The organism is Streptomyces sp. NPDC001709, assembly GCF_053596375.1.
Map to the genome: position 1 here is coordinate 56082 of NZ_JBSFGB010000022.1, position 56276 is coordinate 112357.

Genomic DNA, 56276 nt, shown 5'->3' on the forward strand with positions numbered 1-56276 from the left:
ACGCCCCTGCGCGCACGCCGTGGCGGAACGCGACGTCCGCGCGGCCTGAGCGTCGTAGCGCGCCGAGCGCCGCGGGAGCGAGCAGCGCGACCGAAGAACGGGCCCGGGCGGGCGCCCCACCCCCTCCAGCACGGGGCGCCGGTCCGGGCCGCCGCGCGTTCCGGGCCCCTTCCTGGGCCTACGCTGAACGTATGAACAACCTCAGCGGGCGCGGCCAGGTCGCCGGCCTTCCGGTATGGGACCGGTGTGCGGTCATGGGTGTCGTCAACGTGACACCCGACTCCTTCTCCGACGGCGGCCGCTGGTTCGACACGACCGCCGCCGTCAAACACGGCCTGGACCTCGTCGCCGAGGGCGCCGACCTCGTCGACGTCGGCGGCGAGTCCACCCGCCCCGGCGCCACCCGGGTGGACGAGGCGGAGGAACTCCGGCGCGTCATCCCGGTCGTCCGCGGTCTCGCCTCCGAAGGCGTCGTCGTCTCCGTCGACACCATGCGCGCCTCCGTCGCCGAACAGTCCCTCGCGGCGGGCGCCGCCCTCGTCAACGACGTCAGCGGCGGGCTCGCCGACCCCTCGATGATCCCCGTGGTCGCCGACGCGGGCGCCCCGTTCGTCGTCATGCACTGGCGCGGCTTCCTCCAGGGCGGCAACGTCAAGGGCGACTACGAGGACGTCGTCACCGAAGTCGTGGACGAACTCCACGCACGCGTGGAGGCCGTACTGGCGGGCGGCATCGCCCCCGAGCGCATCGTCGTCGACCCCGGCCTCGGCTTCTCCAAGGAGGCCGGGCACGACCTCACCCTGCTCGCCCACCTCGACCGCCTGCGCACCCTCGGTCACCCCCTGCTCGTGGCCGCCTCCCGCAAGCGGTTCCTCGGCCGCGTCCTGGCCGGCCCCGAGGGCGCACCCCCGCCGGCCCGGGAGCGTGACGCCGCCACGGCCGCCGTCTCCGCGCTCGCGGCGCACTCCGGCGCATGGGCGGTGCGCGTGCACGAGGTGCGCGCCACGGCGGATGCCGTACGGGTCGCGCGGGCCGTGGCGGAGGCGCGTATGGCGGGCTCAGCACCCGGCGCGCGCAGCGAACACGGGGCGGAAGGAACCCGGTGAGCGCCCCGCATACCGACGTCGAGCAGGTGGAGGCCGCCAACACCGCCTTCTACGAGGCGATGGAACGCGGCGACTTCGAGGAACTGTCCGCGCTCTGGCTCACCCCCGCCGACCTGGGCGTCGACGAGGAGTACCACGACCCCGCGGACACCGGCGTGATCTCCTGCGTACACCCCGGCTGGCCCGTGCTCACCGGCCGCGGCGAGGTCCTCAGGTCGTACGCCCTGATCATGGCCAACACCGACTACATCCAGTTCTTCCTCACCGACGTGCATGTCTCCGTCACCGGTGACACCGCGCTCGTGACCTGCACGGAGAACATCCTCAGCGGTGGCCCCGCCCCCCAGGAGGGCGCGGAACTGGGACCGCTGGTCGGCCAGCTCGTCGTCGCCACGAACGTGTTCCGGCGCACGCCCTCGGGCTGGAAGCTCTGGTCGCACCATGCCTCCCCGGTGCTGGCGGAGAGCGAGGACGACGAGGGCGATGCCGGGGACACCGGCGTCAACGGCGTGAATCCGGACGCCGGCCCCCTCGCCTGAGCGGGTGGACGCTCCGCGGGGAGCAAGAAGTGGTTCGAATCACCTACCCCGGGGTAGGAGCCGCTACCAACCCATGACACGGCCGTGTTTCCCCGGGGAAACACGAGATGAACCCTCGTGATCCCGGCCCGGGCCCGCGTCCCGCAACCCGGCTTTGTCAGTGCCCGCAGGTAGATTCGTCTGAGGCCGGTGTGCCGCCCGCACGCGGCACGCACCGGTCCTTCCCGACGATTGCAGGAGTGATTCGCGTGGATCGTGTCGCGCTGCGCGGCCTCAAGGCCCGCGGGCACCACGGTGTGTTCCCCAAGGAGCGCGAGGAGGGCCAGACCTTCATCGTCGACCTCGTCCTGGGGCTGGACACCCGGCCGGCCGCGGCCGACGACGACCTGGCGAAGACCGTGCACTACGGCATCGTTGCCGAGGAGGTCGTGGCCGTCGTCGAAGGCGAGCCGGTGAACCTCATCGAGACCCTCGCCGAGCGGATCGCCCAGACCTGTCTGAAGCACGAAGGGGTACAGGAGGTCGAGGTCTGCCTCCACAAGCCGGACGCACCGATCACCGTCCCCTTCGACGACGTGACCGTCACCATCACCCGGAGCCGAGTATGACCCGACCTTTCCTCCAGGGTCACAGCGACCCGACCGTCCAGCCGGTGCCCGCCTCGGTCGTCGAGAAGGTCGACGCGGCCGACACGACCTTGCAGAACCCGAAGTGGGCCGTCATCTCCATCGGCTCCAACCTCGGCAACCGCCTGGAGACCCTCCAGGGCGCCGTCGACGCGCTCGAGGACACCCCCGGTGTCCGTGTGAAGGCCGTCTCCCCGGTATACGAGACCGAGCCCTGGGGCGTGGAGCCCGGCAGCCAGCCGTCGTACTTCAACGCGGTCGTGGTCCTCAAGACCACCCTGCCTCCGGACTCCCTGCTGGAGCGCGCGCACGCCATCGAGGAGGCGTTCAAACGCGTCCGCGACGAGCACTGGGGCCCGCGCACCCTGGACGTCGACATCGTCGCCTACGCCGACCTCACCTCCGACGACCCACGGCTCACCCTGCCCCACCCACGCGCCCACGAGCGCGCCTTCGTGCTCGCGCCCTGGCACGACGTCGACCCGCAGGCCCAGCTGCCCGGCCGCGGCCCGGTGGCCGAGCTGCTGTCGGCCGTCACCCGCACGGGCGTCGAGCCCCGCGCGGACCTGGAACTCCGACTGCCCGAGTAGTCGTTAAGGTCAAGACGACAAGGTCGACACGACCGCAGTCCGGACCGGTCCGGGGGAGCTGAAGGGACACCGTGAGAGAGCTGCGCATCAGGGTGCTGGCGGGCGTGTTCGTCGTGGCCGGCATCCTGTCCTGGGCGGGTGCCCGCCTCTGGAACTCGATCGGGACCCTTCCCAGCGTCCCCCTGGCCGCCCCCATCGTCCTCGCCCTGATCGCGGTGGTCCTGCTCTCGACGGCGCTCTCGCTGCGCGCCCGTCTCAAGGCCCAGCGCGAGCGCCGCCCAGGCGCGAAGGGCGTCGACCCCCTGATGGCCGCCCGCGCGGTCGTCTTCGGCCAGTCCAGCGCCCTGGTCGCCGCCCTCGTCGCCGGCATGTACGGCGGCACGGGCGTCTTCCTGCTGGAACTCCTCGACATCCCCACCCGCCGCGACCAGGCCCTCTACGCCGGCCTCTCGGTCCTGGCCGGCATCGCAGTGATAGCGGCGGCCCTGTTCCTGGAGCGCGTCTGCAAGCTCCCGGACGACGAGGACCAGAACCACCCGGGAGCGGAACCGGCGGCATGACCGCCGGTTTCCCGAGGCACCGGTTCAGTGCGCCATGATCAGGCTCATGGCCTCGTTGCGCGTCGCCGCGTCCCGCAGCTGACCACGCACGGCTGACGTTATGGTCTTCGCGCCCGGCTTGCGGATGCCACGCATGGACATGCACATGTGCTCGCACTCGATGACCACGATGACGCCCCGCGGCTCCAGGATCTCCATCAGGGAGTCCGCGATCTGCGTGGTGAGCCGTTCCTGGACCTGCGGCCGGCGGGCGTAGACGTCCACCAGCCGGGCCAGCTTGGACAGACCGGTGATCTTCCCGGACGTCGACGGGATGTATCCGACGTGCGCGACTCCCCGGAACGGCACCAGATGGTGCTCACAGGTGCTGTACACCTCGATGTCCTTCACCAGGACCATTTCGTCGTGTCCCAGGTCGAACGTCGTCGTCAGCACGTCCTCGGGCCGCTGCCAGAGCCCCGCGAAGATCTCCTTGTACGCCCGGGCCACCCGCGCCGGCGTCTCCCTCAGGCCCTCCCGGTCCGGGTCCTCGCCGACCGCGATCAGCAGTTCCCGTACGGCGTTCTCGGCGCGCTTCTCGTCGAACTCGCCGATGGTGCACTCACCGTCCAGCGTCACGGGGTCGGTCATTCTGGTTCCTCGCTCCTGTTTCACGCGTGGCGGCGGCCACACGTTCATCTTGCGGACATAAGAACGCCGCGCCCCCCAGGCTAAAACCTGGGGGGCGCGGCGTTCATTCCGGGCCGGTTTGGCCGAAAAGCGCTCAGCTCTCCGGGCGGTCCTCCGGGGTCTGGTCCGTCACCGGGGCCGACTCCGTGGCCGTGGACTTGACCGTGCTGATCGCGGCCGTCGCGCCGTTGGCACCGTTGGTCAGTGCCAGCTCCTTCGGGGAGAGCACCGGCGGGCGGGTGGAGGGCGTGCGGCGGGAGGAGCCGGTCCACGCGGGCCGCGGCGGGCGCTTGTGGATCGGGGCGAAGATCTCGGCGATCTCCTCCTTGCCCAGGGTCTCCTTCTCCAGCAGGTGGAGGACGAGCTGGTCGAGCACGTCGCGGTTCTCGACCAGGATCTCCCAGGCCTCGTTGTGCGCCGTCTCGATGAGCTTCTTGACCTCTTCGTCGACCAGCGCGGCGACCTCTTCCGAGTAGTCGCGCTGGTGAGCCATCTCACGGCCGAGGAAGGGCTCGCTGTTGTCGCCGCCGAACTTGATGGCGCCGAGCCGCTCGGTCATGCCGTACTGGGTGACCATCGCGCGGGCCAGGTTGGTGGCCTTCTCGATGTCGTTCGCGGCACCGGTGGTCGGGTCGTGGAAGACCAGTTCCTCCGCCGCGCGGCCGCCCAGCATGTAGGCCAGCTGGTCGAGCATCTCGTTGCGCGTGGTCGAGTACTTGTCCTCGTCGGGCAGCACCATCGTGTAGCCGAGGGCGCGGCCGCGGGACAGGATCGTGATCTTGTGGACCGGGTCGGAGTTCGGCGAGGCCGCCGCGACCAGGGCGTGACCGCCCTCGTGGTACGCGGTGATCTTCTTCTCCTTGTCCGACATGATCCGGGTCCGCTTCTGCGGGCCCGCGACCACGCGGTCGATCGCCTCGTCCAGCGCCTTGTTGTCGATCAGCTTCTGGTCGCCTCGAGCGGTGAGCAGCGCGGCCTCGTTCAGCACGTTGGCGAGGTCGGCGCCGGTCATGCCCGGGGTGCGGCGGGCGACGGCGGACAGGTCGACGTCCGGTGCGACCGGCTTGCCCTTCTGGTGGACCTTGAGGATCTCCAGGCGGCCCTGCAGGTCCGGCGGGTCGACCGCGATCTGACGGTCGAAGCGGCCGGGGCGGAGCAGCGCCGGGTCGAGGATGTCGGGGCGGTTCGTGGCGGCGATGAGGATCACGCCACCCTTGACGTCGAAGCCGTCCATCTCGACGAGCAGCTGGTTCAGGGTCTGCTCGCGCTCGTCGTGACCGCCGCCGAGGCCGGCGCCGCGGTGGCGGCCGACCGCGTCGATCTCGTCGACGAAGACGATCGCCGGGGCGTTCGCCTTGGCCTGCTCGAACAGGTCGCGGACGCGGGAGGCACCGACACCGACGAACATCTCGACGAAGTCGGAACCGGAGATCGAGTAGAAGGGGACGCCCGCCTCACCGGCGACGGCGCGCGCGAGCAGGGTCTTGCCGGTACCCGGGCGGCCGTAGAGCAGCACGCCCTTGGGGATCTTGGCGCCGACGGCCTGGAACTTGGCCGGCTCCTGCAGGAACTCCTTGATCTCGTGGAGCTCCTCGACGGCCTCGTCGCAGCCGGCGACGTCGGAGAAGGTCGTCTTCGGGGTGTCCTTGGTGATGAGCTTGGCCTTGGACTTCCCGAAGTTCATCACCCGGGAGCCGCCGCCCTGCATCTGGTTCATCAGGAACAGGAAGACGACCACGATCAGGACGAAGGGCAGCAGGGAGAGCAGGACGCCGACGAAGGGGTTCTGCTTGGACGGCGAGACCGTGTAGCCGTCCGGGATCTGCTTGTCCTGGTACTTGGTCTGAAGGTTGCCGGCGAGCTGGGAGCCCTGGTCACCGATGTAGCTCGCCTGGATCTTCGAGCTGCCCTCGACCTTGTAGCCGTCCTTGAGCGTGACCTTGATGCTCTGCTCGTCACCGGTGGTGAGCTTGGCCGACTCGACCTTGTTGGCGTTGATCGCCGCCACGACCTGGCCGGTGTCCACCGTCTTGTAGCCGCCGGACGAGCCGACGACCTGCATCAACACGACCACGGCAAGGACGGCCAGCACGATCCACATGACCGGCCCACGGAAGTATCGCTTCACGTCCATCCATACGGAGCGGTGCCGCCCCGTCCCTCCTGCCATAGTGAGTTTGATAAGACAGTTCTTCCGACGGTACCCCAGCGCGGTGGTCCGAAGCCGCACGAAGTTGCTTCGAGGGCTGGGAAACCCGTCTCTGCATGCTTCAACGGCGCGGAACCCGCCGGGGTTCCCGATCGTCCTACAAGCTTGAGCCGAGTGGCTCAGCCCACGTCCCGGACCGGCTCAGCCACCGTAGACGTGGGGCGCGAGCGTACCCACGAAAGGCAGGTTGCGGTACTTCTCGGCGTAGTCGAGGCCGTAGCCGACGACGAACTCGTTCGGGATGTCGAAGCCGACCCACTCGACGTCGATGGCGACCTTGGCGGCGTCCGGCTTGCGCAGCAGCGTGCACACCTTCAGGGAGGCGGGCTCGCGCGAGCCGAGGTTGTTGATCAGCCAGGACAGGGTCAGGCCGGAGTCGATGATGTCCTCGACGATCAGGACGTGCTTGCCCTTGATGTCGGTGTCGAGGTCCTTGAGGATGCGCACGACACCGGAGGACTGGGTGCCCGCGCCGTAGGAGGACACGGCCATCCAGTCCATGGTGAGAGGGGTGGACAGCGCCCGGGCGAGGTCCGCCATGACCATCACGGCGCCCTTGAGGACGCCGACGATGAGCAAGTCCTTGCCCGCGTACTCCGCGTCGATCTTCGCGGCCAGCTCGGCCAGCTTCGCGTCGATCTCTTCCTTGGTGATGAGTACCTGCTGGAGGTCGGCACCCATGTCTTTCGCGTCCACCCGCATCACTTTCGGTCGTCCCGCACTTACGGCCGTAGGTAACGGCCACCGGCTGCCCGGACCGGCCGCCGGAGGGTCGCTCCGCGGGGCCGGGATTCAGCCTTGCCGAATCACCAGTCTGCCACCCTGCCGCTGGGCGACGACTTTGCCGGGGAGATTGATGGCTCCCTGACCGCGCCAGCCGGTGATCAGGCGGTCGACTTCCTCGATGTGGCGGGCGAACAGCGAGCCGGCCGGGGCACCGGCCTCGATGGCGGCGCGGCGCAGGATGCGACGGCGTACGGCGGGCGGGAGGGCGTACAGCTTGGCGCACTCCAGCAGGCCCGTGGCGTCGCGTACGGAGGACTCGGCCTGGCTGGCCCAGGCGTCGAGGGCGTCGGCGTCGTCGCGGGAGAGCTGGGCGGTGCGGGCGAGTGCCTCCACGACCCCTTTGCCGAGGGCCTTCTCCAGGGCGGGCAGGCCTTCGTGGCGGAGCCGGGAGCGGGTGTAGGCGGGGTCGGCGTTGTGCGGATCGTCCCAGACGGGGAGGGACTGGGCCATGCAGGCCCTGCGGGCGGTCTGCCGGTCGAGCCCCAGGAAGGGGCGCCGGTAACGGCCGTCGGCCCCCGAGACCGCGGCCATGCCGGACAGGGAGCGGATGCCGGAGCCGCGGGCGAGGCCGAGCAGGACGGTTTCGGCCTGGTCGTCGCGGGTGTGGCCGAGGAGGACCGCGGTGGCGCCGTGGTGTTCGGCGAGGGCGTCGAGGGCGGCGTAGCGGGCGTCGCGGGCGGCGGCTTCGGGGCCGCCGTCGCGGCCGACGGTCACGGCGATGGACTCGACCGGGTCCAGGCCGAGTTCGCGTAGGCGCAGGACGACCTCGTCGGCCCGGAGGTCGGAGCCGGGCTGGAGGCCGTGGTCGACGGTGACGCCCCCGGCGCGGATGCCGAGCTTGGGCGCTTCGAAGGCGAGGGCGGAGGCGAGGGCCATGGAGTCGGCGCCGCCGGAGCACGCGACGAGCACGAGCGGGGAGGGGAGCCGCTCGGCTGTCCGGCCCCGGTATCCGCCGGAGGCCTGCCAGCCGCGGCCGACGGTGGTCTGTCCGCCGGGGCTGCCGGAGGTCTGCCTGCCGGGGCTGCCGGAGGTCTGGTGGTCGTTGAGGATGTCGTGGAGGACGCGGCGGACCGCCAGGCGTATCGCCGCGACCGCAGGATGGGGACCCATGTCCGGTTCCCTTCATGAAGTTTTTCGGGGGGTGGGCCCGAGTCGGTCACTCAGAGTGTGTAGATGGTGACAGAAGCGGGCGGTTCCCCGAGCATCGCACGCCTACGCATGGCTCACGGTCCCTCGGACGGGTGATTGGAGGGGCGTTCGCCTGCCGTCGGCCGGATCTGTTTCACGACGTGTCCATGCCGTTCACGACTCGGCCTTGCGGTGCACCCGCGCGACCCAGTCCGCCGGTTTGGCGATCTCCGCCTTGGTGGGGAGGGTGTTGGGCGAGGTCCACACGCGGTTGAAGCCGTCGATGCCGACCTGCTCGACGACGGCTCGTACGAACTTCTCGCCGTCCCGGTACTGCCTCAGTTTGGCATCCAGACCGAGCAGCTTGCGCAGGGCGAGGTCGAGGCGGGAGGCGCCCTTGGCGCGGCGCTGCTGGAACTTCTCCCGGATCTCCGCCACGGTCGGCACGACGCTGGGGCCGACGCCGTCCATGACGTAGTCGGCGTGGCCCTCCAGCAGGGACATCACGGCGGTGAGGCGGCCGAGGATCTCGCGCTGGGCGGGGGTCTGCACCAGCTCCACGAAGGAGCGGCCGCCGTCCTCCTCCTCGCCTTCGGGGCGGCCTCCGGCGAGGGACTGGGCGGCTTCCCTGATGCGCTCCAGGAACGTCATCGGGTCGACGTCGGTCTCCGCCAAGAACGACTGGATTTCGCCCTCCAGGTGGTCGCGCAGCCAGGGCACGGCCGTGAACTGGGTGCGGTGGGTCTCCTCGTGCAGGCACACCCACAGGCGGAAGTCGTGCGGTTCGACGTCGAGTTCGCGCTCGACGTGGACGATGTTGGGGGCGACGAGGAGGAGTCGGCCACCGCCGTTCTCCCCGGCGGGGAGGTCGCGGGTGGCGGGGGCGAAGGTCTCGTACTGGCCGAGGACGCGGGAGGACAGGAACGACAGCAGCATGCCGAGTTCGACGCCGGTGACCTTGCCGCCGACGGCGCCGAGGACGGCGCTGGTGGGGTTGCCCGCCCGGCGTTCCTGCATCTTCTCCAGGAGGGGCTTGAGGATCTCGCGGAAGCCGGCGACGTTGGCGCGGACCCAGCCGGGGCGGTCGACGACCAGGACGGGGGTGTCGTGGATCTCGTCGCTGCCCATACGAGTGAAGCCCCGGACGTGTCCCTCCGAGGCTTTCGCGTGCCGGCGCAGCTCCGCGACGACGGCGCGGGCCTCGTCGCGGCTGACGTCGGGGCCCGGTCGAACGAGCCGTGTCGCGGTTGCCACCGCGAGGTTCCAGTCGACCATCCCGGGAGATGTGGTGCCACCGAAGCCAGTCATGGTGTCAACCGTACGGGACCGTTCCCACTTGGGGCAGGCCGTGCGAGGTCGGCAGGGCTTGGGGGTGTTGCCATGGCGCCCGGTGCGGCGGTACGGACTAGTGACAGCCGCAGGCCGACAGTGCCGTGGCCGTTTTGTCCAGGGCCGCTTCGGCCTCCAGGGGGTCTGTCGTGTCGGAGGCCATGAAGGCGAAGGCCAGGAGGCGGCCGTCGGCGTCGACGACGGTGCCGGCGAGGGTGTTCACGCCGGTCAGGGTGCCGGTTTTGGCGCGTACGACGCCTGCCGCGGTGTCGGTGTAGCGGTCGGCCAGGGTGCCGGTGAAGCCGGCGACGGGCAGGCCGGTGAGGACGGGGCGCAGGCCGGGGCGGTCCGGGTCGCCGGCGGTGACCAGGAGGCCCGTGAGCAGGTCGGCGGTGAGCCGGTCGGCGCGGTCGAGGCCGCTGCCGTCGTGGAAGGAGGCGCCGGACATGGGCAGGCCGAGCTTGGTGAGCCGGGCGGAGATCGCCTTGGCGCCGCCGTCGAAGCTGCCGGGCTGGCCGCTGGTGAGGGCCGTCAGCCGGGCCAGGGCCTCGGCGATGTCGTTGTCGCTGTTGGTCAGCATGCGCTCGACCACGACGGACAGCGGGGGTGAGGAGACCGTGGCGAGGGTCTCCGCGCGCGTGGTGGCCTTGGAGGGGCCGGGGGGCGTGGTGGTGATGCCGGCGTCCTCCAGGAAGCCGGCGAACTTGCCCGCCGCGTCCTTCGCCGGATCGCTCACGCGGGGCGCCGGTCCGCTGGTGGAGCCGTCGGTGCGGCCCTCGTCGGCGGACAGGGCGCTGACGGGCGCGAGGTTGTCGTTGACGCCGATGGGGTGCAGGGCGGGGCCGGAATAGAGGGTCGTGTCGTAGGAGAGCGTGACCTCGTGGATGCCGCGCTTGCGGAGTGCCTTCGCGGTGCTCGCCGCCAGCGTCCGCAGGCTGGCCCAGCCGTCGGCCTTCTTCCGCGTGGTGAGGGTGGGGTCGCCGCCGCCGACCAGGACGAGTTCGCCGGTGTCGGGTTCGAGGGCGGCGCGGGTGGTGAGGCGGTGGTCGGGGCCCAGGGCGGACAGGGCGGCCAGGGCGGTGGCGATCTTGGTGGTGGAGGCGGGAGCGAGGGCCTTGTCGGCGCCGGCGGCGTACAGGCGTTCGCCGGTGGCCACGTCGACGACGGCAGCCGCGTGATCGCCGCCGAGCCCGGGGGCGTCCAGGAGGGGCCCCAGGACGTCCGAGAAGGCCTTTCCGCCCGGCGGAGCCTTCTTGGTACCCACGGCAACCGTCCGGCCGTCCAGACCCACCAGGACGGGTCCGGCGCTCGGCGCCGGCCGGGACTCCCCCGCCGTCGTACCGGAGCCGTGATCTGCGCCACCTGACCGCTCCAGGGCGGCGGCCCGGTCCCGCTCGGCCGTACGCTGACCGTTGGCGTCCCAGGGACCGGCCGCGGTCACCACACCGGCGGCGAGCGCCAGGCCGGCGGTGGCGGCGCCCGCGGTGTACTGCCAGTTCCTCACCGCCCGCGGACGCGGGAGGCCGAGGGGCCGGGGCCGCAGGGCCCGCGCCAACCGCGCGACCCGCGGTCCGGCGGCCGCACGCGCCCGCGCCAGGCGCGGTCGTACGGCGTTCGCGATCCGCTCCATCTGCGGTCTCGCGGCACGCCACGGCCTCAGCTCTGGCACGACCACCAGCCCCTTTCGCGATCACACACCTGCGTGAGGGACACTTAACCACCAGAACTATGTGCTGATCATGGAGGAGCCACCGGTGGAGTTCGACGTCACGATCGAGATCCCGAAGGGTTCGCGCAACAAGTACGAGGTGGACCACGAGACCGGTCGGATCCGCCTGGACCGTCGCCTCTTCACCTCGACCGCCTACCCGACCGACTACGGCTTCGTCGAGAACACCCTCGGCGAGGACGGCGACCCGCTGGACGCGCTGGTCATCCTGGACGAGCCGACCTTCCCGGGCTGCCTGATCAAGTGCCGCGCGATCGGCATGTTCCGCATGACGGACGAGGCGGGCGGCGACGACAAGCTGCTGTGTGTTCCGGCCACCGACCCGCGCGTGGAGCACCTGCGGGACATCCACCACGTGTCGGAGTTCGACCGCCTGGAGATCCAGCACTTCTTCGAGGTGTACAAGGACCTGGAGCCCGGCAAGTCGGTCGAGGGTGCCAACTGGGTGGGTCGCACGGACGCCGAGGCGGAGATCGAGCGGTCTTACAAGCGCTTCGAGGAGCAGGGCGGCCACTGAGCCCTGTCCCGCTGGAACGGGCCGCACGCGTGCGTGTGCGGCCCGTTTGTATGTCCGCCGCCCCTCCATGCGCATACTGAGCCGTACGGAAGGTGTCGTTCAGGGAGCGGTGCGAGGTGACGGAGGCGGAGGACCGCAAGCCCCGGTCGGACGAGGCGCGGTACGACCCGGAGGTCACGTCCGAGTTCGCCATCCCCGCGGGCATCGATGTCCCCGAGGTCGGCGGCGAGTCGGAGACCACGTCCGAGTTCGCCGTGCCGCAGGGCCTGGCGGTGTCGCAGCCGCCGAGTGCCGAGCCGGAGGGGTCGGCGTTCACCCGGCCGAGCGCCTACAGCGCCAAGGAGGCCCCGCAGGCGTTCACGCCGGCCACCGGGGTGCCACTGGTCACCCTGGTCAAGGACGCACCCTGGCAGGACCGGATGCGCACGATGCTGCGCATGCCGGTGACCGAGCGGCCCGCGCCGGAGCCGGTGCAGCGGGAGGAGGGGGACGGCGGTCCGGCCGTCCCGCGCGTGCTCGACCTGACGCTGCGTATCGGGGAGCTGCTGCTGGCCGGCGGTGAGGGCGCGGAGGACGTCGAGGCCGCGATGTTCGCGGTGTGCCGCTCCTACGGCCTGGACCGCTGCGAGCCGAACGTCACCTTCACCCTGCTGTCGATCTCACACCAGCCGTCGCTGGTGGAGGACCCCGTGACGGCGTCGCGGACGGTACGGCGGCGGGGCACCGACTACACGCGGCTCGCGGCCGTGTTCCGGCTGGTGGACGACCTGACCGACCCGGAGACCCACGTCTCCCTGGAGGAGGCCTACCGGCGGCTGGTGGAGATCCGCCGCAACCGGCACCCCTACCCCGGCTGGGCGCTGACCCTGGCCAGCGGTCTGCTGGCCGGTGCGGCCTCCATGCTGGTCGGCGGTGACCTGATCGTGTTCGTCGCGGCGGCCCTCGGCGCGATGCTCGGCGACCGGCTGGCCTGGCTGTGCGCGGGGCGCGGGCTGCCGGAGTTCTACCAGTTCACGGTCGCGGCGATGCCGCCCGCGGCGATCGGGGTGGCGTTCGCGCTGGCGCACGTGGACGTGAAGGCGTCCGCCGTCGTCACCGGTGGGCTGTTCGCACTGCTGCCCGGGCGGGCGCTGGTGGCGGGCGTGCAGGACGGTCTGACGGGCTTCTACATCACCGCGTCGGCCCGGCTGCTGGAGGTCCTGTACTTCTTCGTGGGCATCGTCGCCGGCGTACTGGTCGTCCTGTACTTCGGGGTGAAGATCGGCGGGAAGCTCAACCCGGACGCGGCGCTCATCATCAACGAACGGCCGCTGATCCAGATCGCGGCCTCCATGCTGCTGTCGCTGACCTTCGCGGTGCTGCTCCAGCAGGAGCGGTCGACCGTACTGTGGGTGACTCTCAACGGGGGCGTGGCGTGGTCGGTGTACGGCGCGATGCACTACGTCGCCGACATCTCGCCGGTGGCGTCCACGGCCGTGGCGGCGGGGCTGGTGGGGCTTTTCGGGCAGCTGCTGTCCCGTTACCGCTTCGCTTCCGCCCTGCCGTACACGACGGCGGCGATCGGGCCGCTGCTGCCCGGTTCGGCGACGTACTTCGGGCTGTTGAACATGGCGCAGAACGAGGTGGACAAGGGGCTGGTGTCGCTGGCCAACGCGGCGTCGTTGGCCATGGCCATCGCCATCGGGGTCAATCTGGGCTCGGAGGTCTTCCGGCTGTTCCTGAGAGTCGGCTCCGCCGGTAAGCGCCGGGCCGCCAAGCGGACTCGGGGTTTCTAGGCGCCCTCGGGTTTCACCCGCGCCCCTTGCCTACTGCTGGCGGTAGTCGTAGGGGGACTGGTTCTGGCTGTACTGGTCGTACTGGTTCTGGTCGTACTGCTGCTGCGGGTACTGGTGCTGCGGGTACTGCTGCTCGCCGTAGTGCTGGTGGCCGTACTGCTGCTGGTCGTAGTACTGCTGGTTCCAGTCCTGCTGCTGGGGCTGTTGCCGGGGCTGCTGGTACGGCTGCTCGTACTGCTGGCCGTACGGCTGCTCCGGCTCGATGCGGCGCAGCCGCGTCGTGGCGTCGTCCATGACCGGCGGGGCCGGGCGGGACGCCTGCGGTGTCGTCCGGGCGGCCTCCTTCTCCTTGCCCTTCTCCTTGCCGCGGGCCCGCAGGAACTCGATGGCGATCGGGACCACGGAGACGAGGACGATCAGGATCAGGATCGCCTCGATGTTGTTCTTGACGAAGCCGATGTTGCCGAGCCAGGAGCCGAGCAGGGTGACGCCCGCGCCCCAGAGGGTGCCGCCGATGACGTTGAAGATCAGGAACGAGCGGTACTTCATGCCGCTGACGCCGGCGATGATCGGCGTGAACGTGCGCACGATGGGCACGAAGCGGGCCAGGACCAGGGACTTCGGGCCGTACTTCTCGAAGAACTCGTGCGCCTTGGTGACGTTCTCCTGCTTGAACAGGCGGGAGTTCGGGCGGTTGAACAGCGAGGGTCCGACCTTCTTGCCGAACATGTAGCCCGCCTGGTCGCCGAGGATCGCGGCGAGGCAGATCAGGCCGATCGCGCCCCACAGGGGGAAGTCGAGCTGGTTCGAGGCGATCAGCAGGCCGCAGGTGAACAGCAGTGAGTCACCCGGCAGGAAGAAGCCGATGAGCAGGCCGGACTCGGCGAAGACGATGAGCAGCAGGCCCCAGATGCTGTAGGTGTCGAGCAGATAGTTGGGGTCGAGCCAGCTCGGGCCGAGGGCGAGTGTCATCACGGGTCCGGGCTCCTGAAGGGGTGAAGGCGGCTACGACGGCTGAACCTCGGTGGAAGGCCGCACAAAGCTATCAACGTGATGTGACGGCCCCAGGTTCCACGGGTGTCTCCAGGATGCGCTGTGGGATGACTGGGAGAAAGCTGTGACTCATGGGACTCGAAGACTACGGCGGCGGCATGGGTCCGCAGCCGGATGTGCTGGTTGTCACGACGAACGACGTGCCCGGTCACCGGGTGCATCAGGTGATCGGCGAGGTATTCGGACTCACCGTGCGGTCGCGGCACCTCGGCAGCCAGATCGGCGCCGGGCTGAAGTCGATGATCGGCGGCGAGCTGAAGGGTCTCACCAAGACCCTCGTGCAGACCCGCAACCAGGCCATGGAACGCCTGGTGGAGCAGGCACGCGCGCGTGGCGCCAACGGAGTGCTGGCGTTCCGGTTCGACGTGACCGAGGCCGCGGACGTGGGCACGGAGGTGTGTGCCTACGGCACGGCGGTGGTCCTGGCCCAGGAGTGACCCCCCGTACGCGCCCGGGCCAGGGCCGTCGTCAGGACGTGTGGCGGTCGGCGTTGGCGAGGATCGCCTCGCGCAGGTGTTCCGCGAGCCCGGGGCCCATGGAGTCGTAGAACGCCTTGAAGCGCTCGTCGGAGACGTACATCTCCGCGAAGCACCGGTGCATCTCGTAGCGGACGTCGAAGTAGTACCTGCTGATGTGCTGCCGGTGTTCCTCGGCCAGGTCCATGGCCGCCTCGCCGGCCGGCCGCTCGCCGGCGGCGACCAGGGCGGCGTACCGCTTACCCCAGTCGTCGACCTCGGCCTGGATGCGCTTCCAGTCCTCCTTGGTGTAGGTGGCGGCGCGGCGCTGGGACTCGGCCCACGCCTCCGTGTTCCCCCAGCGCTGCTCCGCCTCCTCGGCGTACTGCTCGGGGTCCTTGTCCCCGAAGACCTCGAACCGCTCCTGCGGGGTGAGGTTGATGCCCATCTTGCGTGCCTCCATGGCGTGCTCCACGGCCACGGCCATCTTCTGCAGCTTCTCGATCCGGGCGGTCAGCAGTTCGTGCTGGCGGCGCAGGTGTACGCGCGGGTCCACGTCCGGGTCGTCGAGCAGGACCGCGACCTCGTCGAGCGGGAAGCCGAGCTCCCGGTAGAACAGGATCTGCTGGAGCCGGTCGAGGTCGGCGTCGGTGTAGCGCCGGTGGCCGGCGTGGGTGCGCTCGCCGGGCACGAGCAGGCCAATCTCGTCGTAGTGGTGCAGGGTGCGCACCGTGATTCCGGCGAACCCCGCGACCTGTCCCACGGAGTAGCTCACTTTTCCGCTCCTTCGGTCGGTACGCCGTCCACGGTGCGGCCTCACGTCACGTGAGGTGCAAGTCCGGGCATCCCTGATCTCAAGTCCGGGTCATTCCGGATGTCCGGCCTGTGCCGTCTGCCTATGGTGGCCCAGAGGAGGCAGCCCATGGCCCTGCACAAAGGTCCCGAGGAGCACCAGCAGCGGGTGCTGTCGGTCAACCCGTTCTTCGGGGAGGCCAATCCGGTCGGCGGTATGACCGAGGCCCCGCCCACGCACCGGCTCCCGGACGCGCCGCTGGCCCCGTCCACGGCGTACCAGCTGGTGCACGACGAGCTGATGCTCGACGGCAACTCCCGGCTGAACCTGGCCACGTTCGTCACCACCTGGATGGAGCCGCAGGCCGGGGTCCTGATGGCGGAGTGCCGGGACAAGAACATGATCGACAAGGACGAGTACCCGCGCACGGCCGAACTGGAGCGGCGCTGTGTGGCGATGCTCGCCGACCTGTGGAACGCGCCGGACCCGTCGGCGGCCGTGGGCTGTTCGACGACCGGGTCGAGCGAGGCGTGCATGCTCGCCGGGATGGCGCTGAAGCGACGGTGGGCCAGACGCAACGCCGAGCGGTATCCGGGGGCGCGGCCCAATCTGGTCATGGGCATCAACGTCCAGGTGTGCTGGGAGAAGTTCTGCAACTTCTGGGAGGTGGAGGCCCGGCAGGTGCCCATGGAGGGCGACCGGTTCCATCTCGACCCGCAGGCCGCCGTCGAGCTGTGCGACGAGAACACCATCGGGGTCGTCGGCATCCTCGGCTCGACGTTCGACGGCTCCTACGAGCCGATCGCCGACCTGTGCGCGGCCCTGGACGCCCTCCAGGAGCGCACCGGGCTCGACATCCCGGTGCACGTGGACGGCGCGTCCGGCGGCATGGTGGCGCCCTTCCTGGACCCGGACCTGAGCTGGGACTTCCGGCTGCCGCGCGTGGCCTCGATCAACGCCTCGGGGCACAAGTACGGGCTGGTGTACCCGGGGGTCGGCTGGGCGCTGTGGCGGGACAGGGAGGCGCTGCCCGAGGAGCTGGTCTTCCGGGTCACCTACCTGGGCGGCGAGATGCCGACCTTCGCGCTCAACTTCTCCCGGCCCGGCGCCCAGGTGGTGGCGCAGTACTACACGTTCCTGCGGCTCGGCCGCGAGGGGTACCGCGCGGTGCAGCAGTCGACGCGGGACGTGGCGACCTCGCTCGCCGGGCGGATCGAGGCGCTCGGCGACTTCCGGCTGCTGACCCGGGGCGACGAGCTGCCGGTCTTCGCCTTCACCACCGGCCCGGACGTCACGTCGTACGACGTCTTCGACGTCTCCCGGCGGCTGCGCGAGAGCGGCTGGCTGGTGCCCGCCTACGCCTTCCCGGCGAACCGGCAGGACCTGTCCGTGCTGCGGGTCGTGTGCCGCAACGGCTTCTCCCACGACCTGGCCGACCTGTTCCTGGACGACCTGACCCGCCTGCTGCCCGAACTGCGCCGGCAGCCGCACCCCCTGACCCGGGACAAGGAGGCGGCCACCGGCTTCCATCACTGACCTAAGAGGCGTTTCAACGGGCCGACCGCGCGAACTTCCCTACCGCCAGCGGGAAGAACACCGCCAGCAGGGCGAGCGGCCACAGGACGGCCGGCCAGAGGTGGCCCGGTTCGCCGCCGGGGCTGCCCAGGAGGTCGCGTACGGCAGTCGCCGTCTGGGACAGGGGGTTCCACTGCACGGCCGTGCCCAGCCAGTCCGGCATGGAGTCGCGGGCGGCGATGGCGTTGGAGAGGAAGCCGACCGGCCAGACGAGGATCTGCACGGCCTGGACCATCTCGGGGCGGCCGGCGACCAGGGCGAGGTGGATGCCGATCCAGAGCATGGCGAAACGGAACAGCAGGAGCAGGCCCGCGGCGGCCAGGAGGGCCCCGGGGCCTCCGTGTGGCCGCCAGCCGAGCGCGTACGCCACACCGGCCGTCAGCGCCAGCGCGGCCGTCGACTGGAGCATGTCGGCGGCCGAACGGCCCACCAGGACCGCCCCGTCCGCCATGGGCAGGGAACGGAACCGGTCGATGACGCCCTTGGTGAGGTCCTGGGTGACCGCGAGCATGGTGCCCTCCAGGCCGAAGGCCATGGTGAGCGCGAGCATGCCGGGCACCAGGTAGTCCACGTAGTCGCCGGCCACGCCCCGGCCGCCGCCGATCAGGTAGCCGAACATCAGCAGGAGCATCACCGGGAAGACCAGCGCGACCAGCGCCTGACCGGGCTGCCGGGTCCAGTGGGCGAGTTCGCGCCGGGTCATCGTCCAGGAGTCGGTCAGGACGTGTGCCCCCGTACCGCTCGCCTCGAGCGCGCTCACGCGGCCTCCTTCACCGGGTCGGCGTCTCGTTCGGCGTCGCCTGTGAGGTGCAGGAAGACCTCGTCCAGGGTGGGGCGGCGCAGGGCGATGTCCGCGGCCTCGATCCCGGCCTGCTCCAGCCCTCGTACGACCTGCGAGAGCGCGGCCATGCGGTCGGTGACCGGGGCGCTGAGCAGCCGGCGGTCGGCGTCCACCGAGACCCCGGAGAGGGGCAGCAGGGCCACCGCGGCGCCGAGTTGTCCGGCGTCGCGCAGCACGATGTCGACGCGGTCGCCGCCGGTGAGGGTCTTCAGCTCGTCGGGGGTGCCGCCGGCGACGACCCGGCCGTGGTCCACGAAGGCGACGCGATCGGCGAGCTGGTCGGCCTCCTCCAGGTACTGGGTGGTGAGCAGGACCGTGGTACCGCCGCCGACCAGGGAGCGGACAGCGGCCCAGACCTCGGCGCGGCCGCGGGGGTCGAGGCCGGTGGTGGGCTCGTCGAGGAACAGCACCTCGGGTTCGGTGATCAGGGAGGCGGCGAGGTCGAGGCGGCGGCGCATCCCGCCGCTGTAGCGGGCGACCGGGGTGCGGCCGGTGCCGGTGAGGTCGAAGCGCTCCAGGAGTTCGGTGGCGCGCATGCGCGCGTAGCGGGCGCCGAGGTGGTGCAGCCGGGCGAACATCTCCAGGTTCTGCCGGCCGTCCAGCTGTTCGTCCAGCGCCGCGTACTGGCCCAGCAGACCGATGCGGCGGCGCACCGCGCGGGCCTCGGTCACGACGTCGTGGCCGGCGACCCGGATACGGCCGCCGTCCGGCCTGAGCAGGGTGGACAGGATCCGGACCAGGGTGGTCTTGCCCGCGCCGTTCGGGCCGAGTACGGCGTGCACGGTGCCCCGGGCGACGTGCAGGTCGAGCCCGTTCAGGGCGTGTTTGGTGCCGTAGGTCTTGTGTGCGTCCTCGACGGTGATCACCGTGTCGGCCATGCCACTCCTCCACTAGTCAAGTTTGACTACGCACCCAAAGGTAACGCCGCGATGCGCATTGGTCAAACTTGATTAGCGGTTGTCCTCCGGATGCCGCTCCCCCGTCGCGTACGGGTTCTCCTCACCCTCGGCGAGGACGCCGACGAACGGGTCGCCCTCGCCGGCGAAGGTGTAGGCGCCGCTTTCGATCCGCTCGACGAGACCGTGGGTCCACGCGGCCTCGGAGTCGGCCGTGTGGACCCACATGTTCATGATCTCGCCGATGTGGCCGAGCTGTCCGGGCCCCTCCTCGGGCACGTAGTGCTCGGTGACCGAGGAGCGCCACGCCTCGATCCGGCGCGTGCGCTCCTTCAGCAGCGCCACCGCCTCGGCCCTCGGCAGGTCGACCATGAAGCCGATGGCCGCCGTCTTGACGTCGCCGCGCTGGTCGTAGGTGACCAGCGCGTCGCGCAGCAGGGCGAAGTACTCCTCGGTGCCCTTCTCGGTCAGCTCGTACTCGGTGCGCGGCGGGCCGCCGGCCGTGGACGGGGCGACCTCGTGCGCGCGCAGCAGCCCTTGCCTGGCCATCTGTTTCAGGGCGTGGTAGATCGAGCCCGGCTTGGCGTTGGACCACTCGTGCGCGCCCCAGTACTCCAGGTCGCCCCGCACCTGGTAGCCGTGGGCCCGCCCGTGCTGGCGGACCGCGCCCAGCACGAGAAGACGGATCGCTGACATGCGGTCCAGGTTATTGCCGTACGACCGCCACCCCGCGGTCACCCCCAGGAGGCGCCCTGTTCCTGGGCCACCAGCTCGAAGGCCGTCCTGCCGTCCAGGGACTCCCGGATGATGTCGGCGTGGCCGGCGTGCCGGGCCGTCTCGCGGATCAGGTGCAGACACAGCCAGCGCAGGCTGACCCGGCCCTCCGGCGGAAACCAGGGGTCCGGCGGCAGCGGGAAGGTGTCGTCCAGGCTCGGCGCGGAGCGGATGAACTTCTCCGTCTCGGCGGCGACCTGCTCCCAGTACGCCAGCTGCGAGGCGACCGTCTCCTCGCCGACCAGCTGGAAGGTCTCGTGCCAGTTGGACTCGTCCCGCTTGATCGCCGGTGGTTCCTGCCGGGCACGGGCGATCCAGCTCTGCTCGACCTCGGCGACATGCTTGAGCAGGCCGCCGAGCGACAGTTCGCTGGCGCTGGGGCGGGAGCGGGCCTGCTCCTCGGTCAGTCCGAGCAGGGCCCGGCGGATGCCGCCGCGCTGCTCCTCGATGAACGCGAGCAGCGCCCCTCGCTCGTCGCCCTGCGTCTCCGCCGGTACGTGCTTGACCATGGCCGGCCGCCTTTCGTCCACCGGTTCCGGGGCCGTCCGCCCCCTGACACCGATCACGCTACGGGCCATTGCGGTCAGCTTCTGTCCGCAATGGCCCGCCACTTTCCAGGAGGCCCGCAGGAGGTCAGAACGGGAAGCCGCTGCGGCCGTGCTGGACCGAGATCCACTTGATGGTCGTGAAGGCCTCCAGCGTGGTCTCGCCGTTCAGGCGGCCGAGGCCGGAGTGCTTCTCGCCGCCGAAGGGCACGATCGGCTCGTCGTGGACCGTGCCGTCGTTCACGTGGAACATGCCGGTGTCGATCTGCTTGGCGAAGGCGACACCCCGCTCGATGTCACGCGTGTGGACGGCACCACTGAGGCCGTACGGGGTGTCGTTGACGATGCGGAGCGCCTCCTCCTCGCCGTCGAACGGGACGAGGAAGACGACCGGGCCGAAGACCTCCTGCTGGAGCAGCGCGGAGTCGGCGGGGACGCCGGTGAGCACGCTGGGCTCGACCAGGTTGCCGGAGGTGGTGCCCCGCACGAGGGCGGTGGCACCCTCGGCGACGGCCTGCTCGACGGCACCGGAAATGGCGTTCGCCTGCTGGGAGTTGATCACCGGGCCGATGACGGTCTGCGGGTCGCGCGGGTCGCCGACCTTCAGGGTGCGGACCTTGGCGACGAACTTCTCGGTGAACTCCTCGGCGACGGAGGCGTCCACGAGGACCCGGTTGGCGGCCATGCAGACCTGGCCCTGGTGCACGAACCGGCTGAAGACCGCCGCGTCCACCGCGTAGTCGATGTCGGCGTCGTCCAGGACCACCAGCGCGCTGTTGCCGCCCAGTTCGAGCACCGAGCGCTTGAAGTTCGCGGCGCAGACGGTGGCCACGTGCCGGCCGACCTTGTCGGAGCCGGTGAAGGAGATGACCTTCGGGACCGGGTGCTCGATGAACGCGTCGCCGATCTCGGCGATGTCGGTGACGACGACGTTGAGCAGGCCGCCGGGCAGCCCGGCCTCCTCGAAGATCTTCGCGATCAGGGTGCCGCCGGCGATCGGGGTGTTCTGGTGCGGCTTGAGGACCACGGCGTTGCCGAGCGCGAGCGCCGGGGCGATCGACTTGATCGACAGCAGGAAGGGGAAGTTGAAGGGGCTGATCACGCCCACGACGCCCACCGGAACCCGGTAGACGCGGTTCTCCTTGCCGTCGACCGGGGAGGGCAGGATCTTGCCCTCGGGGCGCAGCGCCAGGTGGATCGACTCGCGCAGGAACTCCTTGGCGAGGTGCAGCTCGAAACCGGCCTTCACGCGCGTGCCGCCCAGTTCCGCGATGATCAGGTCGGCTATCTCCTGCTCGCGGTCCTCTATGAGCCTCAGCGCCCGCTCGAAGACCGCGCGGCGGGCGTAGGGGTTGGTCCCGGCCCACTGCTTCTGGGCCCGGGCGGCCGCCTTGTAGGCCTGGTCCACCTCGTCGACCGTGGCCACCGTGATCGAGGCCAGCTTCTCGTCGTCGTACGGGTTGAAGTCGATCACGTCCCAGGAGCCGGTGCCCGGACGCCACTCGCCGTCGATGTACTGCTGGGCCAGGTCGGTGAAGTAGGACGACATGTGATCCCTCAATCGCTAGCGGACACCAGATCTACGCCATGCCTGATCACACGTCATCGTACTTGTGTTTAAAGCGAGTTGAAGGTGTCCTCTCAAGACAACTGAAGGAGTCCGCGGAGCAGATCCCGGCTCTCGTCGGGGCCCGGGCTGTCCTGCTGGAGCTCTTTCAGCGCCTGCTCGTACTGGGCGACGTCCTCGCGCTTGTCCAGGTAGAGGGCACTGGTCAGCTGCTCCATGTAGACGACGTCGGACAGGTCGGCGTCGGGGAAGCTGAGGATGGTGAAGGCGCCGCTCTCGCCGGAGTGCCCGCCGAGGCCGAAGGGCATGATCTGCAGCCGCACGTTGGGCCGCTCGGAGATCCGGATGAGGTGCTGGAGCTGGCCGCGCATCACCTCGCGGTCGCCGTAGGGGCGGCGCAGGGCGGCCTCGTCGAGGACGAAGTGGAACTCGGGGGCGCCGGACGCGAACAGGTGCTTCTGCCGCTCCAGACGCAGGTCGACCCGGCGCTCGACGTCGGCCGGGCTCGCGCCCTTCATGCCGCGCCTGACCACCGCGCGGGCGTAGTCCGCGGTCTGGAGCAGGCCGTGCACGAACTGCACCTCGTAGACGCGGATGAGGGACGCGGCGCCCTCCAGGCCCACATACGTGGGGAACCAGCTGGGCAGGACGTCGGTGTAACTGTGCCACCAGCCCGCCACGTTGGCCTCCCGGGCGAGGGAGAGCAGCGACTCGCGCTCCGCCTCGTCCGTGATCCCGTACAGCGTCAGCAGGTCTTCCACGTCCCTGGTCTTGAAGCTCACCCGGCCCAGCTCCATCCGGCTGATCTTCGACTCGGAGGCGCGAATGGAGTACCCCGCCGCCTCGCGCGTGATCCCCCGCGCTTCACGCAGTCGCCTGAGTTGCGAACCGAGCAGCATCCGCCGCACCACCGATCCGGGCTCTCCCGCGCTCACGTTCGTCAGCCTCCCCAACCGTCCTCAGGGCCCGCAGTCTGCCACTAAAACGCTTCGCGCAGTACTCGTACGGTTACAGAAACGGAAAGAGGTGAGCCGTTTCCGCCTGGGCTTGTCGGGAAGAGGTCAGGACCTCTGGCGAAAAGCGACGTCAACTTGGCGGAAAAAATGGCCAAGAAGCGGTACGGGCAGTGCCATTTCGGTCGCGTGCACGTGCATCTGCCCTTGCATCTGCTCGGCGCATCCGAAACCATGGTGCCGCGCCACCGCTGCATCGCAACGACCGCGAATTCCCGGGAGTGCCTCGCATGGGAACGAATGGATCGACCATGCTCAAGCCGTTACGGCAGGGCCTTCCGCCGTTGGATCCCGCAGCCGTGTCCGATGCCGCCTCCTGTGCCCTGCCCGCCCGTTACGAGGCGGTGCGCGAGGCCCGGCGCTTCACCCGCGGCACCCTCGACCAGTGGGACGTCGGCGACCGCTTCGACGACATATGCCTCGTCGTCTCCGAACTCGTCACCAACGCCCTGCGCCACGCGCTGCCCACCGACGCCGGATGCCCCGAACACACCGCGTCCGTACGGCTGCACCTGATGCGCTGGACCGAGCGGCTGGTGTGCGCGGTGCGCGACCCGAGCCACGAGACACCGGTACCGCGCGACTCGGACGACTTCTCCGCCGAGTCCGGACGCGGGCTGTTCCTGGTCGACTCCTTCGCCGACAGCTGGGGTTGGCACCCGCTCGCGGGCACCCTCGACGGCAAGGTCGTCTGGGCGCTGTTCCGGCTGCAGTCGGCCGGCTGACGCGGTACGACACCCACGGACGGACGATTTCTACGCGCGTCACCCCGCCTCTTGCGCCCCTTCGACATCGTTGCCACCGGGCCCGGGGCCCGGGGCACCACCGCCGGACGTCAGCTCACGATCAGGTGGTCGAACTCGCCGTCCTTGACACCGAGGAGCATCGCCTCGATCTCCGCGCGCGTGTAGACGAGCGCCGGGCCGTCCGGGAAGCGCGAGTTGCGTACGGCGACCTCGCCGCCCGGCAGCCGCGCGAACTCCACACAGGAGCCCTGCGAGTTGCTGTGCCTGCTCTTCTGCCAGGCCACGCCGTCCAGTTGCGCGGCAGCCATGCCGTTGTACACGTCGTACCCCCCGTACACGCCGTCAACGTCGCGGTCCACAGGTCGCTCCCCGGTGGTGCACTGGCTGGTGTGGCCATAGATGCTGTAGTCAACTGACCCGGATCATAACCTTGTTCATGTGCGGATGCATGAGCAAATGCACGTGCACGGCGGGTGTTTCCACGGTTACAGGTTTGACGTCCGCTTTACCGAAGTGGCCCCTGTGACCAGTGCCGACGCCCCTCCGCCGAAACCCGGGCGCGTCAGCCGAACCGCTCAAGCGTCTGCCCCAGAGCGGGCAGGACATGCCCCCGCCACCCCCCGTTCATGATCTTCCGAGCCATCAACTGTGCCGGGTCGTCCGGATCGAATCCCTCGTGCACTAGGAAGAGACGCGTACCGCGCCCTTCCTGTTCCAGGGTCCAGGTGATGGTCCAGTCCGCGGGGTTGGCCGGATCGGCGTCGGCCCAGCGGACGGACAGCATCCGCTCGATGTCGTAGGCCAGCACCCGCACCTCCACGACCCCGGAGAAACGGGCATGGGGACGCGGGACGGAGGTCATCCGGTACCGGTGGCCGACCTCCAGCCGGAAGTCCTCGGCGCCGGGCATCTGCCACTGCGCCAGCAGGCCGGGGTCGGTCAGGGCGCGCCAGACCTTGGCGGGCGGGTGCGGGAAGAACTGGTCGACGCGGATGGTGGTCAGGTCGTCATCGGGTGCGGTACTCATCACTGGCCATCGTCGGGCAGCCGGTCGAGCAGGTCGCCGAGGCCCTTCAGCCGGTCGCGCCAGAACCGCTCGTACGGGTGGAGCCAGTCCTGTACCTCGGCGAGCGGGGCCGCCTCGAGGCGGTAGATGCGCTGGCGCCCGGAGCGCTGCTCGGAGACGAGACCGGCCTCCCGGAGCACCTTCAGGTGTTCCGAGAGGCTCGGGCGGCGCATGTCGAAGTGGTCGGCCAGGGCCTGGACGGGCTGCGGACCGCGCTCGCGCAGCAGCCGCAGCACCTCGCGGCGGGTGGCGTTGGCGAGCGCGGCGAAGACGCGGTCCTCGGCGGCGGTACCCGTCCCGTTCATGGAGCGGTCAGAAGCCTTCCTTCTCCGTCAGCAGCATCAGACCGTTGCCGTCGGGGTCCGTGAAGGAGGCCATGCGCCCCCAGGGGAGTTCGTCCGGACCCTGCACGGGAGCGCCGGCCGCGGCGAGCCGGGCACAGTCCGCGTCGACGTCGGTCGTCACCAACATGATCCCCCGTGCGGAGCCGGGCTCGGCACCACTTTTCCGGGGGACACCCTCGGACCCCCGGCCCATGCCGGGGCCGGAGAGCGTGAAGACGGTCTGGGCGCCCTCGGGGGCGACCTGGAGCCAGCGGCCCTGGGGCATGTCCCGGTCGACGGTGACGACGAAGCCGAGGACGTCCCGGTAGAAGCGCAGGGCGCGGTCCTGGTCGGCGACGGGAAGCGTGACGAATGAGGCGTGCGTGATGGTCATGCCCCGCAGAATAGGTAGGAAATCCCCTACACGTCAACCGTAGGTAATCTCCTACCTATAGCCGTTCACCTGCTGGAGTACGGCAGCAGCCCCATCTCGCGCGCGTTCTTGACGGCTCGCGCCAGCAAGCGCTGCTGCTGGGCGGTGACCCGGGTGACGCGGCGGCTGCGGATCTTGCCGCGGTCGGAGACGAACTTCCGCAGCAGGTCGGTGTCCTTGTAGTCGATGTAGGTGATCCCGGCCTGGTCCAGCGGGTTGGGGCGGTTCTTGGCGGGCTTGCGGTCACTCTTGCGAGGCATCAGATCTCCAGCAGGGTGTCGAAGACGGGCGGGAGCTTCTCCCAGGCGTCGCGCCCGCCCGCGTACTCGGCGTCGGTGAGCAAGCAGGACTCCAGGAGGTGCTGAAGTCCGTCGCGATCGAGGCCGGGCGACGTGAACACGAGGTGGGTGCAGCGGTCGCCGTGCTCGGGGTGCCAGTCCAACGCGGCGGCGGCCCGGCGGACGGGCGGGACCAGGTCCCAGGCCGCGTCGGGCAGCGCGGCCAGCCACGGTCCGGCGCTCTCGACGCACAGCGCCCCGCCGGCCGCGTCCCAGTGCAGCAGCGCGTCCGGCTTGCCGGCGAGCCAGAACCGGCCCCGGCTGCGGGCCGCGGCGCAGGTCAGGTCCTCCAGTGCCGCGTACAGCCGCTCCGGGTGGAACGGCCGACGGCGACGCCAGACCAATGTCGACACACCGTGGCTGTCCGCCTCGACGGGCAACAGGGCACATGCGGGGTGCTGCGCCGCGGCGGCGGCCTCCACATCGAATCCGTCGAGGGCGGCTTTGGCCAGGGGGGTGGGGGTGGGGGTGCGGTTGGGGGTGCGGTTGGGGTCGGGGGTGGGGGCGGGCGGTTGTGGTACACGTGCAGGTGCGGGTTCAGGTGCAGGTGCGGGGGCTTTGGGGTCGGGGCGCGTGGGTGTGGCGCCGGTGGGTGTGGCGCCGGGGGGTGTGGCGCCGGGGGGTGTGGTGTCTGCGGGTTCGGCGCTCGTCGGCGTGACGTCCGCGGGGGCGGCGCTCGTCGGCGTGGCGCCGGTGGAAGTGGCGCCTGCGGGCGAGCCGCCCGTCGGCATGGCATCCGCAGGCGCGGCGCTGGTGGGTGTGGCGTCTACGGGTGAGCCGCCCGTCGACGTGGCGTCCGCGGGGGCGACGCCCGTCGGCATGGCGTCCGCCGGTGCGGCGCCCGTGGATGCGGCGTCTGCTGGTTTGCCGCCCGCCGCGGTGGGGTCCGCAGGGGCGGCGCTCGTCGGCATGGCATCTGCGGGCGTGCCGCCCGGAGGCGTGGCGTCCACAGGTGAGCCGCCCGACGGCGTGACGTCCGCAGGGGCGACGCCCGTCGGCATGGCATCCGCCGGGGCGACGCCCGTGGGTGCGGAACCCGTGGATGCGGCGTCTGCGGGGGCCGCGCCCGTGGACATGGCGTCTGTGGGTGCCGTACCCGCGGGCGTGGTGCCTTCGGATGTGGTGTCCGCCAGGGCGCCGTGGTCGATCGGGATCCGGCGGGCGGTCGGGTGGAGCTGTGCCAGCAGTTCGCGGTCCTCGTCGTCGGCCTCCGGGGAGTCGGTCAGGGCGAGGACGGGGGCGTACTCCAGCTGCCGGGCGAAGGTGTCCGCGACCGTGCGCTGGTCGGTGGCCGCCGCGGCGAGGCCCGCTTCGGCGAGGTCGTCGCCGTTGCCGAGGTACGGCAGCACGAGCGCCGGGTCCACGGCGGTGATCACGGAGGTGATCGTCAACCCACCGGAGGCGATCACCTCGGCCATCGCCTTGGGCTCGACGGAGTCCCACAGCTCGACGATCGCGAGCCGGGCCGTACCGGCGTCGGCGAGCCGATGCAGCTCCGGCACCAGGTCCTCGCGCAGCGCGCAGCACGCGCAGTCGTTGACGAGGGGTGTCTCGCCGGTGGACAGCAGGCCGTCGCGGTCGCGGACGGTGCGCACGACCGTGCCCGCGGCGGCCGTCGCCAGGTCGTGGTGGAGTACGACGCTGCCGGGGACGTCGGCGAGCAACCGTTCCACGGCCGCCTTGCGGGCCTCGGCGTGCAGCCCCGCCACGACGGCCACGGCGAGGCTCATGCCCCGCCCCGCTTGCCGTACCGGCGCTCGAAGCGCTCCACACGCCCGGCGGTGTCCAGCACGCGCGCGGTGCCGGTGTAGAAGGGGTGGCTGACGTTCGAGATCTCGACGTCGACCACGGGATAGGTGTTGCCGTCCTCCCACTCGATCGTCTTGTCGCCGGCCGTGGCCGAGAGCGTCGACCGGGTGAGGAAGGCGTAGTCGGCGGCACGGTCGCGGAACACGACCGGCCCGTACTCCGGATGGATCCCCTTGCGCATGGCGGTGGTTCAGCGCTCCTCTCGGAAGTCGACGTGCCGGCCGACGACCGGGTCGTACTTGCGCAGCGTCATTCGGTCCGGGTCGTTGCGGCGGTTCTTGCGGGTCACATAGGTGAAGCCGGTCCCGGCGGTGGACCGGAGCCTGATGACCGGGCGGAGTTCGTTGCGTGCCATGCTGCTATCTTACTGAAAATGAATTCCATTACGAACTATGTCTGAGGAGAGCTACGTCACCGTGTCCGCGCACTGCATGCTCACCGGGGCCCGACCGGGCTTCGGCAACCGCATCTCCCACTCCCACCGGCGCACCTCCCGCCGCTTCGACCCGAACATCCAGACCAAGCGCTACTGGCTGCCCGGAGAGGGCCGGTACGTCCGGCTGCGGCTGAGCGCGAAGGGGATCAGGACCGTGGACGCGATCGGCGTCGAGGCGGCCGTGGCCCGGATCCGCGCCCGGGGGGTGCGGATCTGATGGCGAAGAAGAGCAAGATCGCGAAGAACGAGCGGCGCAAGGAGATCGTCGCCCGCTACGCCGCCCGGCGCGCCGAACTGAAGGAGATCATCCGGCGGCCGTCGTCCTCGGAGGCCGAACGGCTCGCCGCCCAGCGCGAGTTGCGCGGGCAGCCGCGGGACGCGAGCGCCACGCGCGTCCGCAACCGCGACCAGGTCGACGGCCGCCCGCGCGGTTATCTGCGCACCTTCGGGCTGTCCCGGGTGAACCTGCGCGAGCAGGCTCACAACGGATTCCTGCCCGGCGTCCGGAAGTCCTCCTGGTGACTGCTGGTAGCTTGCTGCGGGCCGCCCGGCCGAGGGCGGCCGGCCGCTACAGCTTGGGAGCTATCCGGTGACTTCTGCGACTGCTGCGACTGCAAGGCTGCGGACCGCGACCGTGGCCGCGGGACTCGTGGCCGCTCTCGCCGCGCTGACCGCGTGCAGCGGAGGCGGGGGCGGCGACAAGACCGCCTCCTCGGCGACGCCGAGCGCGACCGCCCCGTCCATCTCTCCCTCGGGCTCCGGAGCCGTGAACGGCGCTTCGGGCAAGCTCCAGGGCAGCTGGATCACCACGAAAGGCGGCAAGATCGTGGCTCTGGTGATCACCGGGAAGAAGGCCGGGCTCTTCGTGACCGGCCGCAAGACGTGGTGCCAGGGCGCCGCGGGCGAGGAGTCGGGGATGCGGATGATCCATCTGACCTGCCCCGACGGCAACAAGGACCGGGTCACCGGAATGGTCGACTCGGTGGACGCCAAGGGCATGACGGTGAGCTGGTCGGGCAAGACCGGCAAGGAGACGTACACCAAGGCGGAGGGCGGCAAGCTGCCGTCGGCACTGCCGACCAAGGTGAAGCGTTGACCGTGTGAGCCCGCTGAACAGGGTGTGAATCCGCTGAACAGGTGTGAGTCCGGTGAGGCGTGCCACCTGAAGTGGTGATTCCGTCGGGGGTGGGCGAACAGGGGCGCAGCGCAGGCGCCATGATGCAGGGGCACCGTCACGACCTCGATGGGACCTGCTCATGCGCGCCATTCCGCTCACCGTCACGGCCCTCGCCGCCGCCCTGCTGCTCACCGCTTGCAACGGCGGCGGGAGCAAGAGCAGCGGCAAGAACAGCTCGGACTGCGAGATCGGCGGGGTCTCCGTGCAGATCGGGTCGGTGAGCGTGGCGCCGAAGGCCGGTGACACGGGAGAGATTCCCGTCAGCATCACCAACCAGAGCAAGCCCTGCACCCTGGACCAGTTCGCGGGCGTCGCCCTGAACACCGGCGGCGCCGAGGCCAAGGTGCCGCCGCTCAAGGGCGCGAAGGCCCAGAAGCTGAAGCTCGCCAAGGGCGACTCCGCGTCCTTCACCATCACCTATGTGCGTGCCAAGGACGGCGACAAGACCGGCCTGAACGCCAAGACCGTGAAGATCACCCTGCCCGGCACCACCGCCTCCCGAAGCTTCCCCTGGTCGTACGGCCCCGTCGCCGCCCAGTCCGGCGGGAGCGGCCCGAACGCCTCCGTGACCGCCTTCCAGCAGGTCGGCGACTGAGTATCCCGGCGCTCCGGGGCGCTCACTCCAGCCGGGGGCGGGCCCTGACCTGCGCCCGGTCCGCCGCCCGCGCGCCCTCCGTCCACCCGGCCGCGTCGCTCACCCCGCGCAGCCGGGTCGTGGTGGTCTCGGGGAACATGCGCTCCAGGCGGTCGGTGACTGCTATCTCCCTGGTGGCCAGGACCGGCAGCAGGTCCTGGGGGACCTGGGTCTGGGCGGCGGCCGCGAGCCGGTCGCCGACACGGTGGGCGTACGCGGCCAGGAACGACTGCCGGAAGGTCTTGGTCCGCTTCCGCCCGCCGGCTCTCTGGGCGGCCTCCGCCTTGGTCATCGCATGCGTGGCCTGCACCAGCAGCGAGGTGTAGAGCAGCTCGACCGACTCCAGGTCCGCCTCGAAACCGACGACCGTGGAGAAACCCAGCGGTTCGTTCCACACCGCGCGGCAGTTGTTCGCGCCGGCCACGGCGTCGAGCAGGACCGCTTTGGCCTGTTCGTACGGCGGCTCGACCCCGATCCGGCAGGCGCCGGGCGCGTCCGGCGCGGGCGCCTCGGCGGCGAGCAGCGCCTCGTCCACACTGTGCCGCGCCATCAGCTCCTGCGCCTTGGCGCTGAGTGCCTCGGCCTCCTCCGGATACCCGGTCGCCTCGGCCTTGGCGAGCAGTGCGCGGATGCGGGCGAGCATGCGGGAGGCGGCCGGGGCATGGGCACGCCGGGGCTCCTCCTCCAAGGGCTCCAGGGCGGGCAGGCGCAGCAGCAGGCGGTACAGCTCCAGGGCGGTCGTGGCCTGCGAGAAGCGGTCGGCCTCGCGGGCGGGGCCCTCGGGCAGGTCCGCCAGCTGGGCCGACCAGCGCCGCCCGCGCGGGCGGTCCCGACCGGCCTGCGCGCGGATCAGCGTGGCCGCCAGGCGCACATGCCCGTCCTCCAGCTCGCGCCGCACCAGTCGTACGACGTCGGCGGGCTGCCAGCCGCGCTGCCAGGCCGCCGCCACGAACTCCTCGCCCCGCCGCGCGAGTTCGACGTCCGCGGCGGGGTCGGCGGCAAGCAGGGAGGCGCCCGTGTCCAGGCCCGTGTCGGTGTCGTCGTAGAGGGCGGCCCGAAAGGCCCTCTCGACCGTGCTGGCAGTGCTGGCTGTGCTGGTCACATCGTCGATCGTGCCATGCCGGTCCGACAACAGGCCGAGCGTTTTCCACAGGCTGTGGATGAAGGGGCGAGGGTGGGGCGCAAGGGCGGCCAAGGACCTGGGGCGTGCGTGGGGAGTGCTGGAGGGAGAAGCGGGCCGGCCGTCGGATCGGCACCAAAGGTAGTCGCCGAGGACGGCGGGGGCCGGGAGCGCGGCTGCCGGTCAAACGCGGCCGGTCACCACCGGCGGACCGGGCGGCGGCCCTGCCGTACGCCGCCACCCAGGAGGTCGACCGATCTCCCGAGGAGCACCTGATGCCGCGCGTCATGTGCGCCCGACCCCGGCACGGGCGCGACGAGGGTTCGGCCGAGGGCATGTCTCAGTCCCTGGAATTCCGCCACGCGCGCGTGGGAGGGCGCGAAGCATGGCGGCATGGTGGACACGTCTCTCTACGCGGCGTTTCTGATCGCCGCCTTCGCACTCTGCGTCACCCCCGGGCCCGACATGATGTTCATCGTGGCGGTGGGCGGCCGGGGCGGCCCCCTGACGGGGCTGGCGGCCGCCGTCGGGGTCGCCTGCGCGATGCTCGTGCACACGGTCGCCGCCGCCCTGGGTCTGTCGGCGCTGTTCCTGACCCTGCCGACGCTCTACGAAGTGCTGCACTGGGCGGGCGCGGCCTACCTGCTGTTCCTCGCGGTCAAGGCGTTCCGGGGCGACGGCGGCCCGGTCGAGACCGAGGAGGCGGCACCGGGGCACGGGCGCCGGCGGGCGTTCTGGCGGGGTGCCGTCACCAACCTCCTCAACCCGAAGGTGATCCTCTTCAACGTCTCCTTCCTCCCGCAGTTCGTGAACCCCGCCCTGGGGCACGTACGCGAGCAGTTCCTCGTCCTGGGCTTCACGATCACGGCGATGGGCGTGGTGGTGGACGGCTCGATCGGACTGCTCTCCGGGAAGCTCGCCTCGCTGCTGCGGCGCAGTCGGCGGGTGGCCCGGGGCCTGGACTACTTCAGCGGGACGGTGTTCGCCGGACTCGCGGTGCGCCTGGCCGCCATGCCCAAGTGACGGGGTGAAGACCCTGGGCGTACGGCACAGTCCGTAGGGAATGTGGACTGTCAACTGTTGGTTGACACCCGCCGGGGTGCAACCTACGGTTGACACATGGCGACCAACCCGAACCTCATGGCATCCGTACGCCTCGACGACCTCATCGAAGCCATCAAGAAGGTCCACCCCGAGCCCCTCGAGCAGCTCCAGGACGCGGTGATCGCCGCCGATCACCTCGGCGACGTGGCCGACCACCTGATCGGCCACTTCGTCGACCAGGCCCGGCGTTCGGGCGCGTCCTGGACCGAGATCGGCCGGAGCATGGGCGTGACCCGGCAGGCGGCGCAGAAGCGGTTCGTGCCGAAGGAGTCCGCCGACCTCGGCGCCGCCGACTTCAGCCGCTACACCCCGCGCGCGCGGAATGTGGTCGTCGCCGCGCACAACGAGGCGGTGGCGGCCCGCAATCCCGAGGGCCGCCCCGAGCACCTGGTCCTCGGACTGCTGGCCGAGCCGGAGGGCCTGGCCGGGAAGGCGATCACCGCGCAAGGCGTCCTCCTGGACTCCGTACGGCAGGCCGCGACCGCCGCGCTGCCGCCGGCCGCGGACGACGTACCCGACCTCGTCCCCTACGGCCCCGACGCCAAGAAGGCCCTGGAACTCACCTTCCGCGAGGCCCTCCGGCTCGGCCACAACTACATCGGCACCGAGCACATCCTGCTGGCGCTCCTGGAGCAGGAGAACGGCAAGGGCGTCCTCAGCGATCTGGGCATCACCAAGAGCGGGACCGAGGGGTACATCACCAAGCTGCTGTCGCTGGTCGTGGATCAGCAGAAAGCGGCGGCCACGGCGGACGAGGCCGCGGCGGACGACGCCCCGACCACCACCGAGGACTGAGCCCTCCCGGGGGCTGAACCGCCGGACCCGAGCCATCGCGGCCGAGCCCCCGGTACTGCATCGCTGGTACCGCATCGCCGGTACCGCGCCTCCCGACCGGGTCCCTCCGGGGCGGCGCCCCAGCCCGGGTTCGGCCACCTGCGGGACCGAGCCGCCGGGACTGGACTCCGCCTCCGCGGTGACTGGTCGGGGACTGAAATCGCAGGTCAGAGCGATTGTCAGACCCGGCTGCCACACTCGCAGTCATGACCGATCGGTGGGCGCTCGCAGCGGCCGAGGACGGAGGCGTGGATGTCGCCCCCCTCGGCCCGGACGGGCTGCCCGCCGGGCCGGTGCGGCGGGAGAGCGATCTCGCCGGGGCGGTGCGGAGCCGCCCGGAGGTGACGCGCTGGGTGTGGCGGTCCACCCCCGAGGTCTACCCGCGTCTGCTCGCCACGGGGGTGCGAGTGGAGCGGTGCTACGACATCGAGGACGCCGAGGCACTCCTGCTGGGCCACGAGGGCCGGTACGGCGAGCCGCGCTCGGCCGCCGCCGCCCTGGCCCGCCTCCGGGGCGGCCCCGTGCCGCCCGACCCGCCCCAGCGCTCGGCCGAACCGGGCGCCCAGTCCTCGCTGTTCGAGCCCACCGGCGCCACCCGCCTGCCCCTGACCGACCTCCTCGCGGTCTACGCCGAGCAGCTCCGGCGGCACGAGCGGACCGCACACCCCGACCGGATGCGGCTGCTGACGGCCGCCGAGTCGGCCGGGATGCTGGTGGCCGCCGAGATGAACCGCGCGGGCCTGCCCTGGAGCGCCGAGGTCCACCGAGGTCTGCTGCACGACCTGCTCGGCGAGCGGTACGCGGGCGGCGGCGAGCCGCGCCGCCTCGCCGAGCTGGCCGACGAGGTGTCCGCCGCCTTCGGCCGCCGGGTGCGCCCCGACCTGCCCGCCGATGTGATCAAGGCCTTCGCCCAGGCCGGGATCAAGGTGAGGTCCACCCGCCGCTGGGAGATCGAGTCCGTCGACCACCCGGCCGTCAAACCCCTGCTGGAGTACAAGAAGCTGTACCGCATCTGGGTGGCGCACGGCTGGTCCTGGCTGCAGGACTGGGTGCGCGACGGCCGCTTCCGCCCCGAGTTCCTCGCCGGCGGCACGGTCACCGGGCGCTGGGTGACCAACGGCGGAGGCGGCCTGCAGATCCCCAAGGTGATCCGCCGGGCCGTGGTCGCCGACCCCGGCTGGCGGCTGGTGGTGGCCGACGCCGACCAGATGGAGCCACGCGTGCTCGCCGCGATCTCCCGTGACCCCGGCCTGATGGAGGTCGCCGGCCGCGAGAGCGACCTCTACCAGTCCGTCTCCGACCGCGCCTTCTCCGGCGACCGCGACCAGGCCAAGCTCGCCGTGCTCGGCGCGGTCTACGGCCAGACCTCGGGCGACGGCCTGAAGAACCTGGCCGCACTGCGCCGCCGCTTCCCCAAGGCCGTCGCGTACGTCGACGACGCGGCACGCGCAGGCGAGGAGGGCCGGCTGGTGCGCACCTGGCTGGGCCGCACCTGCCCGCCGGCCACCGGGTCCGGCGAGGACACGGCGGAGGAGGCGGGCATCCCCGTCGGCGAGGACGACACCGACACCCAGGCCCCCTGGGTCCCCGGCTACGTCTCCACCAACTCCCGGGCGCGGGGCCGCTTCGCGCGGAACTTCGTCGTCCAGGGCAGTGCCGCCGACTGGGCGCTGCTGATGCTCGCCGGGCTCCGCCGGGCCTGCGCGGACATCGAGGCCGAGCTGGTCTTCTTCCAGCACGACGAGGTGATCGTGCACTGCCCCGCCGCAGAGGCCGACACGGTCGTCCAGGCCATCCGCGCCTCCGCCGACCTCGCCGGACGGCTGACCTTCGGCGAGACACCGGTGCGGTTCCCGTTCACGACGGCGGTGGTGGAGTGCTATGCCGACGCCAAGTGAGCGCATTCCGGGCGCCCTTCGGTCACGGAGCGAGCAGCTCCCGCAGCTCCGTCACGACCGCCTGCTCGTCGGTGCCGTCCAGCGCGGCGAGCGCCGCACGCCAGGTGTCGTACGCCTCCGCCCGCCGCCCCTGCGCGCTCAGCAGCAGCCCGTGCTGATGCCGGGCCAGTCCGCCCATGTAGCAGTCGGCGCGGGCGTCGGCCCGGCGCAACAGCTCGGCGCACTCGCGTCCCGCCCGCTCGGCCTCCCCCAGCTGCCGCAGCGCGCGGACCAGTCCGAGCCGGGTCTGGGACTCGCCGTGCCAGTCGCCGTGGCCGCCGAGGATGACCAGGCTCTCCTCGAAGTGCCGGGCGGCGGCGGCCGGTTCGCCCAGGGTGAGATGGGCGTAGCCCATGTTGCAGTGCGCCGAGTGCCGCACGATGACGGCGCCGATCGCCTCCCCGATCGCCAGCGAGCGCTGGTGCTGCTCGATGGCAGCACGCGGGTCGGTGTGCTCGTAGAGATTGCCGAGATGGCTTCGGGTGACGGCCTCTCCGTAGGGATCGTTCAGCTGCCGCGAGTACGCGAGGCTCTGCCGCAGCGCCTCCCCGGACTCCGCGAACCGGCCGAGCCCCTCCAGCAGCAGCCCCCGGTTGTTCAGGCAGCGCCGGATCCGGGACGCGACACCGAGGTCCCGCCAGATCTCCAGGGACTGGTCGGTGAGGGCGAGGGCGTCCTTCTGCCGACCGGTCAGGAAGTACAGGCCCGCCAGGTCACCGAGCGCGTACGCCTCGGCCGCCGCGTCCCCGAGCCGCCGCGCCGCGCCGAGCGCGGCCCGCCCCAGCACCTCCATCTCGGCGACCCGGCCGTTGCGCTGCACATAGGGGAAGAGCAGCCGCGCGAGCGCCGAGAGGTGTGCGGCCCGGCGCGGGTCGGCCGTGTCGGCGTTCCGTGCCACGAGGGCGACGACGTTCTCCAACTCCACCTCGCCCCAGCCATAGGCCTCCTCGGCGGACTCGAAGGCCGGGACCTCGGCCACGTCCACCGCATGCTCCGCCGTCTGCGCCGAGGTCGCCCGACGCCGGTCGTCCAGATCGATCCCAGGCTCCACGACCACTTCCAACACCCGCTCGGCGACGGCGGCGTACCAGCGGAGGGCGGTCAGGTCGGGGGTGGGGCCGGGGTCACAGCCGGGGGCGGAGTCGGCCTGGCGGATGACGTCACGATGGTTGCCGGGGCGCACACCGGCGTGCGGGAGGGGGCTCGGGCCGGGGGTGGGAGCGGGCGCGGGCAGGTCGGTGGAGGCCACCCGGCGGTCGGCGTCCACGGACGCGCCGGAGCGTCCACCGGTGCCATGGGAGGCGGCAGGGGCGGAAGCGGGCGCGGACACGTCGGTGGTATCCGTCCGGTTGCCGGTTGCGGGCTGGGGGCCGCGGTGCGACAGCGCCGGGTCCGGGAAAGCCGTCGGCGTCACCGCGTCGGTGCCCGCCCGGTTGCCGGTGGCCGACTGGGGGCCGGGGTGCGACGCGGCCGGGTCCGGGGCGGAAACGGGCGCAGGCGCGTGGGCCGTGTCGGTCCGGTGGGCGGCGGCTGGCTGGGGGCCACGGTGTGAGGCGGCCAGGTCCGGAAGGGTGGTCGGCGTCACCGCGTCCGTGCCCGTCCGGTTGGCTGCCGTCGGCTGGGGGCCGCGGTGTGCGGCGGCCACGTTCGGGAAGGTCGTCGGTGGCGGCGTCGTGGGGTCGGTTGTCGGGTCCGCCAGTTCGCGGGCGAAGTCGCGGACCAGGTCGTGCGGGGCGTAGCGGCCGTAGGCCGTCTCCTCCAGCAGGGCGACGTCGACGAGGCGGTCGAGGGCGGCCTCGGCGCGGCGCTCGTCGGTGCCAGTGAGGCGGGCGATCAGCGGGGCGCCGTAGGTCGGCAGGTCGAGCGCGCCGATGCGGCGCAGGGCGAGGGCCGCGTCCCGGTCCGCCTCGCGCTCGGCGGCGGCCAGCGCGTCGTGGGCGACGGCGAGGGAGCGCCGGACGCTCAGGTCGTCGTACTCAAGGTGGCGCAACCGTCCGCCGGTCTCGGCGAGTTGACCGGCCAGCACGTCCGGGGTGAGGGCGCGGCGCGCGGCCAGCCGGGCGGCGACGACGCGCAGCGCCAGCGGGAGCCGACCGGTCAGCTCGACCAGCGCGTGCCCGGCGTCCAGTCCCTCGCGCCCGCTCACCGCGCGCAGCAGCGCCGCGCTGTCCTCGCCGGTCAGCGGGGCCAGCGGAAAGCGCCGGGCGCCGTCGAGAGCGGTCAGCGGCGAGCGGCTGGTGACGATCACCGCACAGCCGGGCCCGGCCGGCAACAGGGGCCGTACCTGGGCCGCGTTGGCCGCGTCGTCCAGCACCAGCAGGATGCGGGCCGGGGCGAGCAGCGAGCGGAGCAACGCCGTTGCCGCGTCCGGGTGTTCGGGGATGCTGCGCGGCTCGGCGCCCAGGTCCCGGAGCAGTGCGGCGAGCGCCTGGGCGGAGGTGAGCGGGGTCATGCCGGGCGTGGCGCCGTGCAGGTTGACGTACAGCTGACCATCGGTGAAGCGTTCCCGCAGCTCATGCGCGACATCCAGGGCGAGCGCGCTCTTGCCGACACCCGCCATGCCACTGATCACGGCGACGGCGGGTGCCGGGGCGGGCGGTTCACCGAGCGCGCGCCGCAGCGCACGACGGATGTCGGCGCGACCGGTGAAGTGGGCCGGTGGCGGCGGGAGTTGCGCCGGGCGAGGGGTCTGCCGGGCGGCAGGTGCGGCGCCCCCCACGGGGGCGACCGGTGGCGATCCGTGCTCCTTGGCCGAGTCCTCCAACTGGTCGGCGTCCTGCGGCTTTTTGCGGACATTAGCCGCAGCGATCCGCCGCCGGCTCCGGCGCTCCTCCACCGCCCCCTGCCGCTGATCCTCCTCGTCGCTCCCCCGCAGCACCTCGACATGCGCCTCGCGGACCGCCGGGCCGGGCTCGATGCCCAGCTCCTCGATCAGGCGGGCGCGCAGATCACGGTGGACGGCGAGGGCCTCGGCCTGACGGCCGGTGCGGTGCAGGGTGAGCATGAGCTGGCGGTGGTACGCCTCGCGGAGCGGATACTCGGCGACCAGCGCCGCGAGCTCCGGGACGATCCCGGACAACCGTGCGCCGCCCAGGGCGAGTTCGGCATCGTAACGCCACTCCAGCAGAAGCAGCCGGGCCTCCTCCAGCCGCTGCACCAGGGCATATCCGCCGAGGTCGGCGGGGAGCCCGCTGAGCGGGGTGCCGCGCCAGAGCGCGAGTCCGGCCGTGCAGGCCCGTGCGACACCCGGCCAGTCCCGCCGGGCGTGCGCGGCACGCGCCTCGGCGACCCGGGCGTCGAAGACGTGCACGTCCAACTCGCCGTGATCGACGCGCAGTACGTATCCCGGCGGTACGGCCCTGAGCCGGTCGGGGTCGTCCAGGAGCCGGCGCAGCCGGGTGACGTGGTTGTGCAGGGAGGCCTGTGCGGAGACGGGCGGCGCCCCGCCCCACAGCGCGTCCTTCAGCGACTCCACGGACACGACCCGGCCCGGCTCCAGCAGCAACGCGGCAAGCAGGGCACGCACCTTGGGACTGCCGATGGCTCGAACGCCGTTGTCGGGGGTGGGGTCATGGGGAGCGGGGCCCTGGGAAGCGGAGCCGTGGGCGGCAGGCTTGCGGGAACGGGAGTCGACCGCAGGCTCGTCACGACGAGTGCCGTCGGCGGGGAGATTGTCGCGATGGGTGCCGTCGGTGGCCGACGCGCCGGAGAGGGCGCCGGAGGTCTCGTACGAGATCCCGAACGGCGGTCGGTCGTACAGGACGGGCGGCCCCAGCAGTCCGAACCGCAGCTCGCACCGCCGCATCACGCCGCTCCACTGCCTTCCCGCGCGGTCGGGGCCGACCGTGCTCCGCGACGGGCGTGTGCCCGCCGTTCCCTGGCGGAATTCCGCCCTGTCCACAACGGTTTCCCGCCACCTCCTGCCGCCGGTCCGGCCCCGGAACGGCCTGTCCGACGGACTGGTTCGCAAAACCGTCGGCACATTTCGGCCAACGAGTTCACGACCTACCGACGAACCGTTGGCCACATGTTAGCGATCCGTTGGCGCATCCTGATGTGATCATTTCCATCGGATCCGGCCCGACGGTGCGCGCGTATGTCGCGTAACTCGGGGGAGTGTCGCCGCCGGCTTGGGTCCGGGGACGCAAGGGGCCCCGGTCGGCGGAGGTGAACGCCCGGGGCCCCGTCCCGTTTACCTCGCCGCGTTCGCGCCGCTCAGATCACCGGCGGACGCCCCAGCCGAGTGAGCCGCCACACCGTCCGCCACCTCATGGGGCGGCGCTCGCCGGCCGATTCCCGCAGGCCCTCCATGAAACCGCCGAACCAGGCCCGCAGCCCCGCCAGGGAACGCGTACGGGCGAGGGTGAGCAGTGTCCATACCCCGAGGTGCACGGGGATCAGCGGCAGCGGGAGCCGGCGGCGAACGAGCCAGACGCGGTTGCGGGCGTTGACGCGGTAGTAGATGGCGTGCCGGGCCGGGGAGGTCTTGGGGTGCTGGAGCAGCAGCTCGGGGGCGTAGAGGATCTTCCAGCCGGCGTCGGCGGCGCGCCAGGCGAGGTCGGTCTCCTCGTGCGCGAAGAAGAACTCGGCGGGCCAGTCCCCCGTCTCGGCCAGCATCGCCATGCGCAGGCCGTGCCCGCCGCCGAGGAAACCGGTGACGTAACCCCCGCGCAGCGGATCCGACTTGCCCACGCGAGGCACGTGCCGCTGCTGCGTCTCGCCCTGCTCGTCGGCGATGCGGAAGCCGACGATGCCGAGGCGCGGATCGGCGGCGTACAGGTCCCGTACGCGCCGCAGCACATCGGCGTCGACGAGCAGCCCGTCGTCGTCCAGTTCCACGACGACGTCGACGTCGCCGTACTCGCGCAGGCGGGCGAGGGCCACGTTGCGGCCGCCCGGGCAGCCGAGGTTCTCCGCCACGTCGATGGTGGTGACCTCGCCGGGCAGGGAGAGCCGGCGGGCGAACTCGGGCAGCCGGCAGCCGTTGCCGACGATCACGATGCGGGTGGGGGCGAGGTCCTGCTTGGCCACGGATTCCAGCAGGGCGTCGACCTCGGCGGGGCGGTTGCCCATGGTCACCACGGCGACGGCGATCCTCGGCTCCGCCACGTCCCTCACCCCATCCGGCCGACGGCGGCACCACGCCCTGACCGCGCGGTGCCCGCCGTTCACCAAGATGTTGCCTCAGGTCCCCGGGTTCACCCGATCCCGATTCACTTTGCCGCCCCTTTGCTCCGCTTTTGTGCGCACATTTCCTCAGGGCGGGAGGGAACAAGCGCGAACGGATCCGGGATGCCCCGGCTCCTGACCATGAACACGTAGACGTTCCCGGGGCATGAGCACGAGCTGAAAACCCCGTTGCCGACTACCGGAGGCACCCCACGTTTCCGCAGGTGAGGGCGTTGGGACGTCCCTGGGCGTCCCTGGGACGCCGGTGCGCCTGGCGGACACCGTCGCCGATCCGGTCGACCTGCTCGGTCGCCGTTTCGAGGAGCCGGCGGAGGCCGTCGTGGCCGCCCCCGAGTGGCCGGACCGGTCCGCGCTGCTCGACGCGGCGCCGGCGCGCTGGATGCGGTCCTCACGGCCCGGCCGGCCTCCGGCGGGCCAACTGCCGAGCGCCTGGGACCTGCTGGTCCGCACCGGCGGCCGCATCGCCGTACGGGATCTCGCGGCGGCCACCGACTCCTTCCGGCTACGCGGGCACTGCGGCTGCTGACCACCGGTACCCGACCCGGCCGACACCGCAAACGTGTGAACTGCTTGCGTACGTGCGCCCAGCCTGGCGAAGCTGAGTCCCGAGGCTTGTTTGAGCGCCAGCAGTTCCGCGCACAGCGCCTCGACCGGGTCTTCCGGCGCATGCCCGCCCTCGAGAAGGATGCCCGCAAGCCGAAAGCCCCGGTTCAGACAGTGCCTGAACCGGGGCTTCCCATGGAGCCGCCTTCGGGATTCGAACCCGAGACCTACGCATTACGAGTTGTCCGATCTTGGTCCGGGCATGTCCGCGGACTTCCCTCCCTCATGCCGAGCCGGATAGTCCGCCGTTGGCCGACCCAAGACCCCGCCTTAATCGCGCGCCGCCGCGCTCGGATCCTGGAGCACCAGTTTGGAAGATCGCGTATGCGGATCGGGGCTGAGCTGGCGAGACGCTGACCTGCGCGTTCCTGGGGTGCTCACCGATGTTCCCCGCTGTTCCCCGTCGTTTGCCGTCCGATCGGGCACGTGGGGGACACGCTAGTCGCGCGGCTTGGTGACCTGCTGCCAGCCACTGACGGACCGTGTCAAGAAGAGCACGCGATAGACGTCGCGGGTCCACACCGTGGCCCCTTCCCCGTACTCAGGAAGCCATTCGAACGCCTCTTCTTTCGAGTCGCAGCTGTACGTGTGGCCTTTCGCATCCCGGATCATCCACTCTCTGTCGGGGACCCATGCCCATCCGGCCATGACGATCTCCCCTCCTCAGTGGGGCGGACGGTCGTAGCTTCAGGTTGCCTCCTCTGGGCTGGAGCCGCCCTTCCGCACCCCAGACCCGCCCAGCGCACCATCTGGCCAGTCAACGGGCCATGCGGCCGATGGAGCCTTGAATGGGCGAGTCAAGCCGCCGGGTGCGATCAGTAGCCGAAGTACCCAACGCGCCATCTCTGACCAGGGGGAAGCTGTCGTCGTCTGTCCTCGTCTGTCATCGTCTGTCCTCGTCGGCTGCCCTCGGACGGCTCAGAGACGGCCAGGGGCCGGCCAATGTTGATCATCGTGGGCGGGCCGGTACCCCGACGACGGACACCTTGCGATGTGAGCCGCCTGAACCTCGGCCCACGACAGTCGGCCACGACGGGGGGCACGCCGACCTACCAGGCCCCTCTGGTTCAGCCGCTGGCTGCGAGGGCGGGCACGAGCTTGGAGGCGTCGATGGTGCCCAGCCCCGAGGCGAGGTCGAAGCCTTTGGTGGCTTGGAATCCATCCGGACCGTTGTTCCCCTCGGTGATGTCGACGATCCCTCCGTCCGGCCGCTTGGCTAGTGCGTACAGCGCGCCGTGGATGTCGCCGAGACGCCTGCCAGCCTTCTCGTCGGCCAGCGCAACGACCGAGGCGAATAGGGGGCTGGCTACGCTGGTGCCACCGACCTTGATCCACCCCTTCCCGTTCGAGAGGAAGCCCTGGTAGATCAGCGTGCCTCCGGACCACGAACCGTCCATGGACAGGTCGGGCGTTCCGCGCCGCTGACCGACCACCCCGCGTGTGCCGTCCTGATAGGCCGGGCGCTGAAACGTCTGCGATGGACCGCCGCCCGTGGCCCCGTTGCCGGAGCTGGAGTCGTTCCATACCGTGTCTGCGGCGGTGCGCCTTCCGTCGGCGTCGAGATGCAGGCGCGAGCCGCCCACGGACACGAAACTGGGGTCCGAACCGGGCCAACTCAGGGACTTGACCCGCGTGTTGCCCTTCCCGATGGTCGGTGCCGCGCCCCAGTCACCGGCAGTGGCCACCAGTGTGCTTCCGGTCGACACGATGTCGGCGAAGTCCTTGCTGGCCTTCTCCAACGCGAGGGCCGGCTGACCGGTGTTTCCTGCAGCCTGGTATTCCTGGGCTCCGAGGCTGACAGAGATGACGTCGGGGTCGCCCTGCTGCAGCATCGTGCCAATAGCCTCGGGAAACAGCTTGCCGAGCACCCTACCGCCTGCCAGGGCAGAGTTCGGCGGCAGGTAGGACGGGTTGTTCCCCTGGGGCTGTGGTGGGGTGGAGCCGGTCGGTGCCCGCGAGGGTAGGCCCACGAAAATTCCGAGATCTAAGACCACGATGCGTGCATCCGGAGCCATGGCGTGCGCCACTTGCACGTCGAGTGTGGTCTCGGTGGCCGTCGCGACCATTTTCTGGTTGCCGGCATCAAAAGGGGCCGGAGAGGCCCCGGTGTCGAACTGACTGATCGTGAGCTTGGGCTTCGGCAGCTTCATTTTCGTACTGAATTCAGCCAGGTCCTTCTGGAGGGTGGGTGGCGCGTACATAGTGAGGATGCCGATGGTGCGGCCTTTGCCGGTCAGCCCCTGCGCATGGAGCCGGTCGATCCCGTACGCTTTGCGGACCATGTCCAGGGTGTAGCAGGGCGTTCCGAGCTGCTTCTCGCACTCTTGGATGCTGGGCACCGTAGCGAACGGCTTGGATGGTTGCTTGCTGCCCGAAACAGCCGGGCTCGGGCTCTCGGGCATGGACACGGCGCTGCTGCAGGCGGTGGCGGCTAGTCCGAGGCTCATCACATAGAGCACGGCACGCCTCGCGCGGCTGGGTCTCGTCATGCCCTCAGCCTGCTGGCAGCAATGCCGGGATGCCTGGAACTGCTGGGTCCAACGGGTGATCCGCAGGCCACTGTCTCCACATGACACACGAGCTGGAAGCCACGGGACGTGCCGCGTCGTACCGGCGGTCGATCTTCGCCAACGTGTCGGCGGTGTTCACGGCGGCCGTGGAAGACCGGACCATCGCCGAGAACCTGTGCCGCGCTCGCTCGGTGCGGGCGCCGTCTCTCGACGGGCGCAAGGGCCGTGCAGCGGAAGACCAGCGAGACGATCTAGCTCTTCATGACAACGGGAGGGGCGGATAGCGTCCCTCGTGTGCTGGCACTCTTCGACCTCGACAACACCCTGATCGACCGACAGTGCGGCTTGGACGCATGGGCGGGTGCCTTCGCTCGCTCCCGTGGACTGCCGGATCAGACTGCGGTGCTCGTGACTGCCAGGCTGCGAGACCGGGCATACCCCGAGGACTTCGATTACCTGCGAGGCGTCCTACGGCTCGCGGAGGGCGCTGAGGAACTGTGGAGTGAATAAGTTGACGGAGTAACTCGGTCGGTGCACTGCTTTCCCGGGGTCCTGGAAGGTCTCCAAGAGCTCCGCCGCGAGGGATGGACACTGGGGATTGCGACAAATGGGGCGGTCGATATCCAGCGTGCCAAGCTCGAGATGACCGGGCTCGCCGAGCTCTTCGACGGGGTCACCATCTCGGAAGGTGTCGGAGTACGGAAGCCAGAGCGCGCCCTCTTCGATGCCGCAGCCGCGGCCTGTGGCGTCCCGCTGAGCGCCGGAGAGTGGTTGGTGGGCGACAACCCCGCGACGGACGTAGCGGGGGCACAGGCGGCCGGACTGCGGACCGCCTGGGTGGCCGGCGGCCGTGAATGGGCCGATGGCCTCCGCGAGCCCGACCTCATGGTGTCGAGTGCCGAGGAGGCCATCGCGATGTTGCGGACGTTGACCCGCTAGACCGGCTCGCCGGGCGGGGCGGCGTGTAGCTCCGCGAGTACCTGAGCGAGTGCGGGTGAGGTGTCCTTGAGGCCATCCCAACGCTCCATGACCGCGGCGGCAGCGTCGGCATGAGCTCCCGCAAGGCCAACATGGAGTCGTCCGTCTACGAGCGCATCGACGGCTGGTGGCACGGCCGCGTCACCATGGGCGTGAAGCCGGACGGTAGTCCGGACCGCCGGCACCGCCGGGCCAGGACCGAGACGGAAATGAAGCGCAAGGTCCGCGAGTTGGAGACCCTGCGCGACAGGGAAAGGGCACCCAAGGCCGGCCGTAAGCCGACCGTGGAACAGTGGATGACCACCGATGTACCGCGTGATGCTCGAAGAGGGGCACGCGCCGTCCCAGGTACTCAAGGTGCACCGCATCCTGTCGCGCGCCCTGAAGATCGCCCACCGTCGGCGTCTCATCACGGTGAACGTCGCCACCCTCGTGGATCCCCCGACCGTGGACGAGACCGAGGCGAACCCGTTCACGACCAAGGAGGCCAAAGCCTTCCTGAAGGCCGCAGCGAAGCGGCCCACCTTCATGCGGTGGTGTGTCGGGGTCGGCATGGGCTTCCGGCAGGGCGAAACCCTGGGCTTGAGGTGGCCGTACGTGGACCTCGACAACGAGCTGTTCCATCCCCAGTGGCAGCTTCAGCGGCTTACGTGGCGCCATGGCTGCCAGGACCCACAGGCCTGCGGCGCCGCGTTCCATCGGTTCGAGCCCTGCCCCTCGGACTGCACAACTCACAAGGGCTACAAGCGGGGGTGCCCCGATCCGTGCCCGAAGGGCTGCACGAGTCACGCCCGTGCCTGTCCCGACCGGAAGAACGGGGGTCTGGTCTTCCGGCGCCCCAAGACGAAGAAGAGTCGGAACGCCGTCCCCATTCCGCCTCCGTTCATCCCCTACCTGCGCGAGCACAAGGCGCAGCAGGAGGAGTTGCGGGCGACGGCCGGGGAGCTGTGGGAGGAACATCACGTCGTCTTCTCTCGCCCTGACGGCCGGCCTCTCGATCCGCGTCAGGACTGGGAGGAGTTCAAGAACCTGCTCGCGGAAGCCGGGATCGACGACCGCCGCCTGTACGACGGGAGTCGCCACACCGCCGGGACGATCCTGAACAAGCTGGGGGTGGACATGCCCACGATCATGGAGATCCTGCGCCACACCCAGATCAGCCAGACCCGCCGGTACGTGAAGGGACGCTCACATGTCGAAGGACGCGATGCGGCGCATGGGGGACTACTTCATGCCCGACCCGGGGTCCATGTCTGAGACCAAGACTGAGACCACGGACAGCCGCGCGGCTCGCGCACGGCGCCGACGCCGCGTCCGGTGAACGATAAAGCCCAGCTCAGACAGTGTCTGAGCTGGGCTTCCCATGGAGCCGCCTTCGGGATTCGAACCCGAGACCTACGCATTACGAGTGCGTTGCTCTGGCCATCTGAGCTAAGGCGGCGCGCCGTCCGCACTATGGTGCGATCGGCAACGTCGGTAAGTCTACACAGTTTCCGAGGGTGCTCCGACCATGCCCCGGAGGGGAGGGCTCCGGGGCCGGCGGCAGGGGCTATGAGCAGCGCTTTCCCGCGGTCGGCGGGGTGCCGCGGAGCAGGTAGGTGTCGATCGCCGTGTCGATGCACGTGCTGCCGCGGCCGTAGGCGGTGTGGCCGTCGCCGACGTAGGTCAGGAGGCGGCCCGAGGAGAGCTGGTGGGACAGGGACCGGGCCCAGCGGTAGGGGGTCGCCGGGTCGCGGGTGGTGCCGGCCACCACGATCGGCGCCGCGCCCTTCGCCTCGATGCGGTGCGGCTCGCCCGTGGCCTTCACCGGCCAGTACGCGCAGTTCAGCGAGGCCCAGGCCAGGACGTCGCCGAAGACCGGGGACGCCTTCTCGAAGGCGGGCAGTCCCTCCTCCACCTGCTCGGGGCCGGTGAAGGCGGGCGGCAGGTCCAGGCAGTTCACGGCGGCGTTGGCCATCATCAGGTTGCTGTAGTGGCCGCTGCCGTCACGTTCGTAGTAGCTGTCGGAGAGCGCGAGCAGGCCGGCGCCGTCGTTCTCCTTCATCGCCGAGGTCAGCGCCTCGCGCAGCCGCTCCCAGGTGCCCTGGTCGTACATTGCCGCGATCACCCCGGTCGTGGCCAGCGCCTCGCCCAGCTTGCGGCCGTCCGCGTCGCCGGCCGGGATGGGGTGCGCGTCCAGCTTCCGGAAGAACGCCTTGAGGTGGTCGCCGACCTGCGCGGGTGTCGTGCCCTTGCCGCCGAGCGGGCAGTCGGAGTGCCGTACGCAGTCCTTCGCGAACGCCTGGAACGCCGTCTCGAAGCCGGCCGTCTGGTCCAGGTTCATCTCCCGGGCGTTCAGTGTGGGGTCCATCGCGCCGTCCAGGACCATCCGGCCGACCCGGTGGGGAAACAGCCCGGCGTACGTCGCCCCGAGGAACGTGCCGTACGACGCCCCCACGTAGTTCAGTTTCGGATCACCCAGCGCCGCCCGCAGGATGTCCATGTCCCGCGCCGCCTCGACGGTGGAGACGTGCCGCAGCAGCCGCGCCGAGTGCGCCCCGCAGCTCTCCGCGAACTTCCGGTCCGCCGTGACCAGCGCGTTCCGCTCCGTCTGGTCGTCGGGGGTGAGGTCCGTCTGTGTGTACGTGTCCATCTGGCGGCCGTCGAGGCACTCGACGGGCTCGCTGCGGGCCACGCCCCGCGGGTCCACCGCGACCATGTCGTAGCGGGCGCGGACGGCGGCGGGATAGCCGATGCCCGCGTACTGCTGGAGGTAGCCCACCGCCGAGCCGCCGGGGCCGCCCGGGTTGACCAGCAGCGAACCGAGCGGCTTGCCCTTTCCGGTGGCCTTCTTGCGGGCGACGGCGAGCCGGACGTCGCCCGCGCCGGGCTTGGCGTAGTCCAGCGGGGCCTTCATCGTCGCGCACTGGAAGCCGGACACGCCGCAGCTGCGCCAGTGCAGCTTCTGGGCGTAGTACGACGACAGCGCCGACGGCGTCGCGCGCGGCAGCGCGGCCAGCACCGCGTCCGTCGCACCGCCCGCCGACGTGGTCGAGCTCCCGGAGGAGCAGGCGGACACGAGCAGGGCGGCGGCCGTGAAAAGGGTGGCCGTGAGGCGGGCCGTCGTCCGGGTGCGGGTGCTCCGGGACCGGCGGAGGGAGGGCCTGGTCTGCATCAGGCGAGCGTAACGCTGTGCGACGGATCGGGAGCGGAGGGTGTGGATTATGGCTCGTACGGGGGACAGCACGAGGGCAGCACGGGGGCATGTGCGGCTCCGAAGAGTGCCAGGGGTAGGCAGGGGTAGCCGGGGGGAGCACTGGAGGGGCATCGGCGCCTCCGCGAGGGGTCGGCACGGGTGTTCAGGAGGTTCAGGAGCGTCCAGGTGACTCGGAGGTCATCAGGGGGCCAGGCCTCGTCCGTCGCGCGACGGGGTCGGTCCGTCCCCCGGCCGGCCCGGCGGTGCCGCGCGCCGTGGTCAGCCTGCCCGCAGCGCCATCGTCATCGCCTCCACCGCCAACAGCGGAGCCACGTTGCGGTCGAGGGCCTCGCGGCACGCGGCGATCGCCTCGATGCGGCGGAGTGTGGATTCCGGAGTGCTGCCGTGCGCCAGCCGGTCCAGGGCGTCCTGTGCGTCTTCGTTGGCGATCGCCACGCGGGAGCCGAGCTGGAGGGCGAGGACGTCGCGGTAGAAGGCGGTGAGGTCGCCGAGGGCGATGTCGAGACTGTCGCGCTGCGTGCGGGTTCTGCGGCGCTTCTGCATGTCCTCGAGGTCCTTCATCACGCCCGCCGTGCCACGTGGCAGCCGGCCGCCCTGGGCTGCGCCGAGCGCCGCCTTCAGCTCCTCGGCCTCCTTGCCGTCCATCTCCTCGGCGAGTTGCTTGGCGTCCTCCGCGGCCGCGTCGACCAGCTGCTGGGCGGCCTTGAGGCAGGCGCCGACCTCGTCCAGCCGCAGGGGCAGCTTGAGCACGGCGGCGCGGCGCTCACGGGCCGCCGGGTCGGTGGCCAGGCGCCGGGCCCGGTCCACGTGCCCCTGGGTGGCGCGGGCGGCGGCCGCCGCGTCCTCGGGTTCGATGCCGTCGCGCCGTACGAGCATGTCGGCGACCGCCTCCACGGACGGCGTGCTCAGGTTCAGGTGGCGGCAGCGGGAGCGGATCGTGGGCAGGACGTCCTCGATGGAGGGGGCGCACAGCAGCCAGACCGTGCGGGGCGCGGGCTCCTCGACGGCCTTGAGGACGGCGTTCGCCGACTTCTCGTTCAGCCGCTCGGCGTCCTCGACCAGGATGATCTGCCAGCGGCCGTTCGCCGGGGAGGTGAACGACTTGCGGACCGTGTCACGCATGTCCTTCACCAGGATCTCGGAGCCGACGGCGGCCACGGTGGTGACGTCCGCGTGGGTGCCGAGCAGCGCGGTGTGGCAGCCGTCGCAGAAACCGCAGCCGGGGGCGCCGCCGAGGGCGCGGTCGGGGCTCACGCACTGCAGGGCGGCGGCGAAGGCCCTGGCCGCCTGGTTCCGGCCCGCTCCGGGCGGGCCCGTGAACAGCCAGGCATGCGTCATCTTCGACGCCTCGGGCAGCGGCTCGTCGGCCGCGGCGGCCGTGACGAGGGCGTCCGCGTCCCGCGCGGCCGCGCCGAGCACCGCGCTCACCCTCTCCTGCCCGACGAGGTCGTCCCATACGGTCATGGGTCACGCCGCCCTTCCGTCACACTCCGCGTTCCGTCCGTCCATTGTGCGGGTGGGTACTGACAACGCGGTCCGACGGACCGTTCAGGAACAGCCGGGAAAGGGAACAGCCGGGAAAGGCGAGGGCGGCGCCGGTCGCTGCTCCGACCGGCGCCGCCCTGTGCTCATGCCCGTGAGGGGCCGTCCGTCAGCCGCATCCGCCCCGGCCGTGGCCCTTGCGGCCCTGCTCCTCGTCGTGGTCGCCGTAGTCGCGCTCGTCGTAGGACCCCAGCAGCTCGTCCGCCAGCGACGGCAGGTCGTCCAGCGGGGTCTCCTCGGCCCAGTCGGGCCGCGGCCGGCGGCGCGGCGTGCCGTCGTCGCCGATCTGAGGCATCTCGCGCGTACGGTCCTCGGAGCCGTCGGGGCCCGCGGCGGGCCGCTCGTCCCGGAAGAAGCCGGGCGGCACCCGGTCCGCCGGGTCGTCACCCCGTACGGGCGGCAGGACGGCCGTCTCGTCGGCCGCCCCAACCGGCGGCAGCACCGCGGTCTCATCGGCCGCGCCCGGAACCTGTGGCAGCACCGCCGTCTCGTCCGCAGCGCCCGGAACCACCGGCGGCTGCGGGAGTTCGGCCGTCACCTCGGTGTCGGAGCCGGACTCGGCCGACCGCGCCGCACGGTCGTCCCGTGCAGGCGCCGTCTCTCGCTCCTCGGCGCCCCCGGCCTCGTCGCGGGCGTCCCCGGCCTCGTCACGGGCGTCGCGCGTGCCGCGCACGGGACGCAGCACCGTCGTCTCGTCCGTGCCCGGTGCGACGACCGGCGACACCACCGGCGTGGGGACCGTCGCCGCGTCCGGAACCACGCCGGGCGTGGTCGGCAAGGGCGTGCTGGACCTGCGGGCCGCCGTGTCGGCCGCCGCCGCTGCCTCGGCCGCCTCCCGGCGGGCCTCCTCGGCACGCAGTAGCGCCTCCTCGGCCTTGCGCTGCTTCTCCAGGCGCCGGGCCTCCTCCTCGGCACGCAGCCGGGCCTCCTCCTCGGCCTGCTTGCGGCGCCGCTCCTCCTCGGCCCTGCGGCGGGACTCCTCCTCGGCCCGGGCCTTCTCCTCGGCGAGGAGGCGCTGGCGTTCCTCCTCCGCGCGCCGGGCCGCTTCCGCCGCCCGCTGCCGGGCCTCCTCGGCCTGCCGTTCGGCCTCGCGACGCTGCGCCTCCTCCAGCTCGCGGCGCTTACGCTCCTCCTCCTCGGCACGCAGCCGGGCCAGCTCCTCCTGGCGCTCGCGCTCCAGGCGCTCCTCCTCGGCCTTGCGCGCGGCCTCTTCCTCGGCCTTGCGCCGGGCCTCCTCCTCGGCCTTCTTCCGCGCCTCCTCCTGGGCCTTGATCTCGGCCTCGGACAGCGGCAGCACGGTGTCCAGGCGGTGCCGGATCACGGTGGTGACGGCCTCGGGCTCCTGCCCGGCGTCCACGACGAGGTAACGGCCGGGGTCGGAGGCGGCCAGCGTGAGGAAACCGGCCCGCACGCGTGCGTGGAACTCGGCCGGCTCCGACTCCAGCCGGTCCGGTGCCTCGGTGAACCGCTCGCGGGCGGTCTCCGGGGAGACGTCCAGCAGGACGGTCAGGTGCGGGACCAGGCCGTTGGTCGCCCAGCGGTTGATGCGGGCGACCTCGGTCGGGGACAGGTCGCGGCCGGCGCCCTGGTAGGCGACGGACGAGTCGATGTAGCGGTCGGAGATGACCACCGCGCCGCGCTCCAGGGCGGGCCGTACAACCGTGTCGACATGCTCGGCCCGGTCGGCGGCGTACAGCAGCGCCTCCGCGCGGTGGGACAGGCCCGCCGAGGACACGTCCAGCAGGATCGAGCGCAGCCGCTTGCCGACCGGAGTCGCCCCCGGCTCGCGTGTGAGCACGACCTCGTGCCCCTTGGCCCGGATCCACTCGGCGAGGGCCTCGGCCTGAGTGGACTTTCCGGCGCCGTCGCCGCCCTCCAGGGCGATGAAGAAACCACCCGCCGCCGGTGCCTCGACCGGGTCGTCGCCGCCGAGCAGCGCGTCCTTCAGGTCCTGGCGCAGCGGGATGCCGGAGCGGTCGTCGACCTTGGCGAGCACCAGCGCCGCCACCGGCAGCAGCAGCGCGCCGACCAGCATCAGCGTGAAGGAGGCGCCGCCGTGCGCGAAGACGAACTTGCCGTTCTCCATCCGGTGCCGGCCGATGAGCCCGGCGACCACGGGCGCGATCAGGGCGCCGAGCGCTATGAAGACCCGGACGACCGCGTGCAGGTGCTCGGTGACGCGGGCCCGGCGGTAGTCCTCGGTCTCCTGGTCGAGCAGGGCGTGCCCGGTGTTCGCGGCCACGCCCGCGGCGACGCCGGCCAGTGTGACGATCAGCACTACCGTGGTGACGTCCGGGACCAGCCCGGCGGCCAGCAGGGCGATGCCGGTGAAGGCGATCGCGAGGGCGAGCAGCCGGCGGCGCGAGAGCGTGGGCAGCAGCGCGGGGGCCGTACGGATACCGACGGCGACGCCGCCGGTCAGGCCCAGCACCAGCAGGCCGTACAGGACCGGGCCGCCGCCCAGGTCGGTGGCGTGCAGGACACACACCGAGACCGCGGCGGCGATGGCTCCGGCGACCGCGGCGCAGGCCGGGACGAGCAGCGGGATCGCGCCCGTACGGCCCTTGTCGACGCCGGTGCCGGTGCGCGGGCGGCGCAGGCCCTCCAGCGGCGACCGCGCGCGCGGAGTGCGCGCCTCGGGCAGCTCCAGGAAGGTCAGCACGGACAGGGAGGCGGCGAACAGGCCCGCCGCCACATACGCCCCGAGGGCCGCGTGGTGCTGGTCGAACCAGGCCACGCCGGTGCCCAGCAGGTTGTTGAACAGCGCTGCGACGACCAGCGCGGTGGCCGCCAGCGGGACGGCCAGGAAGTTCGTGCGCAGCGACAGGCGGCGCAGGGCGTCCATGTGGTCCGGCAGCGGCCGTACGGTGGCGCCCTCCGGGGGCGGACCGGGCAGCAGGGCCGGGGCCGCGCTCTCCCGGCACACCGTCCACAGGCGCTCGGCGACACCGGTGACGAAGGCGGTGACCAGCAGGACGGCCAGCGCGTTGTCCGGGGTCCAGTCGATCCACAGGGGCGCGACGATCAGCAGCGCGGCGCGCACGCCGTCGGCGCCGACCATGGTCCAGCGGCGGTCGAGCGGGCCCTCCTGGGCCGTGAGCGAGGTCAGCGGGCCGAGGAGCACCGCGCCGAACAGCAGCGTGGCGAGGACGCGCGCCGCGAACACCGTCGCCACTGCGAACGCCACTCCCCGGTATCCGCCCCCGAACACACCCTGGGCGATCGCCGTCTGGAGGGCGAGGACGACCAGGACGAGAAGGGCGAGGCTGTCGCCGACACCGCTCACCAGCTGCGCGCTCCACAGGCGCCGCAGTTGCGGTCGGCGCAGCAGGGAACGGACGGCGCGCTCGCGGGAGTCCGCGACCAGGGCGTCGTCCGGAGCTGTGGTGGGGGCCGTTGGCTGCTCGGCTCGCGTCATGCGTTCAGCCTATCGGCAGCCACCGACACCACACCCCCGCCTCTCCCGGCATGCGAACGCCCCGACACCAAAGTGATGCCGGGGCGTTCGCATTGCGAAGCCGGAGCGGCGACCGGAACGGCGACCGACGGCGGGGCAGGCAACCGAGCCGAGGCCCGTCAGCCCTCCGAATCAAAGGCCGTCGGTCCCCGAGCCGAAGCCCCTCGGCCTTCCGTCCCGAAGGCGGTCAGTCCTCCGAGCCCGGCGCCGTCGCCTTCGAAGCCGTGGCCTTCTTGGCCGTCGTCTTCTTCGCGGTGGTCTTCTTCGCGGCCGCGGTCGTCTTCTTCGCCGCCGTCTTCTTGGCGGCGGTCTTCTTCGCCGGGGCGGTCTTCTTGGCCACGGCCTTCTTCGCGGTCTTCTTGGCGGGGCCCTTCGCGCGCTTCTCGGCGAGCAGCTCGAAGCCGCGCTCCGGGGTGATCGCCTCGACGCTGTCGCCGGAGCGCAGGGTCGCGTTCGTCTCGCCGTCGGTGACGTACGGGCCGAAGCGGCCGTCCTTGACCACGACCGGCTTGCCGGAGACCGGGTCCTCGCCCAGCTCCTTCAGCGGCGGCTTGGCGGCCGCCCGGCCACGCTGCTTCGGCTGGGCGTAGATCGCCTGCGCCTCCTCCAGCGTGATCGTGAAGAGCTGGTCCTCGGACTGCAGCGAGCGCGAGTCCGTGCCCTTCTTCAGATACGGGCCGTAGCGGCCGTTCTGCGCGGTGATCTCCTGGCCGTCGGCGTCGGTGCCGACGATGCGCGGCAGCGACATCAGCTGCAGCGCGTCCTCGAGCGTCACCGTGTCCAGCGACATGGACTTGAAGAGCGAGGCCGTGCGCGGCTTGACCGCGTTCTTGCCGGTCTTCGGGGTGCCCTCGGGGAGGACCTCCGTGACGTACGGGCCGTAGCGGCCGTCCTTGGCGACGATCGGGTGGTGCGGCGGCTCCGGGTCGGTGCCGAGCACGCGCTCTCCGCTGGGCTTGGCCAGCAGTTCCTCGGCCAGCTCGACCGTCAGCTCGTCCGGCGGCAGGTCGTCGGGGATGTCCGCGCGCTGGTGCTCCTCGGTGTCCTTCTCGCCGCGCTCGATGTACGGGCCGTAGCGGCCGACGCGCAGCACGATGTCGCTGCCCACCGGGAACGACGACACCTCGCGCGCGTCGATCGCGCCCAGGTCGGTCACCAGCTCCTTGAGGCCGCCGAGGTGGTCCCCGTCGCCGTTGCCGGCGTCGGCCGCGCCGCCCGTGGCAGTGCCCTCGCCGAAGTAGAAGCGCTTCAGCCACGGCACGGCCTGCGCCTCACCGGCCGCGATCCGGTCGAGGTCATCCTCCATCTTGGCGGTGAAGTCGTAGTCGACGAGCCGCCCGAAGTGCTTCTCCAGGAGGTTGACCACGGCGAAGGACAGGAAGGACGGCACCAGGGCCGTTCCCTTCTTGAACACGTAGCCGCGGTCGAGGATCGTGCCGATGATCGACGCGTACGTCGACGGGCGGCCGATCTCGCGCTCTTCCAGCTCCTTGACCAGGGAGGCCTCGGTGTAGCGGGCCGGGGGCTTGGTGGCGTGGCCGTCGACGGTGATCTGCTCGGCGGACAGCGCGTCGCCCTCGGCGACCTGCGGCAGCCGGCGCTCACGGTCGTCCAGCTCGGCGTTCGGGTCGTCGGCACCCTCGACGTAGGCCTTCAGGAAGCCGTGGAAGGTGATCGTCTTGCCGGAGGCGCTGAACTCGACGTCCCGGCCGTCGGTGGCGGTGCCGCCGATCTTCACGGTCACGCTGTTGCCGGTCGCGTCCTTCATCTGGGAGGCGACGGTCCGCTTCCAGATCAGCTCGTAGAGCTTGAACTGGTCGCCGGTCAGGCCGGTCTCGGCGGGAGTGCGGAAACGATCACCCGAGGGCCGGATCGCCTCGTGGGCCTCCTGCGCGTTCTTGACCTTGGCGGCGTACGTACGCGGCTGCGGGGGCAGGTAGTCGGCGCCGTAGAGCTGCGTGACCTGGGCGCGGGCCGCCGCGATCGCCGTGTCGCTCAGCGTCGTGGAGTCCGTACGCATGTACGTGATGTAGCCGTTCTCGTACAGCTTCTGCGCGATCTGCATCGTCGCCTTCGCGCCGAAGCCGAGCTTGCGGCTGGCCTCCTGCTGCAGCGTCGTCGTACGGAACGGGGCGTACGGCGAGCGGCGGTACGGCTTGGACTCGACGGACCGGACGGAGAAGCGGGTGTTCTCCAGGGCGGCGGCGAGGGCGCGGGCGGTCGCCTCGTCGAGGTGGAGGATGTTCTCGCTCTTGAGTTGTCCCAGGGAGTCGAAGTCGCGGCCCTGCGCGATCCGCCTGCCGTCGACGGTCTGCAGGCGGGCGACCAGCGACGACGGGTCCGACGAATCGCCCGCGCGGCCGGTCGCGAAGGTGCCCGTCAGGTCCCAGTACTCGGCAGAACGAAAAGCGATGCGCTCGCGTTCCCGTTCCACGACGAGTCGCGTGGCGACGGACTGCACGCGGCCGGCCGACAGCCGGGGCATGACCTTCTTCCACAGCACCGGGGAGACCTCGTAGCCGTAGAGGCGGTCGAGGATGCGGCGCGTCTCCTGGGCGTCGACCAGCTTCTGGTTGAGCTGGCGCGGGTTGGCGACGGCCTCGCGGATCGCGTCCTTGGTGATCTCGTGGAACACCATCCGCTTGACCGGGATCTTCGGCTTGAGGACCTCCTGGAGGTGCCAGGCGATCGCCTCGCCCTCCCGGTCCTCATCGGTGGCGAGGAAGAGCTCGTCGGAATCCTTGAGCAGGTCCTTGAGCTTCTTGACCTGCGCCCGCTTGTCGGCGTTGATCACATAGATCGGCTGGAAGTCATGGTCGACGTCCACACCGAGGCGGCGCACCTCGCCGGTGTACTTCTCGGGCACCTCCGCGGCGCCGTTGGGGAGGTCGCGGATGTGCCCGACGCTCGCTTCGACGACGTAGCCGGGGCCGAGGTAGCCCTTGATCGTCTTCGCCTTGGCAGGCGACTCGACGATGACGAGTCGGCGGCCGCCCTGTGCGGTCTCGCTGGTCGGGGACAACTTCGCTCTTCTCTCCGGTCGACGCTGGGGCCTCCCCAGGGCTTCCTCCCGGGGTCGCGGCGTACTGCTGGCAGGTGTGACGCTGCGGAGTGTGACGGTACATCCCGCCCCCGTGTCAAACGGGAAAAGCCCACAACGGCCACTCGAACGGTAACCCGACTACCGCCATTCCTGCCGCCCGGAGTACCGGGTACCCACTCGAGGCATGTCCGGAGCGTGATGCTCCCCTTACTCTCGCGGCAGTTCCTCCACCGCGCGCCTGCCGACGTCAGAGGCGGGTCAGGCAGTACACACCGAGGGCCAGAGCGACCGTCCCGGCCACGCTCGCGAGGGCGGCCGATGCGACCTGGTTCACACCGTGGGCCACCGGTTCGCGCCGCCTGAGCCGGGTGCCGGTCCAGGCCAGCAGGGCACCTCCGAACAGGGCGAACACCATGCCCGCGAAGATCACCGGCCCGCTCTCCATCCCCCGCCCACCTCTTTCGTGCCGTCCGGCTCTGCCCAGCGCCGGGAGGGTGGCACGCGCGGGAGACGGGCGGGCGACATCGGGGTGAACAGAGGGCCCATGTGATACCGAACACGTGATCGAAAACTGCTCGGGGCAGGTCCGGCATCCGTATTTTTCCGGCCGTTTTCCCGGCACCGGCGCGTCACGGCTCCCGCCGACGGTCCGCTCGGGCGGGTCGCGGCTCCCGCCGATGCCCGTTCCGGCCATGTGCCACCGGCATACGAAGATGATCCGGACG

Annotated in this window: 51 protein-coding genes, 1 tRNA gene and 3 pseudogenes (1 of these 55 only partly in view); 22 read left to right on the forward strand and 33 right to left on the reverse strand. The window is 71.2% G+C overall.

Going from position 1 to position 56276, the window contains the following annotated elements:
* From ACWC0C_RS28995 to ACWC0C_RS29020, 6 genes are all read left to right on the forward strand, one after another.
* Positions 1-49, forward strand: the 3' end of a protein-coding gene (locus ACWC0C_RS28995; RefSeq protein ID WP_450866899.1) for a phosphatidylglycerol lysyltransferase domain-containing protein. 1766 nt of this gene lie to the left of the window's left edge; only the last 49 of its 1815 coding nucleotides appear in the window; its start codon lies beyond the left edge, outside the window; its stop codon occupies positions 47-49.
* A gap of 142 nt (positions 50-191) precedes the next feature.
* Positions 192-1106 (forward strand): dihydropteroate synthase, encoded by a 915-nt coding sequence (gene folP / locus ACWC0C_RS29000; RefSeq protein ID WP_450866901.1) that lies wholly within the window; start codon positions 192-194, stop codon positions 1104-1106.
* Positions 1103-1645, forward strand: coding sequence for a nuclear transport factor 2 family protein (locus ACWC0C_RS29005; RefSeq protein ID WP_450866902.1), 543 nt, complete (start codon positions 1103-1105; stop codon positions 1643-1645). Before folP ends, ACWC0C_RS29005 begins: the two co-directional genes overlap by 4 nt.
* Positions 1646-1893: 248 nt before the next feature.
* Entirely contained in the window at positions 1894-2253 is a 360-nt protein-coding gene (gene folB, locus ACWC0C_RS29010; RefSeq protein ID WP_031165050.1) for a dihydroneopterin aldolase, read from the forward strand.
* Positions 2250-2861, forward strand: a complete 612-nt coding sequence (gene folK / locus ACWC0C_RS29015) for a 2-amino-4-hydroxy-6-hydroxymethyldihydropteridine diphosphokinase (protein WP_450866904.1) — start codon at positions 2250-2252, stop codon at positions 2859-2861. Before folB ends, folK begins: the two co-directional genes overlap by 4 nt.
* A 71-nt stretch (positions 2862-2932) precedes the next feature.
* Positions 2933-3421, forward strand: a complete 489-nt coding sequence (locus ACWC0C_RS29020; RefSeq protein WP_449198600.1) for a DUF3180 domain-containing protein — start codon at positions 2933-2935, stop codon at positions 3419-3421.
* 24 nt (positions 3422-3445) lie between these two features.
* Here ACWC0C_RS29020 and folE read toward each other — a convergent pair whose 3' ends face one another.
* The 6 genes from folE to dacB form a co-directional block, all read right to left on the reverse strand.
* On the reverse strand, positions 3446-4051 hold the full coding sequence (gene folE / locus ACWC0C_RS29025) for a GTP cyclohydrolase I FolE (protein WP_449198599.1): 606 nt from the start codon (positions 4049-4051) through the stop codon (positions 3446-3448).
* A gap of 133 nt (positions 4052-4184) precedes the next feature.
* The gene (gene ftsH / locus ACWC0C_RS29030) at positions 4185-6224 is read right to left on the reverse strand and encodes an ATP-dependent zinc metalloprotease FtsH (protein ID WP_449198598.1); all 2040 of its coding nucleotides are present in this window, start codon (positions 6222-6224) and stop codon (positions 4185-4187) included.
* A 216-nt stretch (positions 6225-6440) separates the two neighbouring features.
* Positions 6441-7001 carry a hypoxanthine phosphoribosyltransferase gene (gene hpt / locus ACWC0C_RS29035; protein ID WP_069779482.1) on the reverse strand — a complete coding sequence of 187 codons (561 nt, stop codon included), beginning with the start codon at positions 6999-7001 and terminating at the stop codon, positions 6441-6443.
* A gap of 90 nt (positions 7002-7091) precedes the next feature.
* The gene (tilS, locus tag ACWC0C_RS29040) at positions 7092-8195 is read right to left on the reverse strand and encodes a tRNA lysidine(34) synthetase TilS (protein ID WP_450866907.1); all 1104 of its coding nucleotides are present in this window, start codon (positions 8193-8195) and stop codon (positions 7092-7094) included.
* Positions 8196-8387: 192 nt separating this feature from the next.
* The gene (locus ACWC0C_RS29045; protein WP_449198596.1) at positions 8388-9521 is read right to left on the reverse strand and encodes a zinc-dependent metalloprotease; all 1134 of its coding nucleotides are present in this window, start codon (positions 9519-9521) and stop codon (positions 8388-8390) included.
* Between the two features lie 97 nt (positions 9522-9618).
* Positions 9619-11172, reverse strand: a complete 1554-nt coding sequence (dacB, locus tag ACWC0C_RS29050; RefSeq protein ID WP_450867011.1) for a D-alanyl-D-alanine carboxypeptidase/D-alanyl-D-alanine endopeptidase — start codon at positions 11170-11172, stop codon at positions 9619-9621.
* Between the two features lie 124 nt (positions 11173-11296).
* Here dacB and ACWC0C_RS29055 point away from each other — a divergent pair, with 124 nt between their 5' ends.
* Both ACWC0C_RS29055 and ACWC0C_RS29060 read left to right on the forward strand, forming a co-directional pair.
* Positions 11297-11788 carry an inorganic diphosphatase gene (locus ACWC0C_RS29055; protein WP_055708033.1) on the forward strand — a complete coding sequence of 164 codons (492 nt, stop codon included), beginning with the start codon at positions 11297-11299 and terminating at the stop codon, positions 11786-11788.
* 116 nt (positions 11789-11904) lie between these two features.
* Positions 11905-13563, forward strand: coding sequence for a threonine/serine ThrE exporter family protein (locus ACWC0C_RS29060; RefSeq protein ID WP_450866910.1), 1659 nt, complete (start codon positions 11905-11907; stop codon positions 13561-13563).
* A 30-nt stretch (positions 13564-13593) separates the two neighbouring features.
* Here ACWC0C_RS29060 and ACWC0C_RS29065 read toward each other — a convergent pair whose 3' ends face one another.
* Positions 13594-14538, reverse strand: coding sequence for a DedA family protein (locus ACWC0C_RS29065; protein ID WP_450866911.1), 945 nt, complete (start codon positions 14536-14538; stop codon positions 13594-13596).
* A 149-nt stretch (positions 14539-14687) separates the two neighbouring features.
* Between ACWC0C_RS29065 and ACWC0C_RS29070 the strand changes: the two genes are divergently transcribed.
* Positions 14688-15053, forward strand: coding sequence for a YbjQ family protein (locus tag ACWC0C_RS29070; protein ID WP_450866913.1), 366 nt, complete (start codon positions 14688-14690; stop codon positions 15051-15053).
* A gap of 31 nt (positions 15054-15084) precedes the next feature.
* On the opposite strand, the gene ACWC0C_RS29075 is transcribed toward ACWC0C_RS29070, so the two are convergent.
* Positions 15085-15846, reverse strand: a complete 762-nt coding sequence (locus tag ACWC0C_RS29075; RefSeq protein ID WP_450866914.1) for a MerR family transcriptional regulator — start codon at positions 15844-15846, stop codon at positions 15085-15087.
* Positions 15847-15993: 147 nt separating this feature from the next.
* Between ACWC0C_RS29075 and ACWC0C_RS29080 the strand changes: the two genes are divergently transcribed.
* Positions 15994-17400, forward strand: a complete 1407-nt coding sequence (locus ACWC0C_RS29080) for a glutamate decarboxylase (RefSeq protein ID WP_449198591.1) — start codon at positions 15994-15996, stop codon at positions 17398-17400.
* Positions 17401-17413: 13 nt separating this feature from the next.
* Here ACWC0C_RS29080 and ACWC0C_RS29085 read toward each other — a convergent pair whose 3' ends face one another.
* The 6 genes from ACWC0C_RS29085 to ACWC0C_RS29110 all read right to left on the reverse strand — a co-directional run bounded on the left by ACWC0C_RS29085 (position 17414) and on the right by ACWC0C_RS29110 (position 22961).
* Positions 17414-18142, reverse strand: a complete 729-nt coding sequence (locus ACWC0C_RS29085) for an ABC transporter permease (protein WP_450867013.1) — start codon at positions 18140-18142, stop codon at positions 17414-17416.
* A 53-nt stretch (positions 18143-18195) separates the two neighbouring features.
* Entirely contained in the window at positions 18196-19158 is a 963-nt protein-coding gene (locus ACWC0C_RS29090) for an ATP-binding cassette domain-containing protein (protein ID WP_450866916.1), read from the reverse strand.
* A 72-nt stretch (positions 19159-19230) separates the two neighbouring features.
* Positions 19231-19872, reverse strand: coding sequence for a PadR family transcriptional regulator (locus ACWC0C_RS29095; RefSeq protein WP_450866918.1), 642 nt, complete (start codon positions 19870-19872; stop codon positions 19231-19233).
* Between the two features lie 38 nt (positions 19873-19910).
* Complete coding sequence (locus ACWC0C_RS29100) at positions 19911-20459, reverse strand: DinB family protein (RefSeq protein WP_449198587.1); 549 nt, start codon at positions 20457-20459, stop codon at positions 19911-19913.
* Positions 20460-20583: 124 nt separating this feature from the next.
* Entirely contained in the window at positions 20584-22044 is a 1461-nt protein-coding gene (locus ACWC0C_RS29105; protein WP_450866920.1) for an aldehyde dehydrogenase family protein, read from the reverse strand.
* Between the two features lie 92 nt (positions 22045-22136).
* The gene (locus tag ACWC0C_RS29110) at positions 22137-22961 is read right to left on the reverse strand and encodes a helix-turn-helix domain-containing protein (protein ID WP_449198657.1); all 825 of its coding nucleotides are present in this window, start codon (positions 22959-22961) and stop codon (positions 22137-22139) included.
* A gap of 365 nt (positions 22962-23326) precedes the next feature.
* Here ACWC0C_RS29110 and ACWC0C_RS29115 point away from each other — a divergent pair, with 365 nt between their 5' ends.
* Complete coding sequence (locus tag ACWC0C_RS29115; protein ID WP_449198585.1) at positions 23327-23800, forward strand: ATP-binding protein; 474 nt, start codon at positions 23327-23329, stop codon at positions 23798-23800.
* Between the two features lie 110 nt (positions 23801-23910).
* Here ACWC0C_RS29115 and ACWC0C_RS29120 read toward each other — a convergent pair whose 3' ends face one another.
* The 9 genes and pseudogenes from ACWC0C_RS29120 to rpmG all read right to left on the reverse strand — a co-directional run bounded on the left by ACWC0C_RS29120 (position 23911) and on the right by rpmG (position 28145).
* Positions 23911-24180 carry a DUF397 domain-containing protein gene (locus ACWC0C_RS29120; RefSeq protein ID WP_069779498.1) on the reverse strand — a complete coding sequence of 90 codons (270 nt, stop codon included), beginning with the start codon at positions 24178-24180 and terminating at the stop codon, positions 23911-23913.
* 203 nt (positions 24181-24383) lie between these two features.
* Positions 24384-24848, reverse strand: a complete 465-nt coding sequence (locus ACWC0C_RS29125; protein WP_450866922.1) for an SRPBCC family protein — start codon at positions 24846-24848, stop codon at positions 24384-24386.
* The gene (locus ACWC0C_RS29130) at positions 24848-25192 is read right to left on the reverse strand and encodes an ArsR/SmtB family transcription factor (protein WP_449198583.1); all 345 of its coding nucleotides are present in this window, start codon (positions 25190-25192) and stop codon (positions 24848-24850) included. Before ACWC0C_RS29130 ends, ACWC0C_RS29125 begins: the two co-directional genes overlap by 1 nt.
* 7 nt (positions 25193-25199) lie before the next feature.
* Positions 25200-25604: a VOC family protein gene (locus tag ACWC0C_RS29135; protein WP_449198582.1), complete on the reverse strand. Its 405-nt coding sequence runs from the start codon at positions 25602-25604 to the stop codon at positions 25200-25202.
* Positions 25605-25669: 65 nt separating this feature from the next.
* Positions 25670-25903 carry a 30S ribosomal protein S18 gene (gene rpsR / locus ACWC0C_RS29140; protein ID WP_450866925.1) on the reverse strand — a complete coding sequence of 78 codons (234 nt, stop codon included), beginning with the start codon at positions 25901-25903 and terminating at the stop codon, positions 25670-25672.
* A pseudogene (locus ACWC0C_RS29145) lies at positions 25903-26517 on the reverse strand (GTP-binding protein); the annotation flags it as partial. The gene rpsR and the pseudogene ACWC0C_RS29145, both read right to left, overlap by 1 nt.
* A gap of 590 nt (positions 26518-27107) precedes the next feature.
* Positions 27108-27711, reverse strand: a pseudogene (locus tag ACWC0C_RS29150) (GTP-binding protein); the annotation flags it as partial.
* Positions 27708-27971, reverse strand: a complete 264-nt coding sequence (locus ACWC0C_RS29155) for a type B 50S ribosomal protein L31 (protein WP_449198580.1) — start codon at positions 27969-27971, stop codon at positions 27708-27710. The pseudogene ACWC0C_RS29150 and the gene ACWC0C_RS29155, both read right to left, overlap by 4 nt.
* Before the next feature lie 9 nt (positions 27972-27980).
* The gene (gene rpmG, locus ACWC0C_RS29160) at positions 27981-28145 is read right to left on the reverse strand and encodes a 50S ribosomal protein L33 (protein WP_269660771.1); all 165 of its coding nucleotides are present in this window, start codon (positions 28143-28145) and stop codon (positions 27981-27983) included.
* A gap of 61 nt (positions 28146-28206) precedes the next feature.
* Here rpmG and rpmB point away from each other — a divergent pair, with 61 nt between their 5' ends.
* The 4 genes from rpmB (at position 28207) to ACWC0C_RS29180 (ending at position 29998) form a co-directional block, all read left to right on the forward strand.
* Positions 28207-28443, forward strand: a complete 237-nt coding sequence (gene rpmB, locus ACWC0C_RS29165; protein WP_449198656.1) for a 50S ribosomal protein L28 — start codon at positions 28207-28209, stop codon at positions 28441-28443.
* Positions 28443-28748 (forward strand): 30S ribosomal protein S14, encoded by a 306-nt coding sequence (rpsN, locus tag ACWC0C_RS29170; protein WP_449198579.1) that lies wholly within the window; start codon positions 28443-28445, stop codon positions 28746-28748. The genes rpmB and rpsN overlap by 1 nt, the downstream gene beginning before the upstream one ends.
* Before the next feature lie 112 nt (positions 28749-28860).
* Entirely contained in the window at positions 28861-29322 is a 462-nt protein-coding gene (locus tag ACWC0C_RS29175; protein ID WP_450866928.1) for a hypothetical protein, read from the forward strand.
* 160 nt (positions 29323-29482) lie between these two features.
* Positions 29483-29998 (forward strand): DUF4232 domain-containing protein, encoded by a 516-nt coding sequence (locus ACWC0C_RS29180; RefSeq protein ID WP_449198577.1) that lies wholly within the window; start codon positions 29483-29485, stop codon positions 29996-29998.
* A gap of 22 nt (positions 29999-30020) precedes the next feature.
* Here the strand turns inward: ACWC0C_RS29180 and ACWC0C_RS29185 are convergent, their stop codons facing one another.
* Positions 30021-31139: a DUF2786 domain-containing protein gene (locus ACWC0C_RS29185; RefSeq protein ID WP_450866930.1), complete on the reverse strand. Its 1119-nt coding sequence runs from the start codon at positions 31137-31139 to the stop codon at positions 30021-30023.
* Positions 31140-31550: 411 nt separating this feature from the next.
* Between ACWC0C_RS29185 and ACWC0C_RS29190 the strand changes: the two genes are divergently transcribed.
* The 3 genes from ACWC0C_RS29190 to ACWC0C_RS29200 all read left to right on the forward strand — a co-directional run bounded on the left by ACWC0C_RS29190 (position 31551) and on the right by ACWC0C_RS29200 (position 34993).
* Positions 31551-32180: a LysE family translocator gene (locus ACWC0C_RS29190; RefSeq protein ID WP_450866932.1), complete on the forward strand. Its 630-nt coding sequence runs from the start codon at positions 31551-31553 to the stop codon at positions 32178-32180.
* A 96-nt stretch (positions 32181-32276) separates the two neighbouring features.
* Entirely contained in the window at positions 32277-33056 is a 780-nt protein-coding gene (locus tag ACWC0C_RS29195) for a Clp protease N-terminal domain-containing protein (RefSeq protein ID WP_450866934.1), read from the forward strand.
* A 245-nt stretch (positions 33057-33301) separates the two neighbouring features.
* Entirely contained in the window at positions 33302-34993 is a 1692-nt protein-coding gene (locus tag ACWC0C_RS29200; protein WP_450866936.1) for a bifunctional 3'-5' exonuclease/DNA polymerase, read from the forward strand.
* A gap of 22 nt (positions 34994-35015) precedes the next feature.
* Here ACWC0C_RS29200 and ACWC0C_RS29205 read toward each other — a convergent pair whose 3' ends face one another.
* Both ACWC0C_RS29205 and ACWC0C_RS29210 read right to left on the reverse strand, forming a co-directional pair.
* Positions 35016-38837 carry a BTAD domain-containing putative transcriptional regulator gene (locus ACWC0C_RS29205; protein WP_450866938.1) on the reverse strand — a complete coding sequence of 1274 codons (3822 nt, stop codon included), beginning with the start codon at positions 38835-38837 and terminating at the stop codon, positions 35016-35018.
* 410 nt (positions 38838-39247) lie between these two features.
* On the reverse strand, positions 39248-40141 hold the full coding sequence (locus ACWC0C_RS29210; RefSeq protein ID WP_449198571.1) for a glycosyltransferase family 2 protein: 894 nt from the start codon (positions 40139-40141) through the stop codon (positions 39248-39250).
* 325 nt (positions 40142-40466) lie between these two features.
* Here ACWC0C_RS29210 and ACWC0C_RS29215 point away from each other — a divergent pair, with 325 nt between their 5' ends.
* Positions 40467-40748, forward strand: coding sequence for a hypothetical protein (locus tag ACWC0C_RS29215; protein ID WP_450866940.1), 282 nt, complete (start codon positions 40467-40469; stop codon positions 40746-40748).
* A 1144-nt stretch (positions 40749-41892) separates the two neighbouring features.
* On the opposite strand, the gene ACWC0C_RS29220 is transcribed toward ACWC0C_RS29215, so the two are convergent.
* Complete coding sequence (locus ACWC0C_RS29220; RefSeq protein WP_450866942.1) at positions 41893-43314, reverse strand: S53 family peptidase; 1422 nt, start codon at positions 43312-43314, stop codon at positions 41893-41895.
* Between the two features lie 80 nt (positions 43315-43394).
* On the opposite strand from ACWC0C_RS29220, the gene ACWC0C_RS29225 reads away from it, so the two are divergent.
* The 3 genes and pseudogenes from ACWC0C_RS29225 to ACWC0C_RS29235 all read left to right on the forward strand — a co-directional run bounded on the left by ACWC0C_RS29225 (position 43395) and on the right by ACWC0C_RS29235 (position 45634).
* Complete coding sequence (locus tag ACWC0C_RS29225; RefSeq protein WP_450866944.1) at positions 43395-43619, forward strand: hypothetical protein; 225 nt, start codon at positions 43395-43397, stop codon at positions 43617-43619.
* A gap of 247 nt (positions 43620-43866) precedes the next feature.
* Positions 43867-44274, forward strand: a complete 408-nt coding sequence (locus ACWC0C_RS29230; RefSeq protein ID WP_450866946.1) for an HAD family hydrolase — start codon at positions 43867-43869, stop codon at positions 44272-44274.
* Positions 44275-44384: 110 nt separating this feature from the next.
* Positions 44385-45634 (forward strand): annotated as a pseudogene (locus tag ACWC0C_RS29235) (tyrosine-type recombinase/integrase).
* Between the two features lie 43 nt (positions 45635-45677).
* On the opposite strand, the gene ACWC0C_RS29240 reads toward ACWC0C_RS29235, so the two are convergent.
* The 6 genes from ACWC0C_RS29240 to ACWC0C_RS29265 all read right to left on the reverse strand — a co-directional run bounded on the left by ACWC0C_RS29240 (position 45678) and on the right by ACWC0C_RS29265 (position 55996).
* Positions 45678-45754, reverse strand: a tRNA-Thr gene (locus ACWC0C_RS29240).
* Between the two features lie 108 nt (positions 45755-45862).
* Positions 45863-47467 (reverse strand): alpha/beta hydrolase, encoded by a 1605-nt coding sequence (locus tag ACWC0C_RS29245; RefSeq protein ID WP_450866948.1) that lies wholly within the window; start codon positions 47465-47467, stop codon positions 45863-45865.
* A gap of 300 nt (positions 47468-47767) precedes the next feature.
* On the reverse strand, positions 47768-48973 hold the full coding sequence (locus ACWC0C_RS29250) for a DNA polymerase III subunit delta' (RefSeq protein ID WP_450866950.1): 1206 nt from the start codon (positions 48971-48973) through the stop codon (positions 47768-47770).
* 187 nt (positions 48974-49160) lie between these two features.
* On the reverse strand, positions 49161-52469 hold the full coding sequence (gene tmk, locus ACWC0C_RS29255; RefSeq protein WP_450866952.1) for a dTMP kinase: 3309 nt from the start codon (positions 52467-52469) through the stop codon (positions 49161-49163).
* Positions 52470-52695: 226 nt separating this feature from the next.
* Positions 52696-55530 carry a type I DNA topoisomerase gene (topA, locus tag ACWC0C_RS29260; protein WP_449198567.1) on the reverse strand — a complete coding sequence of 945 codons (2835 nt, stop codon included), beginning with the start codon at positions 55528-55530 and terminating at the stop codon, positions 52696-52698.
* Positions 55531-55798: 268 nt separating this feature from the next.
* Positions 55799-55996 carry a hypothetical protein gene (locus ACWC0C_RS29265; protein WP_449198566.1) on the reverse strand — a complete coding sequence of 66 codons (198 nt, stop codon included), beginning with the start codon at positions 55994-55996 and terminating at the stop codon, positions 55799-55801.
* Positions 55997-56276: the final 280 nt, after the last annotated feature.

Excerpts from the sequence above, each read along its gene's own strand:
- folP (WP_450866901.1), top strand. The coding sequence starts at position 192 with ATGAACAACCTCAGCGGGCGCGGCCAGGTCGCCGGCCTTCCGGTATGG.
- folK (WP_450866904.1), top strand. The coding sequence starts at position 2,250 with ATGACCCGACCTTTCCTCCAGGGTCACAGCGACCCGACCGTCCAGCCG.
- folE (WP_449198599.1), bottom strand. The coding sequence starts at position 4,051 with ATGACCGACCCCGTGACGCTGGACGGTGAGTGCACCATCGGCGAGTTC.
- ftsH (WP_449198598.1), bottom strand. The coding sequence starts at position 6,224 with ATGGACGTGAAGCGATACTTCCGTGGGCCGGTCATGTGGATCGTGCTG.
- hpt (WP_069779482.1), bottom strand. The coding sequence starts at position 7,001 with ATGCGGGTGGACGCGAAAGACATGGGTGCCGACCTCCAGCAGGTACTC.
- tilS (WP_450866907.1), bottom strand. The coding sequence starts at position 8,195 with ATGGGTCCCCATCCTGCGGTCGCGGCGATACGCCTGGCGGTCCGCCGC.
- ACWC0C_RS29045 (WP_449198596.1), bottom strand. The coding sequence starts at position 9,521 with ATGACTGGCTTCGGTGGCACCACATCTCCCGGGATGGTCGACTGGAAC.
- dacB (WP_450867011.1), bottom strand. The coding sequence starts at position 11,172 with ATGGAGCGGATCGCGAACGCCGTACGACCGCGCCTGGCGCGGGCGCGT.
- ACWC0C_RS29070 (WP_450866913.1), top strand. The coding sequence starts at position 14,688 with ATGGGACTCGAAGACTACGGCGGCGGCATGGGTCCGCAGCCGGATGTG.
- ACWC0C_RS29080 (WP_449198591.1), top strand. The coding sequence starts at position 15,994 with ATGGCCCTGCACAAAGGTCCCGAGGAGCACCAGCAGCGGGTGCTGTCG.
- ACWC0C_RS29085 (WP_450867013.1), bottom strand. The coding sequence starts at position 18,142 with ATGACCCGGCGCGAACTCGCCCACTGGACCCGGCAGCCCGGTCAGGCG.
- ACWC0C_RS29090 (WP_450866916.1), bottom strand. The coding sequence starts at position 19,158 with ATGGCCGACACGGTGATCACCGTCGAGGACGCACACAAGACCTACGGC.
- ACWC0C_RS29095 (WP_450866918.1), bottom strand. The coding sequence starts at position 19,872 with ATGTCAGCGATCCGTCTTCTCGTGCTGGGCGCGGTCCGCCAGCACGGG.
- ACWC0C_RS29100 (WP_449198587.1), bottom strand. The coding sequence starts at position 20,459 with ATGGTCAAGCACGTACCGGCGGAGACGCAGGGCGACGAGCGAGGGGCG.
- ACWC0C_RS29105 (WP_450866920.1), bottom strand. The coding sequence starts at position 22,044 with ATGTCGTCCTACTTCACCGACCTGGCCCAGCAGTACATCGACGGCGAG.
- ACWC0C_RS29110 (WP_449198657.1), bottom strand. The coding sequence starts at position 22,961 with ATGCTGCTCGGTTCGCAACTCAGGCGACTGCGTGAAGCGCGGGGGATC.
- ACWC0C_RS29115 (WP_449198585.1), top strand. The coding sequence starts at position 23,327 with ATGCTCAAGCCGTTACGGCAGGGCCTTCCGCCGTTGGATCCCGCAGCC.
- ACWC0C_RS29125 (WP_450866922.1), bottom strand. The coding sequence starts at position 24,848 with ATGAGTACCGCACCCGATGACGACCTGACCACCATCCGCGTCGACCAG.
- ACWC0C_RS29130 (WP_449198583.1), bottom strand. The coding sequence starts at position 25,192 with ATGAACGGGACGGGTACCGCCGCCGAGGACCGCGTCTTCGCCGCGCTC.
- ACWC0C_RS29135 (WP_449198582.1), bottom strand. The coding sequence starts at position 25,604 with ATGACCATCACGCACGCCTCATTCGTCACGCTTCCCGTCGCCGACCAG.
- rpsR (WP_450866925.1), bottom strand. The coding sequence starts at position 25,903 with ATGCCTCGCAAGAGTGACCGCAAGCCCGCCAAGAACCGCCCCAACCCG.
- ACWC0C_RS29155 (WP_449198580.1), bottom strand. The coding sequence starts at position 27,971 with ATGCGCAAGGGGATCCATCCGGAGTACGGGCCGGTCGTGTTCCGCGAC.
- rpmG (WP_269660771.1), bottom strand. The coding sequence starts at position 28,145 with ATGGCACGCAACGAACTCCGCCCGGTCATCAGGCTCCGGTCCACCGCC.
- rpsN (WP_449198579.1), top strand. The coding sequence starts at position 28,443 with ATGGCGAAGAAGAGCAAGATCGCGAAGAACGAGCGGCGCAAGGAGATC.
- ACWC0C_RS29180 (WP_449198577.1), top strand. The coding sequence starts at position 29,483 with ATGCGCGCCATTCCGCTCACCGTCACGGCCCTCGCCGCCGCCCTGCTG.
- ACWC0C_RS29190 (WP_450866932.1), top strand. The coding sequence starts at position 31,551 with ATGGTGGACACGTCTCTCTACGCGGCGTTTCTGATCGCCGCCTTCGCA.
- ACWC0C_RS29195 (WP_450866934.1), top strand. The coding sequence starts at position 32,277 with ATGGCGACCAACCCGAACCTCATGGCATCCGTACGCCTCGACGACCTC.
- ACWC0C_RS29200 (WP_450866936.1), top strand. The coding sequence starts at position 33,302 with ATGACCGATCGGTGGGCGCTCGCAGCGGCCGAGGACGGAGGCGTGGAT.
- ACWC0C_RS29205 (WP_450866938.1), bottom strand. The coding sequence starts at position 38,837 with ATGCGGCGGTGCGAGCTGCGGTTCGGACTGCTGGGGCCGCCCGTCCTG.
- ACWC0C_RS29220 (WP_450866942.1), bottom strand. The coding sequence starts at position 43,314 with ATGACGAGACCCAGCCGCGCGAGGCGTGCCGTGCTCTATGTGATGAGC.
- ACWC0C_RS29225 (WP_450866944.1), top strand. The coding sequence starts at position 43,395 with ATGACACACGAGCTGGAAGCCACGGGACGTGCCGCGTCGTACCGGCGG.
- ACWC0C_RS29245 (WP_450866948.1), bottom strand. The coding sequence starts at position 47,467 with ATGCAGACCAGGCCCTCCCTCCGCCGGTCCCGGAGCACCCGCACCCGG.
- ACWC0C_RS29250 (WP_450866950.1), bottom strand. The coding sequence starts at position 48,973 with ATGACCGTATGGGACGACCTCGTCGGGCAGGAGAGGGTGAGCGCGGTG.
- tmk (WP_450866952.1), bottom strand. The coding sequence starts at position 52,469 with ATGACGCGAGCCGAGCAGCCAACGGCCCCCACCACAGCTCCGGACGAC.
- ACWC0C_RS29265 (WP_449198566.1), bottom strand. The coding sequence starts at position 55,996 with ATGGAGAGCGGGCCGGTGATCTTCGCGGGCATGGTGTTCGCCCTGTTC.